Source organism: Cycloclasticus zancles 78-ME, from assembly GCF_000442595.1.
GTDB lineage: Bacteria > Pseudomonadota > Gammaproteobacteria > Methylococcales > Cycloclasticaceae > Cycloclasticus > Cycloclasticus pugetii.
This window is the reverse complement of record NC_021918.1, coordinates 1-42,347: the sequence shown is the minus strand read 5'-3', so window position 1 is coordinate 42,347 and position 42,347 is coordinate 1. Positions and strand designations below refer to the sequence as shown.

49 protein-coding genes and 1 pseudogene are annotated in these 42,347 nt (G+C 53.3%); 25 read left to right on the top strand and 25 right to left on the bottom strand.

Annotated elements, in window-relative coordinates; all coding sequences use genetic code 11:
* Window positions 1-63: 63 nt before the first annotated feature.
* From CYCME_RS12795 to CYCME_RS12745, 12 genes are all read left to right on the top strand, one after another.
* A complete protein-coding gene (locus CYCME_RS12795; protein WP_020933281.1) occupies window positions 64-498 on the top strand; it encodes an antirestriction protein in 435 nt (144 codons plus the stop codon).
* A 40-nt stretch (window positions 499-538) separates the two neighbouring features.
* Complete coding sequence (locus tag CYCME_RS12790) at window positions 539-1,615, top strand: hypothetical protein (RefSeq protein ID WP_020933280.1); 1,077 nt, start codon at window positions 539-541, stop codon at window positions 1,613-1,615.
* Complete coding sequence (locus tag CYCME_RS12785; protein WP_020933279.1) at window positions 1,608-1,856, top strand: hypothetical protein; 249 nt, start codon at window positions 1,608-1,610, stop codon at window positions 1,854-1,856. The genes CYCME_RS12790 and CYCME_RS12785 overlap by 8 nt, the downstream gene beginning before the upstream one ends.
* 154 nt (window positions 1,857-2,010) lie before the next feature.
* Entirely contained in the window at window positions 2,011-2,247 is a 237-nt protein-coding gene (gene kleA, locus CYCME_RS12780) for a stable inheritance protein KleA (RefSeq protein WP_020933278.1), read from the top strand.
* Between the two features lie 133 nt (window positions 2,248-2,380).
* Window positions 2,381-2,725, top strand: a complete 345-nt coding sequence (gene kleE, locus CYCME_RS12775; RefSeq protein ID WP_020933277.1) for a KleE stable inheritance protein — start codon at window positions 2,381-2,383, stop codon at window positions 2,723-2,725.
* Window positions 2,726-2,843: 118 nt separating this feature from the next.
* A complete protein-coding gene (locus CYCME_RS12770; RefSeq protein WP_020933276.1) occupies window positions 2,844-3,140 on the top strand; it encodes a transcriptional regulator KorA in 297 nt (98 codons plus the stop codon).
* Window positions 3,140-3,898, top strand: a complete 759-nt coding sequence (locus CYCME_RS12765) for a ParA family protein (protein ID WP_020933275.1) — start codon at window positions 3,140-3,142, stop codon at window positions 3,896-3,898. The genes CYCME_RS12770 and CYCME_RS12765 overlap by 1 nt, the downstream gene beginning before the upstream one ends.
* Window positions 3,895-4,911, top strand: coding sequence for a ParB/RepB/Spo0J family partition protein (locus CYCME_RS12760; protein ID WP_020933274.1), 1,017 nt, complete (start codon window positions 3,895-3,897; stop codon window positions 4,909-4,911). The genes CYCME_RS12765 and CYCME_RS12760 overlap by 4 nt, the downstream gene beginning before the upstream one ends.
* Window positions 4,912-4,990: 79 nt before the next feature.
* Window positions 4,991-5,134, top strand: a complete 144-nt coding sequence (locus CYCME_RS13110) for a hypothetical protein (RefSeq protein ID WP_020933273.1) — start codon at window positions 4,991-4,993, stop codon at window positions 5,132-5,134.
* A gap of 142 nt (window positions 5,135-5,276) precedes the next feature.
* A complete protein-coding gene (locus CYCME_RS12755; protein WP_020933272.1) occupies window positions 5,277-6,308 on the top strand; it encodes a DNA-binding protein in 1,032 nt (343 codons plus the stop codon).
* Window positions 6,309-6,469: 161 nt separating this feature from the next.
* On the top strand, window positions 6,470-6,814 hold the full coding sequence (gene kfrB, locus CYCME_RS12750) for an IncP plasmid survival protein KfrB (protein WP_020933271.1): 345 nt from the start codon (window positions 6,470-6,472) through the stop codon (window positions 6,812-6,814).
* Between the two features lie 105 nt (window positions 6,815-6,919).
* Window positions 6,920-8,164: a phosphoribosyltransferase gene (locus CYCME_RS12745; protein WP_223253253.1), complete on the top strand. Its 1,245-nt coding sequence runs from the start codon at window positions 6,920-6,922 to the stop codon at window positions 8,162-8,164.
* A 50-nt stretch (window positions 8,165-8,214) separates the two neighbouring features.
* Here the strand turns inward: CYCME_RS12745 and CYCME_RS12740 are convergent, their stop codons facing one another.
* The 3 genes from CYCME_RS12740 to CYCME_RS12730 are packed head-to-tail and all read right to left on the bottom strand — an operon-like array spanning window position 8,215 to window position 9,802.
* Complete coding sequence (locus tag CYCME_RS12740; RefSeq protein WP_020933269.1) at window positions 8,215-8,652, bottom strand: conjugal transfer protein TraM; 438 nt, start codon at window positions 8,650-8,652, stop codon at window positions 8,215-8,217.
* Window positions 8,652-9,377, bottom strand: coding sequence for an ArsA-related P-loop ATPase (locus CYCME_RS12735; RefSeq protein WP_020933268.1), 726 nt, complete (start codon window positions 9,375-9,377; stop codon window positions 8,652-8,654). Before CYCME_RS12735 ends, CYCME_RS12740 begins: the two co-directional genes overlap by 1 nt.
* Window positions 9,377-9,802, bottom strand: coding sequence for a TraK family protein (locus tag CYCME_RS12730; RefSeq protein WP_020933267.1), 426 nt, complete (start codon window positions 9,800-9,802; stop codon window positions 9,377-9,379). The genes CYCME_RS12735 and CYCME_RS12730 overlap by 1 nt, the downstream gene beginning before the upstream one ends.
* A 342-nt stretch (window positions 9,803-10,144) precedes the next feature.
* Here CYCME_RS12730 and traJ point away from each other — a divergent pair, with 342 nt between their 5' ends.
* From traJ to CYCME_RS12690, 8 genes and pseudogenes are all read left to right on the top strand, one after another.
* Window positions 10,145-10,534 carry a conjugal transfer transcriptional regulator TraJ gene (traJ, locus tag CYCME_RS12725; protein WP_020933266.1) on the top strand — a complete coding sequence of 130 codons (390 nt, stop codon included), beginning with the start codon at window positions 10,145-10,147 and terminating at the stop codon, window positions 10,532-10,534.
* A 31-nt stretch (window positions 10,535-10,565) separates the two neighbouring features.
* Window positions 10,566-12,854, top strand: a complete 2,289-nt coding sequence (gene traI / locus CYCME_RS12720) for a TraI/MobA(P) family conjugative relaxase (RefSeq protein WP_041933078.1) — start codon at window positions 10,566-10,568, stop codon at window positions 12,852-12,854.
* Complete coding sequence (locus CYCME_RS12715) at window positions 12,851-14,758, top strand: type IV secretory system conjugative DNA transfer family protein (RefSeq protein ID WP_020933264.1); 1,908 nt, start codon at window positions 12,851-12,853, stop codon at window positions 14,756-14,758. The genes traI and CYCME_RS12715 overlap by 4 nt, the downstream gene beginning before the upstream one ends.
* Entirely contained in the window at window positions 14,755-15,291 is a 537-nt protein-coding gene (gene traF, locus CYCME_RS12710) for a conjugative transfer signal peptidase TraF (protein WP_020933263.1), read from the top strand. Before CYCME_RS12715 ends, traF begins: the two co-directional genes overlap by 4 nt.
* A gap of 14 nt (window positions 15,292-15,305) precedes the next feature.
* The gene (locus tag CYCME_RS12705; protein ID WP_020933262.1) at window positions 15,306-17,366 is read left to right on the top strand and encodes a DNA topoisomerase III; all 2,061 of its coding nucleotides are present in this window, start codon (window positions 15,306-15,308) and stop codon (window positions 17,364-17,366) included.
* 5 nt (window positions 17,367-17,371) lie between these two features.
* Window positions 17,372-17,581 (top strand): annotated as a pseudogene (locus tag CYCME_RS12700) (conjugal transfer protein TraD); the annotation flags it as partial.
* Between the two features lie 36 nt (window positions 17,582-17,617).
* Window positions 17,618-20,779, top strand: a complete 3,162-nt coding sequence (locus CYCME_RS12695; protein WP_020933261.1) for a zincin-like metallopeptidase domain-containing protein — start codon at window positions 17,618-17,620, stop codon at window positions 20,777-20,779.
* A 15-nt stretch (window positions 20,780-20,794) separates the two neighbouring features.
* Window positions 20,795-21,049, top strand: coding sequence for a hypothetical protein (locus CYCME_RS12690; protein WP_014579491.1), 255 nt, complete (start codon window positions 20,795-20,797; stop codon window positions 21,047-21,049).
* A 206-nt stretch (window positions 21,050-21,255) separates the two neighbouring features.
* Here CYCME_RS12690 and CYCME_RS12685 read toward each other — a convergent pair whose 3' ends face one another.
* Window positions 21,256-22,104, bottom strand: coding sequence for a 3'-5' exonuclease (locus tag CYCME_RS12685; protein WP_223253255.1), 849 nt, complete (start codon window positions 22,102-22,104; stop codon window positions 21,256-21,258).
* Window positions 22,105-22,129: 25 nt separating this feature from the next.
* The gene (locus CYCME_RS12680; RefSeq protein WP_020933259.1) at window positions 22,130-22,483 is read right to left on the bottom strand and encodes a hypothetical protein; all 354 of its coding nucleotides are present in this window, start codon (window positions 22,481-22,483) and stop codon (window positions 22,130-22,132) included.
* Between the two features lie 2 nt (window positions 22,484-22,485).
* Here CYCME_RS12680 and CYCME_RS12675 point away from each other — a divergent pair, with 2 nt between their 5' ends.
* Window positions 22,486-22,758 carry a hypothetical protein gene (locus tag CYCME_RS12675; protein ID WP_020933258.1) on the top strand — a complete coding sequence of 91 codons (273 nt, stop codon included), beginning with the start codon at window positions 22,486-22,488 and terminating at the stop codon, window positions 22,756-22,758.
* Between the two features lie 8 nt (window positions 22,759-22,766).
* A complete protein-coding gene (locus CYCME_RS12670) occupies window positions 22,767-23,390 on the top strand; it encodes a recombinase family protein (RefSeq protein WP_020933257.1) in 624 nt (207 codons plus the stop codon).
* Window positions 23,391-23,410: 20 nt separating this feature from the next.
* Here CYCME_RS12670 and CYCME_RS12665 read toward each other — a convergent pair whose 3' ends face one another.
* The 20 genes from CYCME_RS12665 to CYCME_RS12570 all read right to left on the bottom strand — a co-directional run bounded on the left by CYCME_RS12665 (window position 23,411) and on the right by CYCME_RS12570 (window position 38,634).
* Window positions 23,411-23,794 carry a helix-turn-helix domain-containing protein gene (locus CYCME_RS12665; RefSeq protein ID WP_041933077.1) on the bottom strand — a complete coding sequence of 128 codons (384 nt, stop codon included), beginning with the start codon at window positions 23,792-23,794 and terminating at the stop codon, window positions 23,411-23,413.
* 6 nt (window positions 23,795-23,800) lie between these two features.
* On the bottom strand, window positions 23,801-24,310 hold the full coding sequence (locus tag CYCME_RS12660) for a hypothetical protein (protein ID WP_020933255.1): 510 nt from the start codon (window positions 24,308-24,310) through the stop codon (window positions 23,801-23,803).
* 4 nt (window positions 24,311-24,314) lie between these two features.
* A complete protein-coding gene (locus CYCME_RS12655) occupies window positions 24,315-24,569 on the bottom strand; it encodes a hypothetical protein (RefSeq protein WP_020933254.1) in 255 nt (84 codons plus the stop codon).
* Window positions 24,570-24,593: 24 nt separating this feature from the next.
* Window positions 24,594-24,863, bottom strand: a complete 270-nt coding sequence (locus tag CYCME_RS12650) for a hypothetical protein (protein ID WP_014579500.1) — start codon at window positions 24,861-24,863, stop codon at window positions 24,594-24,596.
* 18 nt (window positions 24,864-24,881) lie between these two features.
* Entirely contained in the window at window positions 24,882-25,307 is a 426-nt protein-coding gene (locus tag CYCME_RS12645; RefSeq protein ID WP_020933253.1) for an OmpA family protein, read from the bottom strand.
* Between the two features lie 13 nt (window positions 25,308-25,320).
* Window positions 25,321-26,049, bottom strand: a complete 729-nt coding sequence (locus CYCME_RS12640; protein WP_020933252.1) for a TraX family protein — start codon at window positions 26,047-26,049, stop codon at window positions 25,321-25,323.
* Window positions 26,046-26,681 (bottom strand): Conjugal transfer protein TrbN, encoded by a 636-nt coding sequence (locus tag CYCME_RS12635; RefSeq protein WP_020933251.1) that lies wholly within the window; start codon window positions 26,679-26,681, stop codon window positions 26,046-26,048. The genes CYCME_RS12640 and CYCME_RS12635 overlap by 4 nt, the downstream gene beginning before the upstream one ends.
* A 10-nt stretch (window positions 26,682-26,691) precedes the next feature.
* On the bottom strand, window positions 26,692-27,174 hold the full coding sequence (locus tag CYCME_RS12630) for a hypothetical protein (RefSeq protein WP_020933250.1): 483 nt from the start codon (window positions 27,172-27,174) through the stop codon (window positions 26,692-26,694).
* Window positions 27,175-27,193: 19 nt separating this feature from the next.
* The gene (gene trbL, locus CYCME_RS12625; RefSeq protein ID WP_020933249.1) at window positions 27,194-29,050 is read right to left on the bottom strand and encodes a P-type conjugative transfer protein TrbL; all 1,857 of its coding nucleotides are present in this window, start codon (window positions 29,048-29,050) and stop codon (window positions 27,194-27,196) included.
* An 11-nt stretch (window positions 29,051-29,061) separates the two neighbouring features.
* Window positions 29,062-29,289: an entry exclusion lipoprotein TrbK gene (gene trbK / locus CYCME_RS12620; RefSeq protein WP_020933248.1), complete on the bottom strand. Its 228-nt coding sequence runs from the start codon at window positions 29,287-29,289 to the stop codon at window positions 29,062-29,064.
* Window positions 29,290-29,298: 9 nt separating this feature from the next.
* A complete protein-coding gene (gene trbJ / locus CYCME_RS12615) occupies window positions 29,299-30,066 on the bottom strand; it encodes a P-type conjugative transfer protein TrbJ (RefSeq protein WP_020933247.1) in 768 nt (255 codons plus the stop codon).
* Between the two features lie 18 nt (window positions 30,067-30,084).
* Window positions 30,085-31,509 carry a TrbI/VirB10 family protein gene (locus CYCME_RS12610; RefSeq protein WP_020933246.1) on the bottom strand — a complete coding sequence of 475 codons (1,425 nt, stop codon included), beginning with the start codon at window positions 31,507-31,509 and terminating at the stop codon, window positions 30,085-30,087.
* 3 nt (window positions 31,510-31,512) lie between these two features.
* On the bottom strand, window positions 31,513-32,028 hold the full coding sequence (locus tag CYCME_RS12605) for a conjugal transfer protein TrbH (protein WP_020933245.1): 516 nt from the start codon (window positions 32,026-32,028) through the stop codon (window positions 31,513-31,515).
* 2 nt (window positions 32,029-32,030) lie between these two features.
* Window positions 32,031-32,936, bottom strand: a complete 906-nt coding sequence (gene trbG / locus CYCME_RS12600) for a P-type conjugative transfer protein TrbG (protein WP_020933244.1) — start codon at window positions 32,934-32,936, stop codon at window positions 32,031-32,033.
* A 17-nt stretch (window positions 32,937-32,953) separates the two neighbouring features.
* The gene (locus tag CYCME_RS12595; protein WP_020933243.1) at window positions 32,954-33,736 is read right to left on the bottom strand and encodes a conjugal transfer protein TrbF; all 783 of its coding nucleotides are present in this window, start codon (window positions 33,734-33,736) and stop codon (window positions 32,954-32,956) included.
* On the bottom strand, window positions 33,736-36,276 hold the full coding sequence (locus tag CYCME_RS12590) for a VirB4 family type IV secretion/conjugal transfer ATPase (protein WP_020933242.1): 2,541 nt from the start codon (window positions 36,274-36,276) through the stop codon (window positions 33,736-33,738). The genes CYCME_RS12595 and CYCME_RS12590 overlap by 1 nt, the downstream gene beginning before the upstream one ends.
* Complete coding sequence (locus CYCME_RS12585; protein ID WP_020933241.1) at window positions 36,273-36,584, bottom strand: conjugal transfer protein TrbD; 312 nt, start codon at window positions 36,582-36,584, stop codon at window positions 36,273-36,275. The genes CYCME_RS12590 and CYCME_RS12585 overlap by 4 nt, the downstream gene beginning before the upstream one ends.
* A gap of 2 nt (window positions 36,585-36,586) precedes the next feature.
* The gene (trbC, locus tag CYCME_RS12580; RefSeq protein WP_020933240.1) at window positions 36,587-37,012 is read right to left on the bottom strand and encodes an IncP-type conjugal transfer pilin TrbC; all 426 of its coding nucleotides are present in this window, start codon (window positions 37,010-37,012) and stop codon (window positions 36,587-36,589) included.
* Between the two features lie 26 nt (window positions 37,013-37,038).
* Window positions 37,039-37,998: a P-type conjugative transfer ATPase TrbB gene (gene trbB / locus CYCME_RS12575; RefSeq protein WP_020933239.1), complete on the bottom strand. Its 960-nt coding sequence runs from the start codon at window positions 37,996-37,998 to the stop codon at window positions 37,039-37,041.
* 252 nt (window positions 37,999-38,250) lie between these two features.
* Window positions 38,251-38,634, bottom strand: a complete 384-nt coding sequence (locus CYCME_RS12570) for a transcriptional regulator (protein ID WP_020933238.1) — start codon at window positions 38,632-38,634, stop codon at window positions 38,251-38,253.
* Between the two features lie 98 nt (window positions 38,635-38,732).
* On the opposite strand from CYCME_RS12570, the gene CYCME_RS12565 reads away from it, so the two are divergent.
* The 3 genes from CYCME_RS12565 (at window position 38,733) to CYCME_RS12545 (ending at window position 42,289) form a co-directional block, all read left to right on the top strand.
* The gene (locus tag CYCME_RS12565) at window positions 38,733-39,080 is read left to right on the top strand and encodes a single-stranded DNA-binding protein (RefSeq protein WP_020933237.1); all 348 of its coding nucleotides are present in this window, start codon (window positions 38,733-38,735) and stop codon (window positions 39,078-39,080) included.
* Window positions 39,081-39,126: 46 nt separating this feature from the next.
* The gene (trfA, locus tag CYCME_RS12560) at window positions 39,127-40,257 is read left to right on the top strand and encodes a plasmid replication initiator TrfA (RefSeq protein WP_020933236.1); all 1,131 of its coding nucleotides are present in this window, start codon (window positions 39,127-39,129) and stop codon (window positions 40,255-40,257) included.
* A 1,735-nt stretch (window positions 40,258-41,992) separates the two neighbouring features.
* On the top strand, window positions 41,993-42,289 hold the full coding sequence (locus CYCME_RS12545) for a hypothetical protein (protein WP_020933234.1): 297 nt from the start codon (window positions 41,993-41,995) through the stop codon (window positions 42,287-42,289).
* Window positions 42,290-42,347 lie beyond the last annotated feature (58 nt).

Below are 42,347 nucleotides of genomic sequence, written 5' to 3'. Positions count from 1 at the left end.
ATGCCCTATTATATACATCGAAGGCCGGGCATGTTGCCAAGGTCCACAACCGGAGAATTTCCGATGACTGATACAACCGATTACACCCCTGTTACTGCTTCCCTGGTCGCAGAAGATAACCGCATGGGGTTTTACCCTGCTGCATTTGGTGAAGCTCGCATGATGCGCGGTGAAGCCCTGGTGCTGGGTTACATGGGTAATCTTTCCCAGGACTACAAAGGCGCGTTCTGGCACTTCTATACCCTATCGAATGGTGGCTATTACATGGCCCCTGCGATTGATACCGAAATGCACCTGGAGGTTGCCGGTAACTGGTTTTCTGGCTCCATGTCGGCTGACGCGGCGGGTATCGTAGCCACGTTGTTCGCATTTGGACACCTTGCAGCCGAAGCTCAGGGCAGCGCCGATGGTGACGCTCTGATTGACCGCTATCACTTCCTGAGAGAGTACGCCCTTGATCACGCGGAAGCCGCTGCGATCCTTGGCGCTATCGACTGATAGGAGAGGCCCCGGCGCAAGCTGGGGCCATCGTGTGGCGATGATGGATAAGAGAGACGAACGAGACGAGCAAGCGGCGAAGCTGGCCGCCTCGATGCCCGACGAACAAAGCGCGTTGCTGGACTTGGCTGCTGGGACCGTGAATGACCTGCACGGTGCTGTATTGGTCGATGATGCAGAAAGAGCTGTGGAGGCTATGGCACGGTACGAGGCGGTTATCTGGAAAATGAACGGTGGCACCTTCTTTGGTTGCAATGCGGATTCTGATTCACCTGGTAACGTGATTGAAAACTATTGTCAGGCTGATACCGGGACGGTTCCAAAATGGGGCCAAAAAGGGGCGTTTGTTGTTGTTGTCGATGGTATGCGCGTTCTGGTCGAGTTCGGCAGTCTTGGCAGCCAGGGAACCGCTCATTTTTCTTTTTACGCGGTAGACCTGGACGCTTGGTTTATATCAGAAACAGGGTATCGGTCCCACTTCGACGGCCTGCGGTTTGGCTCGACAGTGGAAGAGGCGGCAAAAGATATACTTGCCGATTACCTCAAAGATAAACGGCCAGAAATTAGAACGAATGACAGAGACCGGCTTGCTCGGTCCCCCCTTCCCGCCGTTCTGGCTTCTCTGGAGCCTCCTGCGCGACGTTCTCCGGCGACCCTGGACATACCCCCTGGTTATGCCCTTGTTGACGTTGTGCTGCCCGCACAGAAGGCATTTATTGCGCGGAAGTGGGCCAAGGAAGCACAAGCAAAGATCGAGGCGGAGAAGCCGACAGAGGTGGTGTCAGAAATAGAGCCGAAGGCCGTAAAACCAAAAGCGGCTAAAGCCGCGAAAATGAACGCCAAGGAAGAAATAAAACGATTTGAGCTTGGGCAGCGATGCCAAGTTATCAGCGTCCATCATCCTGTATTTGAGAAAGATATAGGTAAATTCGTGATTATTACGAAATTGTCCCCCTACTCTTCCCAGGTATGGGCGCACGACGACGAGCCTACAAAGTACCGTATCAATCGTAACGGTCGGCGCGTTGTCCAGTATGACCCTAAATCGGTGCATTCGATCTACAGTTTTGATCAGTTGCGCCCCGTAATAGATACAGGAGAAACAAACAATGAGTGAGCCGAATATTCGACTTGAGTGCCTGCGCCCTGCTGAAAAGTGGTCGCATCCAACTGGTGAAGAAGTGCGCGAGGTTCTGCGTATGGCTGGGTTTAGTGCCAGCGTTGCAGCTAAGTCATTAGGGCTTGGTGAAGGTGGAGGCCGAACGGTTCGCCGCTGGACTGGAGAGGACACAAATATTTCTTATGCAAATTGGGCGCTGCTCTGCGATTTCGCGGGGCTTGGTCAGATTTGGAAATAAGATTGAACGCCAAGAGAAGGTATTGAGCTTGAATTTTAGCGGCTAAAATGTTTCGATAAAACGAAATATTCGCTTGACAAGCTAGGGCAAAATGCCCTAATATATTAAGTGAAGGCCGGGCACACCGCCCAGGTCAACAACCGGAGAATTTCCGATGACGAATAGCAAAATTATGTCTTGGGTCGATGCCTTGCCGAACGTGGCCGCTACTGACTTTACCACTCGCCGTGACTCGATTGCGGACAAGATGGCAGAAGCTCAGGAACTGGAGCAACGGGCGGGCAAGCTGCGTGAAGAGGCTTATTTTGCCAGTCTTAAACTGGAAAGTGACGCCAAAGGGGAATGGTCGATTGAGGCCGTAGAACAGGCAAAACACCGGGCTGGCTTTTAGGAAGGAAACGCCCCGGCCTAGACCGGGGCGCTTGGCCCGGCGCTGTCACACCGAAACCAATGCTCTCTAGGGTGTGGCCCTATTTGCAGAGCAATAGACAATTGGAGCACGGAAGGCGTGGAGGGTCAAGAATATGTCAAAGTCAAATATTATCAAGTTTCCGAAAGCTGGCCCTACTGATTCAGGGCCGCCGCAACCAAAAGCACAGGCCAAGCAACAGCCTTGCAAGCCGCAGAGCAACCCGAAGAAAGGCGGGGGATTTCTGGCGGCTATTCTGCGCTGGGTGTGGATTGGTGTTGTCCTGGTGTGGCCGTTGCTTAAATGGGTTATCTCTATCGACGTTTTCTTTCAGGGTGTCCGGGCTGTGTACTACTGGGATGATCCAGCGGTAAGCGCTGGCTGGACGTTCCTAGCTCATTTTGCCGTACTGACCGTTCTCACTTATTTTGTGTCGGTATTTAAACCCAAAGGCGTTTAATTTTAGCCGCTAAAGTGTTGACCTGACCCTAAAGTATAGCTATACTTTTATTGTATTCGGCGGCTGTCACCGCTATTCAGTCAATAACTAGGGTGTGGGGTTGGTATGGGTGTAATCCATGAAGAAACAACTAACGGAGTCTCAATTTCAAGCTGCAATCAAAGGCTTGGGAGTCGGACAACAAACGCTCGAAATAGCGCATGGCGTATTGGTGGAGGGGAAAACTCAAGCCGAGTTCGTGGCGTTATTGGGAGTGACAAAAGGCGCGGTCAATCAGGCCGTCAAGAGAATTTGGGACGCTCACAAGGCGCTGACGCCGGAGGGGTTCGAGCGAGTCACGGCAATACTGCCGGAACATCAAGCGTTCATCGTCAAGAAATGGGCGGAGGACGCCAAGAAGAAAAGGGACACGTAATGAAAACACTGGTCACGGCAAACCAAAAAGGCGGCGTTGGCAAAACATCAACCTTGGTGCATCTGGCGTTTGACTTCTACGAACGCGGCAAAAAGGTGGCCGTGATCGACCTGGATACACAGGGTAACGCCTCTTATACGCTCCAGGAGTTCCGCACAGGCGTTGTAGCAAGCAATTTTTTTAATGGTGGCCCGTTTGACGTTGTAAACGGAGAGGACGCGCCCGGCATGGCTCTTATTGAATCTGACGCTGCCCTGGCAAACATGGAAGCCATGTCACTGAGTCGTGCGGGTGAGCATTTTAGAGCTGGCATTGCCAGCTTGGCAGAACAAGGCTTTGACGTGTGCTTGATCGACACGGCCCCTTCCCTGGGGGTAAGTATGGCCGCTGCGCTGATTGCGGCGGATTATGTCCTGTCCCCTATCGAGCTGGAAGCCTATTCAATTCAAGGCATCAAGAAGATGAACGCGGCCATAATGAACGTGCGGAAGGCTAACCCTAAGCTGCAATTTTTGGGCATGGTGCCGAGCAAGGTAGACGGACGAAACCCCCGCCACGGTCGCCACCTGGAACAGCTCCAGCAGGCATTTCCACAACTTATGCTTCCTACCACAATCGGCCTGCGTAGCAGCATAGCGGATGCACTCGCTTCCGGTGTACCGGTCTGGAAAATCAAAAAAACGGCTGCCAGAAAAGCCGCGAAAGAAGTTCGCGCCCTGGCTGACCTTGTGTTTACAAAAATGGAGATCACCGCATGAGCGCGCAAAAAGAACAGAAAATGGAGGGGCTGGGGCTGGAGGGTATTGGCGACCTGTCCGGGCTTCTGAATGACCCCGAAAACACGAAGGGCGGCGCTGGCCCCCTGGCCTTGGCCTTGGACCTGATAGATGAAGATCCAAACCAGCCACGCACAGAGGATAATCCGGGCTTTTCAAAATCGAGCCTGGAAGAGCTGGCCGCAACCATTCGCCATCGAGGCGTTAAAACGCCGATTTCAGTGCGAGAGAACCAGGACGAGCCGGGCCGCTTCATCATCAACCACGGCGCTCGCCGGTTTCGTGGTAGCCGTATCGCTGAAAAAGAGACTATCCCGGCGTTTATCGACAACGATTACAACGAAGCGGACCAGGTGATTGAAAACCTGCAACGCAACGAGCTGACGGCCCGCGAGATTGCCGACTATATTGGCCGCGAACTGGCTAAGGACGTTAAGAAAGGGGACATTGCGGCAGCTATCGGCAAATCCGCTGCATTCGTGAGCCAGCACGTTACCTTGCTGGACCTGCCGGAACCGATTGCTGAGGCATTCAACACTGGCCGCGTTAATGACGTGACTGTGATTAACGAGCTGGTTAAGGCTTACAAGAAGAACCCGGACGAAGTTGTTGCCTGGCTGGCCGACGACGAGCAGGAGATAACACGCGGATCGGTGAAGCTGCTGCGTGAGTACCTGGACGACAAGCGCAAGCATGAGGACGAGGAACGCGACCCGAACACCGTGGATGCTTTCACCGGCCAGACTGATGCCGAAGGCGACGACGACCAGGAAGAGGACGAAGCCCCGGCGAAGAAGGAGCCGAAGGAGCAAGACCCGGACAAGCTGAAAAAAGCGATTATCATGGTCAAGCATGACGAGCGTATGGGCCGACTGATGCTTAATCGTCGCCCTACTACTGAGGGCTGGGCCTGGATCAAATACGAGGACGACGGCCACGAGTTTGAAGCGGACCTTGGAACGGTTGAGCTGATGGCCTTGATGGACGGAGCTTAACCCCAAAAAGAAAGCCCTGGGCACGGCGGCAACCGTATCCAGGGCGTAACCCACGCTAACCAGTTGAGAGGTACTAGCGATGAGCAGCAACGATTGTATCATGATTGCAGGCCGGATTCGCGCCGCCCTGGAGCAAAAGAAATCATTTACCCTTCCCTTGATGACAATGGCCGACCTGGCGCACGTCCTCGATCACTTACAGAGGGCCGAAGCTGCCGCGTGACAGCGTGACACGGCCATGAACCACACCCACCCTGCCCCGCTTTTGCGGGGCTTTTTTTGCCTGCACGAAATGTATCCTTGCTTGTTTTTGTAGTATGTTGTAGTATTATACACAATACAACATACTACAGAGGGCGAGCATTATGGCAATCAGCAAAGAGCAGATTTTTCAGGTGGCCGACGAGATGGACGCAGCCGGTCAAAACCCTACCCTTGCAGCGGTACGCAAGGCCCTAGACGGCGGCAGTTACACCACGATCAGTGAAGCGATGAAGGAATGGAGAGCGGCCAAGGCTGCCGACAATACGCCGATTCAAGAGCCGCCCCCTCCTGGCGTTATGGATAAGTTGTCAGAGGTTGGGGCTGAGATTTGGGGTGTTGCCCTGGAGCTGGCGAACGGTCGCCTTGCTAGTGAGCGCGAAGGCTTGGAAGCGGCCCGGTTGGAAATGGAGGCTTCCAGACTTGAGGCTGTCGAACTGGCAGATCAGCTATCGGCAGACCTGGACGACTCGCGCAATCAGGTTGCGAGCCTGGAGGGCGTGGCCCAGGAGTTGCGGGCAGAAGTGGACGACTTGAAAGGCAAGCTGACCACGGCCACCGAGCGAGCCACTACCGCCGAGGCCCGTAGTGGTGAAATGGAGCGGCGAGCCAATGACTTGCGTTCCGAACTGGATCGGGCGCACCAGGAGGCAGACAAGAACCGTCAGGCGCTGGAACGTGTCCAGGAGGCCGCAGCGAAAGCAGCCGACACCCATAAAGCCGAGCTGGCACAAGCCCAGGCTGATGCAAAGCAGGCGGCCAAGGATCACAAGACAGAGTTGGCACAATCTCAAGCCGATGCGAAGCAAGCGGCTAAAGAGTACCAGGAGCAAGTCGAGGCGCTGCGAGCGCAGCACAGTCAGGCGCTGGAGAGTGCCCAGGAGGCCAAAGCAGCCGCACAGGCCGAGGCTGAGCGACTGGCTGCCGTCAACTCTTCCCTGGAGTCCAAACAGGCGCAAGCCGAGGAAAAACTTGCTGTATTGACAGGTGAAGTCGAGAAAGCAGGTGCGGAGCGCGATTCTGCCCTGGCGGCGGTGGCGACGGCCAGAGAGGAAGCGGCGGCACTGCGCGGACGTGTTGAAGGGCTAGAAATTGCGCTTTCACGCGGGGAGAAGGGCGACGGTTCGCAGAAATAACCTGATAAATCGGGTTTTTTACCGTACTATTAAAGGCATCCTTGACAGATTTTCCCAGCCAGAATGCAAGCCGGCCTCGTTTGGTTGCCGAGGTCGGCTTTTTTGTGGGCGGGGACTTTGCAACCAGTAGCAGTAGAAGAAAACACAAAGGAGCGCCGCAAATGAAGCAACGCCTTTTGGTTATGAACGGCCAGCGGATCGTTCAGACCGACCAGGGTGGCGCATGGGCTAATCAAAAGGTTGATAAGGCCGGAGCGTTGAAGCCCGGCATATACAACCTTTACATGGCTAAGGAAGCCGATAAGTCACAGCGCCATGATGGCGTGATTGTTCATGCCGATAACAACAAAATATACCAGCAGATAGGCAAAAACTTTGTCATGCACTCTAAGTCAGATTTCGATATAGTACCTGATATTGGGAGTGCAAAAAGCATTAGCTACGACGCCCAGGGCAAGGCATTAGTCGCCCAGGCTGTCAAACTCAGCAGAGGACGCTCCCGATAGTTTTAGCGGCTAAAACGGGAGGTGCCTTTGAGTAAGCTAGGAATCGGGGAGCGTGCCCCTTGGGACGATTTTCCTCAAGTGATAAGGAATGGAGACTTGGGAGCGTTGAAAAACGAACCCGAGTACCAGGCAGCCAAGTCTGGCGACATGCCTGCTGCTATCGAGCTAGTAGATAGGCTTCTCACCGATGAAACGGTGGAGAAGATCAGGGAGCAAATGGGGGACAGCAAGCCCCTGGTGTTGCCAGTTTTGGCCGTTGAGGCGGCTGGTAACAACAAAATACCGTTGGCAATGGCCGAGGCGCTTGCGGATCGGTTGGGCCTTGATGTTGAGCTGGGGATAATCCAGAGCGACAAGGTAGGTCGAACTGATACCGGCGCAGACCATCGCCTGGCGTTCAATCCTACATTCGAGGGTGACGTTAAACAGGGGCAAAAGTACCTGGTTGTTGACGACACTTTGACAATGGGGGGAACGGTCGCCTCTTTGCGGGGCTATGTGGAGAATCGAGGCGGCAAAGTTGTCGCTGCTTCGGTGATGACTGCGCATGAAGGGGCGCTTAACCTGCCGGTTAAGCCTTCCATGTTGGCAGCCATTGAAAATAAGCACGGCCCGAGTATGAATCAATTTTGGCAGGAGACGTTTGGTTATGGAACCGACAAACTCACACAAGGTGAAGCTGGACACCTCAAATCAGCCAAGACCGTTGACGCAATCAGAGAAAGAATCACTGCGGCAAGACATGAAGGCATCGAGCGATTGGGCGCGAACCGAGTTGAAGCGCCGCCGCGCTCAAAAAGCGCGGGGCGTTCGGGTCTAACCGGAGAAAGTCTAGTTTCGTCTGCTGAGGGGTTGGAAGTCGAACAGCAGGCCATGATTGAAGGGGCGTCCGTTGAGCAGGGCTATCAAGAAACCCTTGCCATGTATGTCCAGGCCAAACATGACCAGGTTGAAAGCATTGAGGATCGGCTAGAAAACTTGATCAACCGGCAGCAAGCTCGATTGCAACAAACGCAATCAAACCGCCCCGGTTTTCTGTCTATGCCTGGAACCCGGAAAGCCTGGCAGGCTTCCCAGGCGCAACAGCAAGGTAGGCTCCAGACGCTTCATGCTCGCCTGGAGACAGTCCGGGAAATTAAGGAAGGTATGGGGTTGCATTCGCCGCGTGTTGAAGAGCTGGCGACCAGGAAGATGCGGGCAGAGAACCCCGAGCTGGCTGCGGATTGGGATTCAATGAAGCAGGCCGAGCGGCAACACCAAGCCTTAATGAAGAAACAGGAGCAGGAGAAGAAGCAAACCCAAGAGAAAAGCAGGGGTTTATCCCTTGGGTTGAATAGACCTCCTCAATAAACAATAAAGCCCGGCATGGCCGGGCTTTTCTTTATCTTGTTGTAACACCTCTACCATGACGCCCATAACGCAAGGCCCGCCGCGAAAACAGCCATTCCAGCCGCAATCAAATTCATATAAGACACCCTGCGGGCTTCCCGGATCGAGGGCTTGAGTTCCTGGGTAATGGCCTCTTCTACTTGCTGCCTGGCCGCTGCTGCCGTTGCCTTGGCGTTTTCTTTGATGGTTGCGGCCATTGCCTCTTTACTGGCCGCCAGAGCGGCGTTCAGCGTCCTTTCTGCTTTGTTTTTCGCATCATCCCCCCACCGATGCGCGATTTCTTCCAGCTCGCTTTTAAAGGCGTCCAGGTTGGCTTGCTGGGCAGCAGTGCTTTCCTGCATTAGTCGGTCATTGATGGTTTGCAGGATCAAGATAGGGTCATCGCGGCCCACGGCTATGCCGTGTTTGGCCGCGATTTCCTTTATGGTTTCCTCGATCTTATCGGCCATCACAGCACCGCCGCATTATCCAACAGTCCGAACACTTGGCCGCGAACGATCTTGAGGCGTTGCCTGGTCATGATTGTTAGAGATTCATCTTCCAAGGCTTCGGCAAACGTCTGGCGGTTTTCGAGCATTTCTGAGAAGTCGCGGCCATAGGTTTCTTCTTTGAGTCTTGGAAGGTCAATAATGGCTGTAACTCGCTCTTTGTTGTTTGTGTAGGCTTTCATCTGCTCAAACTTCTTGCCCTGGAGTTCGATAGGCCCGAGGAATGGGTTTAGCCATACAACAAATAGTGATTCAGCAGGGAATTGGCTGGCGAGCTGAGAAAATCCGTTGACCGTATCCAAAAGCGATGAACTGCCGGCGATGACTGTGTGAAGGACAACTTCATGCCCCATTTCTTGCAATAACGCGGGAACCTCATTCGAGATTAGGTAGTGTGTCAAAGGGACGAACGAGCTGGCCCCATTATCAATAATCACATCATCTTCACTTGCCGCTATCATTTCAATGAGAGTGTCAAAAGCTCTACTGTTGATCTCATCGTTTTGCAGAATATTAAGATGCTTGACGTTCAGTGATTTGTAGCTTTCAAAGCTGGCATTCACCGGGTCGGTATCAATGCACACAGGCGATTGACCTTTGCTAGCTTTGTATTGAGCGATAACGGCGGAAATCATAGATTTTCCGACACCGCCTTTTCCTTGCAAAACAAGATGTACTTTTGCCATTAGATTAAATCCTCTTTGTTAGGTTTTGCTTGATAGTTAAAGCCGCCAGTGCCGGGCAGCTTTTCTTTTCCTCTGACCTCGGTTTTTTCCGCCTTTGGTGCAGCTTCCGGCTTGTTGTCGGTTTGCTGTTTTTCAGAAGCAGGAGTGCCAGTCTCATTTTTAGCGGCTAAAGTCGCTTGGTCCTTTGGTGCGGATTTGATAAAGCGTTTTACGTGTCGGCGGAATGTCTCGTAAGTAGACCGTAACTTTCCGCCTTCTCTTAGGTATTCCCAAATTGTCTTGAGTGAATAGCCCGCTTCTATCGCTTCGGTCACATCCTTTTTCACGGCTAAAAATTCAACGGCAGATGCGTCCTGCCGTCTCTTTTTTTGCCGCTTGTCGCGCTCCTGGACCCACTTTTCCAGCCCGTCAGTGAATTTTCCCATTTATCAACCTGTAAACGTAAACCTGTGTATTTCTGTGCATTCTATCGTGTAAAGCGCCGTTTTGATGCAAGGAAACATGCGGGTTTCTTCTGTTATGCCTTTACTTTAGCGCATTTTACGATATATCCGCAATTTTTCAACGAAAAACATGGTAAAACACAATGGCTGGTGTACACTTTCCTTGGTGTAAACAACGCCGTAAGGCGGGCAAGATGGGTGAAGTAGGCCCACCAACAAGTTGGCGGCTCCTACTTCACTCACCCTTATTCGCGCCGGGGGCGCTCAACGGGGCATCTTGCTCTGCGAGGCTACCGGCTGCCGCCGGTTGGAGAGGTGCAATCAATGAGTAATGAGATAGAGACAGACAAGGAAAAGAAGGTGACGCGGAAGAGCAGTCCGCCAATCAAGGTGTACTGCTTGCCCGAAGAGAAGCTGCGGATTGAAGCGCAGGCGGAGCGTGCTGGTATGAGTGCGGCGCGGTATCTGCGCGAAGTTGGTCAGGGCTACCAGATTAAGGGCGTGGTCGATTTTGAGCAGGTGCGGGAGCTGGCCCGCATAAATGGAGATCTTGGTCGCTTGGGTGGGCTGTTGAAGCTTTGGTTAACAGATGACGTGCGAACGGCTCAGTTCGGCCAGTCAACAATCCTTGCTGTGCTCAGCAAAATCGAGGCGACACAGGAGGAAATGGGCAAGGTTATGACCAAGGTGGTTATGCCGAGGTCGGAGTCATGATTTTAGCGGCTAAAACTCCAGGGGGTGGCCTTTGATTGCAAAGCACGTCCCCATGCGCTCGCTGAAAAAATCCGACTTTGCTGGGTTGGTGAAATACGTCACTGACGAGCAAAGCAAAACCGAGCGCCTTGGTTTGGTGAATGCGACCAACTGCGAGGCTGACACCATGCAGGCGGTTATAGGTGAGGTTTTGGCTACTCAGCAGCTCAATACGCGCGCTGAGGGCGATAAAACCTTTCACCTGATTGTTGGGTTTCCTCCAGGAGAAAACCCGTCAGAGGCCGTTTTGAAAGACATTGAGGAAAGGCTTTGTGCGGGTTTGGGGTTTGGTGAGCATCAACGTGTTAGTGCCGTTCATCACGACACTGATCACATGCACATTCATATAGCCATCAACAAAATACACCCGACCAGAAACACTATTCACGAGCCGTACCAGTCTTATAAAAAATTGGCTGATATGTGCGAAATGCTGGAAGAAGAGCATGGATTGCAGCGTGTTAACCATAAGTCCGCACGGACCCTTTCCCAAGGTCGGGCGAATGATATGGAGCAACACGCGGGTATTGAAAGCCTGGTGAGCTGGATTAAGCGAGAGTGCCTGGAAGAAATCCGCACGGCCAAGACCTGGGAAGAGCTTCACCAGGTTATGGGTGATAACGGTTTAGATATTCGCCAGCGAGCCAATGGCTTTGTCATTGAGTCTGAGGACGGAACCCAAGTTAAGGCTAGTACCGTCGCCCGTGACTTATCCAAGTCAAAGCTGGAATCACGACTTGGGGCTTTTGAAGAAACAGCGGCGCAAGCCGAGAGGAAAGCAAAGCGTCGATATGACAAGCGCCCCACTCGCTTCAAGGTCAACACAACCGAGTTGTACGCCAGGTATCAGGAAGAACAAAAGAACCTGACCGCTGCGCGTAAGGTTGAATGGAATAACGCCAGGGGGAAAAAGGATCGGCGGATAGAAGCCGCGAAGCGGTCCAATCGTCTGCGCCGTTCGGCTATAAAGCTAATGGGCGGGGATCGCCTTTCCAAAAAAATACTGTACGCACAAGCCCACAAGGCGCTGAAAGATGAAATTCAGTCGATCAACAAGGAGCACAAGAGAGAGCGTCAGGAGCTGTACGAACAGTACAAGCGGCGAGCTTGGGCGGATTGGCTGAAACAGCAGGCGCTCGACGGCGACAAAAAGGCGCTAGAGGCGTTGCGGGCGCGAGAGCAAGCCAAAGGACTCCAGGGTGACACCATCAAGGGGGAAGGCGGTGCGAAGCCGGGACATGCCTCTGTTACGGACAATATCACTAAGAAAGGCACCATCATTTTCCGCACGGGCAGCGGTGCCGTCCGGGATGATGGCGACAAGTTGCAGGTTTCCAGGGCTGCCACTGGTGACGCAGTGACCGAAGCCTTGCGCATGGCAATGGAACGATATGGCAACCGGATCACGGTTACTGGTTCACCTCGATTTAAAGCCCAGGTGATCGTTGCCGCCGCCACTTCAAACTTACCAATCACTTTTGCTGATGCGGGCCTGGAGCGCCGCAGGCAGCAGCTATTGCAACAGGAGAACAGTCATGACCGACGAAACGAACAAGCCGGAAGAGGAAATGAGCGAGGACGAGCTAATAGACGCAGCAATGGCCGCGTTGAGCGGGGACCTGCCGACGACAACGGAAGAGGAAGAGGAACCGCAGACAGTCGAGCAGCAACAACAGGCAGAGCCGGAGACAGCCAGCGAGGACGCGGGCAGTCAGTCAGCACCGGAAGCACCAACGCAGGCCGTCGAAATGACGCCGGAAATGGAAGCCGCCCTATCCTCAACAAGCCCCACGTTGGGCGCATTGGAGGAAAACCGCCGTCCTTCGCAAAAAACCGTCTGCGAACGCTGTCCTCACTCGGTGTGGTTCGCTTCGCCCGAGGAGGTGAAGTGCTTTTGCCGGGTAATGCACCTGGTGAGCTGGAGCACCAAGGAGCCAAACCAGATAACCAACTGCGATGGGGAGTTTCTGGGTCAGGAGGAATAACGCCAGATCAGACCAGCGCAGCAGATAAATACATTGCCGAGCGGGAGGCTAAGCGCCTAAAAGGTTTCGATATACCGAAGCATTCACGATATACTAATCAGGATGGTGCGGTTACTCACGGCGGCATTAGGAATGTTCAGGGGCAGTCATTGGCCCTATTAAATCGCGGGGATGAAGTCTTAGTACTGCCAATCGACAAGGCCACGGCGCAACGAATGAAGCGCGTTCGTATCGGTGAAGCCGTGACAGTCACTCCGCAAGGTTCGCTCAAAAGATCAAAAGGAAGGAGCAGATGAAGCCAAAAATAAACAACGCAGTTGGTCCGCAAGTACGGGACCGAAAACCGAAGAAACAACGTCTATTGCCAGCCCTAGGCGCAGTATCCGTACTTGGTGGCTTGCAAGCGGCAACGCAGTTTTTCGCTTACACATTTAATTACCAGGACAACCTTGGTAGCCATATCAGTCATGTTTATGCGCCCTGGTCAATTCTGAGCTGGGCCGGTGACTGGTACAGCATCTATCCCGACGAGTTCATGCGTTCCGGTAGTATCGGCATGGTTGTCACGACCGTTGGCCTGCTGGGTGTTGCCATTGCCAAGGTGGTCACGTCGAACAGCTCCAAAGCCAGTGAATATCTGCACGGTTCGGCCCGGTGGGCTGAGAAGAAAGATATTCAGGCGGCGGGCTTGCTGCCGCGTGGTCGTACAGCCTTGGAAGTAGTAACGGGCAAAGACCCAGCGACTTCAACCGGCGTTTATGTCGGCGGCTGGGAAGATAAAGACGGTAACTTTTTTTATCTGCGACACAATGGGCCTGAGCACGTTTTGACGTATGCCCCAACCCGTTCGGGTAAGGGCGTCGGCTTGGTTGTTCCTACCTTGCTTTCATGGCCTCAGAGTAGCGTCATAACCGACCTGAAAGGGGAACTATGGGCCTTGACCGCAGGGTGGAGGCAAAAGCACGCCAAAAACAAGGTGCTGCGGTTTGAACCAGCATCCAGTAATGGCGGTGTCTGCTGGAATCCCCTTGATGAAATCAGGATCGCAACAGAATACGAAGTTGGGGACGTGCAGAACCTGGCGACGCTTATTGTTGACCCTGATGGCAAGGGTATGGATTCGCATTGGCAGAAAACATCTTACGCCCTATTGGTTGGCGTCATTCTTCATGCGCTTTACAAAGCGAAGAACGAAGGCACCCCGGCAAGCCTGCCTGTAGTTGATGCAATGCTGGCCGATCCAGAGCGCGACACTGGCGAACTTTGGATGGAAATGGCGACTTACGGCCACGTTGACGGCCAAAATCATCCAGCGGTTGGCTCCGCTGCCCGCGACATGATGGACCGACCAGAAGAGGAAGGCGGTTCCGTGCTTTCAACGGCCAAGTCATACCTGGCCTTGTACCGTGACCCGGTGGTTGCTCGCAATGTAAGCAAGTCTGAGTTCCGTATCAAAGACCTGATGAACAACGATGACCCGGTGAGTTTGTATATTGTGACTCAACCGAACGACAAGGCCCGCTTGCGTCCCCTGGTGCGCGTGCTGACCAATATGATTATTCGCCTTTTGGCTGATGAAATGTCGTTTGAGAAAGGGCGTCCGGTTGCACACTACAAGCACCGCTTGCTGGCTATGCTGGACGAGTTCCCGAGCCTGGGTAAATTGGAGATTCTGCAAGAGTCGCTGGCATTTGTTGCGGGTTATGGCATCAAGTGTTACCTAATTTGCCAGGATTTGAACCAGCTTAAAAGCCGTGAAACTGGCTATGGTCCAGACGAAACCATAACGTCTAACTGCCACGTTCAGAATGCTTACCCGCCGAACCGAATTGAAACAGCGGAACACCTGTCACGCCTGACCGGGCAAACCACCGTTGTCAAAGAGCAGATCACTACCAGTGGCCGCCGAACGTCGGCCATGCTCGGCCAGGTTTCTCGCACCATTCAAGAAGTGCAGCGCCCATTGCTCACCCCTGATGAATGTTTGCGTATGCCAGGGCCTACCAAGAATGCAGCCGGTGACATTGAAAAGGCCGGTGACATGGTGATTTACGTTGCCGGTTATCCCGCCGTTTATGGCAAGCAGCCGCTTTACTTCAAAGACCCTGTTTTTCAGGCTCGCGCAAGCGTCGATGCCCCAAAAATCAGCGACAAGCTGCGCATTGTTGAGGAGCCAGAAGGGGAGGGCGTGACAATATGAAAATCAGCCTGAAAAGCATTTATGCAGGGGTAGCCATTGCCGGTGTTGCTGCAATGTCGGCTGCTGCCATTAGCTACGCAGCCGGGGCGCGTATCAACACCACCAAGAGCATTCCGGTAGGGCTTTACTGGACAACTGACGCCCCTATTGAAAAAGGGGCCTATGTCCTGTTTTGTCCCCCGGACGTTGGGGTTTTTGCCACAGCCAAGGATCGTGACTATATCGCTGGAGGTTTCTGCCCTGGTGATTACGGCTACATGATGAAGCGAATTTTAGCCGCTAAAGGCGATACGGTAACGGTCACGGATAACGGCGTTTCCGTTGATGGTGAGCTGTTACCGCACAGTAAGCCCATTAAGGCCGACCTCGATGGCCGCGAGCTGCCGCGCTACCAATCTAATCAATACACACTCGGCAGCTCTGAGCTGCTGCTTATGTCTGATGTAAGCGATACCTCATTTGATGGTCGCTACTTCGGGCCAGTCAGTCGTTCACAAGTTAAGAGCGTTATTCGTCCAGTTATTACTTGGTAGGGGAGGGAACCACCATGAAACTATTTATTGCAGAAAAACCCTCGGTTGCAAAAGCCATTGCCGCCGAGCTGGGCGTTACCGGAAAGGGTGACGGTTACATTGAATGTGGGGGCGACAAAGTTACCTGGTGTTTCGGCCACATGCTGGAGCAAGCGGGGCCGGATGAATACACCCCTGATGATGTACCCACGAATGATAAGGGGCGCAAAATTTGGCGTGTTGATGAACTGCCAATTATCCCCGATGAATGGATTTTAAGGCCCAAGGATGACGCCAAGAAACAGGTTCGAGTTATCGGCGGGCTGCTTAAATCCGCGTCGCAAATCGTGAACGCTGGCGACCCCGACCGCGAAGGCCAACTATTGGTTGATGAACTGCTGGAGCATTTCAACAACAAAAAGCCGGTGATCCGTTATTGGTCGAACGCTATTGACTCGGTATCTGTTAAACGAGCGCTGGCGAACATGAAGGACAACAAGGAGTACCACGGCTTTGCAAACGCTGCCGAAGGGCGCGGAAAAGCTGATTGGCTCATTGGTATGAACCTGTCCCGAGCGTACACACTGAGAGCGCAGCGGGGCGGCTCTAGGGCCTTGTTAACGGTTGGGAGAGTGCAAACCCCTACCTTGGCCCTAGTCGTCACTAGAGACCGTGAAATTGAGTCATTCAAGGCTGTGCCGTTCCACACTATTCGCGCCGAAATTCAGCACCCGAATGGAGCATTTTGGGCGAGCTGGAAGGCCAAGGAAGATCAAGCGGGCCTCGATGCTGAAGGTAGACTTGTAGACACTGCCGTTGCGAATGCCCTGGTTGAATCACTCACCGGAAAGCCTGGCTCAATCAGCGAATATAAGCAGGAAGCCAAAAAGCAAAATCACCCGCTGACGTTCAGTCTTTCCGACATGACCGCCCTAGCGTCCAAGCGCTTCGGTTACAGCGCCGAGGACGCACTTAAAACCTGTCAGTCTTTGTACGAAACACACAAGCTGACCACCTACCCGCGAACCGATTGTGCTTATCTGCCGGAATCTCAGTTTGCAGATGCCCCGGACGTACTGGCTGCGGTTAAAGCAGTTAATCCCGGTCTGGCGTCAATTGTTGACGGAGCGGATACCAGTATTCGGTCCCGTACCTGGAACGACAAGAAGGTATCGGCCCACCACGGGATTATCCCGACGATGCATAAGGGCGATTTAAACAAGCTCAATGACAAAGAGCGCAATATCTATGACCTGGTAGTGCGGGCATACCTGGCGCAGTTCTACCCGATCCATGAGTTTATGAGCACGACCGTTGCCGTCGATGTTGAAGGCGAGAGGTTCAGCGCGAAAGGCAAGGTTGTCACGAAAAGTGGCTGGCATGACGTGTACTTAGACAACTCAGACGAAGACGACAGCGACCAGGACGACGAAAGTCAGTCACTGCCTAGGATGGGTCAAGGTGACGCGGTTACTTGCGGCCAAGCCGCGAGAAGGGACGCCAAGACGAAGCCCCCGGCTCGATTCACCGAAGGTACGTTAATCACTGCAATGGTCAACATTCACCGTTTTGTCACCGAACCAGAGCACAAGAAGATGCTGCGCGAAGGTGACGGGATTGGCACCGAAGCAACGCGGGCCTCGATTATTTCCGAATTGAAGCGACGCGAGTACCTGGAGACTAAGGGCAAGCAAATTATCAGTACAACCCTGGGGCGCAGCATGATTGATGCCCTGCCGGAAGTGGTTAAAAGCCCTGTGTTGACTTCCCTTTATGAACGAATGCTGCAAAGCGTCGAGTCTGGCAAAGCCGATCTAGCCGCTTTCATTGCCAAGCAAGAGGCTTTCATTAGGGACCAGGTTGCTAAAGCTAATGACGGCGCGGTTGCAATTGCAGGTGGCAAAGAGGCAGCCCCGGTTTCCGATGTATTCAAGTGCATGTCTTGCGGCGCTGGCTTATCTCGTCGTCCGCTTCCAAAAAAGAAAGGTCACTTTTGGTGGGGTTGTTCCAATTACCCGACCTGTAAGCAGACCTATCCCGATGTTAAAGGCCGTCCCAACTACAACAAGGGACGCAACAATACCGACAAGGAGTAATACCCATGACTACACAGACCAATGACAACCTGGAACAAAGCACTTTTGACGACCAGGCGAATGCAGCCGAAGCCTTGCGCGAAAAGCTGGATGACGCAATGACCCCTGGCTACCAAACCGAGTTTGACCCGGAAGAAGCCGAAACCGTAGGGGCGTTTGTTGAGGATGCACTGTCAGAAGAGGACGCCGCCGAAAGTGACGCGGACCTGGTAGACGCGACAGTGCCAGAGGACGACAAGGAGGGCTAACCGATGGCTGCCGAGAAAAAACCATTTCACGAAACAGTAGCGGAAAACCTGATTGAACAACTCAAAGCAGGCACCGCACCTTGGCAAAAACCTTGGGAACCTGGTTCCCAAGGCTTCATGCCGATGAACCCAACAACCGGCAAGCGTTACAAAGGTATCAACGCTATTCACCTAATGTCCCAAGGACATGGTGATAACCGTTGGCTGACTTATAAGCAAGCCAAAGCAACAGGTGCCCAGGTTCGCAAAGGCGAGAAGGGGACGCCGGTTCAGTATTGGAAGTTTTCCGAGGAACAAAACAAGCTCGATGACAACGGCAAGCCTGTCCTGGATGGACAAGGCAAGCCGGTGAAAGAAACCGTCATGCTGGAGCGCCCCCGCGTGTTCTTTGCGACCGTTTTCAACGGCGAGCAAATCGACGGTATGCCGCCTCTGGAGCAGAAAGAGAAAACGCAGACCTGGGACGCAGTAGAGAGAGCCGAACATATTTTGAAGGCGTCAGCCGCTGATATTCGCCACGGCGAGCATGACAGGGCTTTCTATCGACCTGCGACCGATAGCATACATTTACCGGATAAAGAGCAGTTCCCGACCGCAGATAACTACTATGCGACCGCCCTGCATGAGTTGGGACACTGGACCGGCCACAGCTCACGGCTTGACCGAGATATGGCCCATCCTTTCGGATCGGAAGGGTACGCCAAGGAAGAGCTAAAGGCTGAGTGTTTTAGCCTGATCATGGGGGACGAGTTGGGAATTGGTCACGATCCAGAACAGCACGCCGCTTATGTCGGTTCCTGGATTAAGGCGCTCCAGGATGACCCGCTGGAGATTTTCCGCGCAACGTCTGATGCAGAGAAAATGTCGAACTATGTTTTGGCATTTGAACAAAAGTTAGTCCAGGAGCAAGACCAGGCCCAAACGCAGAAGCTGGAGGCCGCCCCGGAGCAAACACAGGAGGCCGGGATGCAATTACCCACCAATAACCAACAGATGCGCGATCAGTTGCTTTCCGCGCTATCACAAGAAGATTCCCAGGCAATCAACCAGGTTGCTAACGAACGTCGCCGCCTGGCTGCCGGAGAAATGGACGCCCAGGCATTTGAAGAAACAGCACGGCAGATGCTCGGCTTTGACTTACCGGCAGACTGGAACGGAGCTGTTCAGGTTCAAGGTAACGTGGTTATCGAGGATGGCGGGGAGCAGTTCGTAGAACCCGCGCACGCTGTTGGCCGTGAACCCGAGTTTTGGGGCGTTTATGCTCAGCATGAAAACGGGATGCACCAATGGGTTGCGGATCTCAATAGCCAGAACCAAGCCGACGAGCTGGCGAACCTGCTAGGGCTGGTTGATGCACTGTCCGAAACCAACGAGCACGAACAGGCGGCCAAGCTGTCTAGGGTGAATGAAGTTCGCGTGCGCCTGGACCCGAACAGCACAGACGACGACATTTCAGCGGCTAAAGAAGCTCGCAAGACCGCAGAAGCAACGGCCACGCTCAATGACAGCGATATGCAGCGCCGTATTGCCGAACACGAACGGCAGCAGACCCAGCAGGCGAAGGACAGCCAGCAGGTTCAGGCAGAGCCAGAGAAGCAGGAGCGAACCTATATCAATGTCCCATACCGCGAGAAAGACGAAGCAAAGGGCCTCGGAGCACGCTGGGACCGTCAACAGCAGTCCTGGTTTGTTCCGCCTGGCGTAGACACTGCCCCCTTTGCCAAATGGTCCCAAGGGGCCGCTCAGGAAGCCACGGCGCAACAACGCCCGCAGCAGGAACAAGGCCAGACTCAAACCGCAGGACAGCAAAAGCAATACCTGGCTGTGCCGTATGGTGAGCGCGGCGCTGCGAAGGCAGCCGGGGCACAGTGGGATAAAGCGGCCAAGTCTTGGTATGTCGGCCCTAAAGGCGATATGGAACGCCTAAGCCGCTGGATGCCTGATAACGTCAAGAGCCAACAAGGCCCGGCCATGTCACCCCGCGAAGAGTTTGCGGAAGCCATGAAGTCATTGGGCTGTGTTGTCAGTGGTGATCATCCAATCATGGACGGTAAAAAACACCGGGTATCTGTAGAAGGAGACAAGAAAGGCGAGCGAGCTGGTTTCTATGTCGGCCACCTTGACGGCCACCCTGCCGGTTACATTTCCAACAACCGTACCGGCGTTGATATGAAATGGAAGTCTAAGGGGTATTCGCTCGATCCAGCAGAGAAAGCCAAGCTCCAAGCAGAAGCAGCCGAGAAGCTGGCAGCTAGAGCGGCAGAGCTGGAGCAGGCCCAGGAAGCCACAGCGGAGCGCGTCAGCAAGCAGACGGCCAACTTGATGCCAGTCACCGAACAGACGCCGTACATGCAAAATAAGGGCATCCAGCCCCATCCTGGCGTTCTAACCGATGCCGAAGGCAAAAAGACCTACATTCCGGCGCACGACGAGAACGGCAAACAGTGGACCATGCAATATATCCAGGAGGACGGCACCAAGCGTTTCGCCAAGGATTCACGCAAGGAAGGTTGTTTTCATATCGTCGGCGGCGATATGAAGTCCTTGGAAGCTGCCCCGGCCCTGGTCCTTCAGGAAGGCTATGCGACCGCCGCGACCAATGCCGAGGCATTGGGGTTTGCTACCGTGGCCGCGTTCGATTCCGGCAACCTTCCCAATGTAGCGAAGGCCCTGCATGACAAGTTCCCTGACAAGCCTGTTGTGGTCCTTGGTGACGATGATCGACACCAGGAGCTGACCCAAGGAACGAACCCAGGCAAGACGAAAGCACAGGAAGCGGCCAAAGTGGTCGGCGGTAAGGCAGCCTTCCCGGTTTTTGCTCCAGGAGAGGCAGAGTATCCGGCTGGCGTTGCCCCGATCACTCCCCAAAGCTACCGGGAACACTTGCGAGCATCTAAGGCCCTGGAGACGGCCCCGGAAGAACGCAAGGCAGACCTACAGAAAGCCTTGCTCAGCAAGGAACAGTTGGCCGCCCTAGATCACATGAAGAAGCACACCGACTTCAACGACCTGGCTACCAAGAGCAGCCTTGGCCGTGAAGGAGTTGAACGCCAGGTAAGGGCTACCGTTGGCAAAGCTGTCCAAGAAGCGGAACGAAAGCGTGAGCAGAAACAGGCAGAACAACAAGTTCATAAACAAAAGCGGTCGGCCCGTATTGGTTATTAAGAGAGGTAGTGACATATGAGCGATTGGGATTATTTACATGACATGAGGGCGGAAGGGTATGGCGAAGAAGCAATATCAGAGGCAGCAGCGACAGGGGTGGCCCCGTGGCATTACTCGCATATAAATGAAAACGAGCTGCGACAGGATATTGATTTGCTAAAAATGTCCCTAAAAAATCGAGACATTACGCGCAAAGAGTTTGCCGCACAGATGAAGGAATGTAGAAAACGCAAAAAAGAGCTTAAAACTTATATTAATGGAGGGGTATAGATGCGATACGAAATACGATCATCGAGAGCGGCCAAGCCTATCGACTCAGCAGTTAAAAAGGATGGGGAGTGGATAGGCTTATTTTCGGGGCAGTCCCTGAAAGAGATTCAGAAGGATTACCCTGATGCCAAAGTTGTCGATACCGTGCAGAACAGGACGAAGAGCCGGAGCCGGTAACAAAAAGCCCCGCCTAGTGCGGGGCTTTTTCATTCTTCCAGGGCGGCCAGCTCGGTTTCCAGGTTACGCCTGATATTTCCGATCGCTTGCACCAGGTCAACCGTAGCTAAAGTGTCTGCAACAGCCCCATGAGCTGCCCCCCGCCAAGTTACCCCGGCAAAATCTACCGCATCAGCCAAAGAGATTGAACCATGCCGGTTAGTCGGTCCAAACGCATCGGCAGCCAGATACATCGCACAATGCGTTTTTAGTTCGCTAACCCATTCGACCGGCTCACCATAAGCAGCCGCCGTTTGCCGGAACATGCGCGTATCAAAATCAGCATTGAAGATAACCAGAGCGCGACCACAGAGGATTTTTCGCACCTGGTCCGATACTTCCGGCCAGGTTGGTGCGTTCGCTAGAAATTCAATTGTTAGGCCGTGTACGTCCTCGGCTTCCGGGTCTATCGACACAGATGGCCGCAATTTCGTTTCAAGCAAAATGGTTCCCTGGGCGTCGCTGATAGCCAGCTCAATGATTTGCGCCTGGTCATCGAGGCCGGTTGTCTCGGTGTCCAGGAAAAGCGGGGTTTCATCAAGCCACCGTACCGCCTTGCTGGAGGTTTTAGCTTCCTTGCTGTTCAGCTTCGCTTTGACGGCCAGAATCGCCCTAGCACGCTTTTGCTTTTCGCTCGGCGGCTTGGTGCTACGTGCCTTCATGGGGACGCAATCGGATATTTTATAAACCCCAAACTTGCCGCCGTAACCGTTCTTATAGAACGTGACAGGCTCGGCGTCGGGCTTGGGTTTCATTCTAAATTCGTCCCGAAGGCGGCCTTTTGAAAAGCACTGATCTTTTTCGAGGGCTTCGGCCCTGGCCGTTTCCAGCTCTTCCATGCTTTTGTCCATAGACTTAACTCAATTACTCACAACGACCGGCAGCTTTTAGGAGCGCATTACACTCGCCCGGGCTTTCTTCCGTTGTCGGTTTAGGGTCAGTCTGTGCACCCATTTTCTTACAGATGGCGTCTGACTTCACCGCGATTACCGTTGTGTAGTAGCAGCTATATTGCGAGCCATTTGCTTCGGCATCGAAAGTGATTTTTTCAAGTCCAGACTGCACGTTGGTAATTGAAATGTTGCTTGGCTGCGTGCCGATGGCGAACGACGCCTTTTGTTGCAGGCTTTCTTCGCTGGCAACCTGTTTTTCGATAATCCCGCAGCCTGACAAAACGGTTAGAGCAACGACGCAAGCGGTAATAAGTTTCAATTTCATAAATGGCTTCCTTTCTTTTGGTTAATTTGGGTTGGCTAAAAAATACTAGCCAAATAGAGTTGCTGATTGTCTATATTGGCCTATCGGTTTATAATAGTCAAATAGAGTATACCCAAATTGACTATATCGGGAGCAAAAGAAAAATGGAACGCACAGAACTGGAAGCAATGGCAAAAGAAGTGTGCCCGGCCAGCCTTTGGTATGAGCTAATGGATTGCCTGGACGAAACACCAGACCAGGACTTGGTTAACTTGATTGCAGAGAACCAGGAGTGAAAAAGAGCATGACACAGAATGCCCGAATTTACATGCGAGTCAGTAGCGACTCGCAAGACCTGGAACGCCAGGAAGGGCTTATTCAGAACGCTAAGGCTGCCGGTTACTACGTGGCCGGTGTGTATCGAGAGAAAGCGTCAGGGGCGCGAGCAGATCGCCCCGAACTGCTGCGCATGATCGAGGACTTGCAACCTGGGGACGTGGTGATTGCGGAAAAGATCGACCGAATCAGCCGCCTACCACTGCCAGAGGCTGAGCGCCTGATTGCCACGATACAAGGCAAAGGGGCTATGTTGGCCGTTCCTGGTATTGTTGATCTATCCGACCTTGTAGCCGGGGCCGAAGGCGTTTCCAGGGTCGTCCTGGAGGCCGTCCAGGAATTGCTTTTAAAACTATCCTTGCAGATGGCCCGCGATGATTACGAGGACCGCAGGGAACGCCAGAAGCAGGGTATTAGCCAGGCTAAAAAAAGAGGTAAATACAAGGGCCGGAAACCTGATGAAAAAAGGAATGAGCTTATTGTTAAGCTACGGCCAAACCATACAATTGCGGAAACTGCACGGCTGGCCGGTTGCAGTGAAAGCCAGGTTAAACTTGTTTGGGCAAAACACCAGAAGGAAAAGGACCAATAAAAAAGCCCCGCGAAGGGGCTTTATTCAAACGTACCATCGGAATTAAAGGTGACGCGGTAACGCTTAAATAATTCCATTACTTTGTCCATGTTTCCTTTGCGCAAGGTTGAATTTCCTAGTTCAAACTCGCGGATAGCCGTTTTACTTACGTTAGATTGAGCGCAGAACACATCCCGCGTTAACCCAAGGTATTCCCGAGCATGGCGGCACTGCAAACCAGTTATTTCCAATGCAGGCTTATTGTACCCTTGGTTTTTCAGGGTTAATCCTAGTTCGTGTGCCCACGTCGCAGCCGTGGGGTATGTGATATTGAGACGTTCAGCCATGCCGGAAAGGCTCCCGGCTTCTTCATAAGCATTTTTAATCTCTCCATCGGTGAACTGGCATCGCTTTGTTATCGGCATCCTGGACTAATTGGCCTTGTTGTCGATTTTAGTGGCACCTTCGGCAAGTCTTGCCGTACCAAGTACCCGAACGTCTGCGATACGAAGCGGGCGCGAGAAGAAGAAGAAAGAAAACACAAAGCCAAACACCACCGCTACCAGGTAGCAGGTTAGCATTAATTTGACGAACTGCCCGGCAAGCAGATCGACCGGCACCGCCTCTGTTACTACATTAGTGCAAGTGGTCGGCGCAGGCATGGTGTCAGTTGATGCAGCGGGCTTGTCATCGGCGCAGGATTCCAAGTTGATATAACCCTGCTGGGCAGGGCCAAGCTCAACCAGGCTTACTACCGTTTCAATAACCGATTTACTTGATTGATGAAAGCCGCCATTTATGGCAATGGACGCCAGGGCAAAAATAAATAAAACTACTGCCGGGCGAACAATGGCAAATTTCATAAATAGTGCAACCAGATCATAAATACGGCCATTGATTGCAGCGCCGATTTGTATTGCCTGGCTTAATTTGTCATTCATGGTGTTATCTCCAGTCGATTCCTTTCTTTAAATCATTTAGCAAGCGGATATAAGAAGGGTCCAACAATTCCATAATAAAAGATTCACTCCAGCCAATTCGCTCAGCCTCGGCCATGTTTTTCCAGAGCCATCCAGTCAAGTGAAACCCTGGCGGGGTTTCACCGTGTGACTGCTGGAGTTGCTGGCCTATTTTTTCATAGAGCGCAATTTGTTCTGGTGCGAGAGCGTTCCTTGTCTCTTCTGGCGTGGGTATTCTCATATCAGCCCCCTATTCCCTGGTGTATTACATTCGCATACCGCGCTTTTGCGGTTTGTCCTGGTTCAGTTTCTTGTGCTGTGAAATCTCTTTTTCAGCCTCCCGAACTTTAGCCGCTAAAGCTGGGTGGTTTTCGCTTTCGTTCAGCTTCTTAATAACAGCCTCGGCCCGCTCAGTGTTGGGTTGGTCGCCATCGAGCTTTTTAGAGGCATCCTTTGCCATCCATCCGGGAATAACCCCGCCCTTTTGGTTGCTGACGATAGAAAGCAATTCTTTGGTCTGATTAAGTGCAGCCATGATGTTCAATCCTTATTTTCAGTACATTGGAACGTAGATCATTTGAATGTCTACGCGCTGGTTTAAATACCGCCCTTCTGGCGTCCCGTTGTCGGCCACGAAGTCAGCCGCAGACACGTAGTTGATCATTATCTTGAGCGGCGAAACGCCGTGAGCAACCAGGTAATCACGGGCAGAAACAGCGCGAGCCAAAGCCAGCCTTTCATCCCTTTTGCTTGGGCGGGTTGTGCTGGTACGGCCATTGATAGTGACCAGGGATGCGTCCCTGGCCGCTTCCAGAAGAACGGCATTTGTTGGGCCTGGTTGAAAAGTGGTGCTGCTGTCAGCAAAAGAAACTGAAAGAGTGCTTGATACTGGTTCGCGGTAGTCGTTCGAGGCGGCCAATGTCGAACCAGTGAAGGCTAAACAGCCAATAGTTAGAAGTGTGCAAAGTGATTTACGCATGACTTACTCCAAATCAAAAAAACAGGTATCCGGCATGGCTCATTGGAATGCGAATGAGCCACAGAGCGCCGAGGTGTAACGGATAATAGGCGTAGAACGCCCAGCGAAGCCGGGGCATTCTTAAATCAAGACAGGTTGCAGCGAGCAGCACCGGGAGCACTGCCAGTGCCCACATGTTGCCATTGATGAAACCCAGAGCGCCGCAGGCGATAACGGCAACGCCAGCCGCTAATAAGGTCGGCTTTCTGGCGTATGACCATACGGCCAGGCCGAACAGGAGCGCAGGCCACCAATACTCGACCATTGCCCCGGCACTCATAAGTACAAGGGCGGCCCATACGATGTGCCCACGCTCGACCAGGTACGCCGTGGCCGTCAAAGCCAAGAGCGTGAAAAGGATGTTAAGCGGCCACCATCCGGCATATAGACCGCCCAGGGCAATGAATGGGACCGAGGCCAGGGCACCGAAAGCCGCGAGTCTCTTCATTGCGCGTTGGTACACACCTCTTTCGAGTTGGCCCGGGCGAGCCAGATTGAACGCCAGCACAAAGACGAAAATCGGCATTGCCAGGCGGCCAGCTTCAAACAAAAAGGGAAGCGTGCCATTGAAAAGGTACTTGTTAACGTGGTCCCCGGTCATGAGCAGCAAGCCCAGCCACTTCAAGCCTTCCACAGTGCCATCGGCAATAAGCAGGTGAGGCATGGACCAAGAGGATTTTAACGAGGCAGCACTATCGGTCATTGCCCTGCCCCCGTGCTTTGAAACGTGATTGTGCGCGGCACATAGCCGGTTTGTTGGCTTGGGCTGTAAGTCCCCTGCTCTTGGCGTTCAGTCTGTCTATTAGAACTGTCAGCCTCGATTTTGGCCGCTTCCTGGATAACTTGCTGCATAGCAGTCCCGTTGCCAGGAGTGGCACCGCCTTGGGCGGTCACATTGACAGTCGAAAAATGTTCATCAAGCCAGTCGGCCCACTTGACCGCTTTTTGGATTAAGTCGCCGCGATAGATCACATTGTATTTAGGAGTGCGGGAATGGTAGTTTGCGGCCCTGGTCCAAATATCCCCGGAGTCGTTCAGGATATGTCCGCGCAATCTCCAGGCGGCCAGGTCGAACGAGTAGCAGCCGGAGGCTGCCACATCGTTCGCGGTGATACCGTATTTCTCAAGGTCGCCGAGGTATGCAGTATTGAACTGCATAGGCCCAACGTCATGCGTACCATTCGAGTTACGCACCCGCTGGCCCGGCCTGCCGCCTTCTTTCTCAGCTACGGCCAGCACGATATTGGCGGGCACTTCATATTTCACGGCAGCCGAGATTGAGCACACAACGCGCTCTTGTTCCAGGGGCGGCATATCAGCAATGAATGGCAGCATGACAACCCCCTTAATTCCAGTAGTAGGTTGGGCCTGCAAGCTGCCCTTCAACGAACACTTCCGCCCAACGGTACGTGCGGGTGCAGTAACGCGGGTGACGGTCGCCGTCGCGGTCAACGCGGCAACGGGTGTTCTTTACGTACTGTTCCGGTAGAGTTTCGTAGGCAATGCACCGCTCATTATCGCGACCATAACGGCGGTATTCGCTGCAAACTCTGCGAGGCGGAATATAAGCGGCATAACCGAAATCAGAGGTCATGTGGCTACCACTACCTGACGGCGGGTTAACCGCACAGGACGAGAAGCTGGGAAGCGGTGACTTCATATCTTTGATACGGTCACGCATCGCTGACTTGGCCGCACCGCAGCCAGAAGGGAAGCCACCCGGCAGGCAGATCCAAATTGAACATTCATCTTGAGAGGCCGCTTGAGCCGGTGCAGTAAACGCAAATGCGGCTGCAAACAGGCTAAGGGCAACGAAAAGTTGTTTCATTTCAATTACTCCTATCTAGTTAGGCCGAACGGCCTTTATTGACAAAGCTGGCAACCTCTTCGTTGCGCTCCTGCTGGCGTTCCTGGGCATACGAAACATAATCCCCAACGTCGAAGGAGTGCTTTTCCGGGTCGCGTGCTTGCCACTCAGCGTGTGATTGGCGGGCTTTGTCCTGATCCTCACTGGACAGAGAATCAAAGCCGCCTGTTTGGTTTACCCAGCCGCCGCCGTTGCCACCGCTCAAGCTATCGCTATCGAACGACGGTGAGCTGTTAGAGGCTCCAGATTCTGACGAGCCGCTATCACCTGCATTTCCTGTTTCACCACCTCCTTGCCCTGGGGCTGCCCCCTGGCCCTTGATTGCAGCGGCAATCTTGCCGCCCGTTGTGTCACCGATGCGCTGCATGGCTTTAGACTTCATTTGTCCGGCCTTAGCCTTGGCTACTGCCCCGGTTCCTTTTGCCAAGTTCGCGCCGGTATCGGCTGCGACCCGGCCTGCTTTTGCTGCCCCGGCCATAAATCCACCGGTTGCCGCTGCTGTTGCAGCTTGAGCGCCGGACGAGCTATCGCCCTGCCCTTCGTTTGAACTTTGGGTGTCCGTTGCTCCAGTGTCTGCGCTGGCTGTTTCAGAGGCTCCCTGGTCACTACCGGCAGAAGATTCGCCACCGCTAGAGGCTTGAGCATCGCTGCCAGAAGATTCGCCGCCACCAAAGCCAGCCGCTTGAGCAAACGGGGTATCACCAGTGCTGGCTTCTTCGGATGGCATACCACCGCCACCGCCGCCGCCACCGCCACCGCCACCGCCGTCGTCACCGCCGCCAGTGAACGCAGACATAATGTCGCTGCCGGAAGCCACGTTCTCATTAGCTTTGTTGAATGCGGCCATGAGGGCTTGCGCTCCACCTGCCATGTTGGACGCCCCTGCTGCCATTGCAGCGCCACCAGTAGCCGCTGCTGCTGCTGCCATGCCTGCCGCACCAAGCGCCGCGCCTGCGCCGAAACTACCAATGCCGGTGCCGCCGACACTTGCGCCAGTAATGACGCCCGCAAGCATCTGAGGAACCTTGGTAACTAGAACGAGAAGGATCACCGCTACAATGAGCATGACGCCCATTTCTTTCAGGCTGATGCCCTCGCTCATTTGGTTGTAATAGTCATCCAGGAAGGTCTTGCCGATACCAATCAACAACACCATTGCCATAAGCTGAGCAGCAACGCCGAGCACGGTTTTGTAGTAGTTGATTGCCATGTCCGAGGTCCAGCGCGAGCCACCGAACCCCAGGAAGAAAACCCCGCCGTAAGCGAGTACCCAGCCTGCGGCCAGCAACAAAAGCATGTTGATACCGATTAACGCCAGGATGACAAGAATAACCAGGGCCATGAGAATGCCGGCGAATGAATCAACCGGCGACCAAACCGATGACTGATCCAATACCCGGTCGAAGATTTCAAAGCCCACGTCTACCACGCCAGACGGTGACAATCCCGAACCTAGCCCGGTAGCGTTACCGGCAATCTGACGCAGTGAATCGTAAATATCAGATGCGAAGTTGGGGCCGTTGATCAACAGCCACCAAAAGAACCCGGTAAAAATGGTGAAGCGGACGAACTCGGCAAAAAACTCGCCAATGTCGGCTTTTCGCAATGCCATCATGCCGAACGTCCAGACCATCGACATAACAACAAGTGTCCAAAATAACCAGGTTGCCGCATCGGTAATAACACCGGCCCAAGAGGCCGCTGCTGCCGAATAGCGAGCTAAGACGTTATCCAGTACACCGGAGTTGTCGATTGCGGCGTGAGCCGGAGCTGCAACAAAAAACGCCAGCCAGACGATTAACGGCATGGCGGATTTAAGGTTGGCTGGCAATTTCATAATTCAGTACCTCACCAATCTTTCTCAGGGCTGGCTTTAAACTCGCCAGACCGAGGGTTGCCACGACGCAGGCACTTAGAAGCAAATTCTTGCTGCATGGCCTTGTCCTCGATTTTTAAGATGTTTTCGTGCTGACAATTGATGTCGTTTACTTCCGGCGACTTTTCATCAAAACAGCCGGTTAGAAGGACCGCTACAGAAGCGGCCCCGATTAATTGAATAGTGTTAATTGATTTCATTGGTCCCCCTTACCAAGAGCGGTCTGGACTGGCTACAAAGCTGCCCTTCCGCACCTGTTCTGATGCTGCTTGTTGCTGGGCTTCTTTGTCTGCTTCGGCCTGCATCCGAGTAGCTACGGCGTTTTGCTGAGCAATCAGTAAGCTACGAATTTGCAGGAGCTGGTTGGCCTGGTTGCTGGCGAGTTGGTTGGCATAACCAATTGCTGCTAGTTGGCCGTCTGCACTCTGAGCACCAGATTGAAGGCGGTTAAGCTGACGGGCATCGGCTTCCAGGTTGTCTTGCTGCTGTTCCAATCCCTTAAATACCGCATCGTTAGCCTTTTTCTGAGACTCGGAGGCTAAACGGCGGTTTTCATCCATTGCGGCCCATTCGGCATCACTGCACCCCGTAGGTGAGAAGCATGGCGAGCTGCGGTAATAAGCTACGTCCTGGAATTTGCCCAGGTACGCATCGAGACTGCCAAGCTGGTTTTGGTAATAGGCGATAGTGTTGGTCGCCTGGTTCAGATCGTTGATGGTGCGCTGCGCCTGGTCCCAAATATAAGAAGCCGGGGCCATTGTGTTTTGCAGCATATTTTCGTACTGCTGCAACTGCGTTTGATACTGCTGGATTTGTTTAGCCGTCTGCGCTACAGCTTCCAAAGCAGTCATAATGCTTTGAGTAAGATTTGCGCCGTCTATAACGGGAATACCGGCTTGAACAGGCTGCAAAGTGGTGGCCGTCATAGCGACGACCAGAGCAACTTTAGCGGCTAAAAATCTTTTCTTTTTCTTCATGGCGTTTTCTCCTTGTCGTTAATAGTCAAACGAGCTGTAAGGCTTCGAGAAAGTCATGTCTTTGGTGACAATCACGTTGAAGCGATAACCAGGGCGAATCTCCAGTGTTGGAGCAATATTCATGTTCTTGCGGATCATTTCGACCATGACTTGACCAAGCTGTTGACCAAGCGCCTCGCTAAGTGCATCGCTGGCACGCTGGTTATTGCCGTCGCTGTTGTTGTCGTTGTCCTGGCTAAGCGTTACGCCAGCCGTGACGCCAGACATAAGGAACGCAGACCCAAAAATACGCAGATAATGGTTGTTAACCTTGTCATGAAAGCCGGAGTAACCAGCGGCGTCAGCGCCTGGCATTGAACCAATATCCAAAGCCTTGCCGTCCGGGAAAATAATGCGCTGCCAGGCAATCAAAACTCGCTCTTGGCCGTAGGCCACATCGTTCGAATAAGAACCAACAAGCCGCGAACCTTGAGGAATCAACAAGTGACTCCCTGTTGCAGTGTCCGATACGTCTTGTGATACCTGAGCAACGATTTGGCCGGGCAAGTCGGAGTTGATACCCGAAATCAGCGTAGCCGGAATAACAAAGCCAGCGCGTAGCTCGTAAGGGCTGCGCGGTGCCTGTACTTGTTCTCCAAGCTGCCAGCGATCCCCGCCGTTGTTGTCAAACTGCGAATAGCCACTGCCGTCGCCGTTCGCTGAGGTTTGCATCAACATCGGGGCGCTATTGCTGCCACCGCTACCACTAAAGCCGCCACCGTTGCGCATCCCTTCAATCTGAGCCATACGCTGCTGATAAGCGGCAGTCGGATTGTCGGAGCGGTTGGACGCAATCTGCTGACGGACACGGGCGATTTCGTTAATCATGTCTTGGCGTGATTGCGGATGGTTGCTGACTGGCTGTGATGAACCACCGTCGCTGCTGCTACGCGGGGCGGTAGCTTGTACGCCGGTTTTGGCTCTAACAGCTTGTTCCAGCATTTGCAGCTTCGCCATGCGAATGCGTTCGGCTTCATCGTCGCGTTGTGATTGTGAACCCGTATTTTGAGGCGGTGCAGGCGGCAAGTCAGGATTTACCGGGCGAGCCACAGTTACAGGCGCGGCGTCCTGGCTCTCTTCCTGCGCCCCTTCATTTGGTGCAACGGGTTCGTTCAGAGACGGAACAACCGGAGGCTCGGCAGCCGGGATAAAACCGTCTGTCTGAGTACCTGCGATTTCATTGGCAAACATCGAGGTATTGCCTGCCTTTTCCTTTGGCCCTTCGCCTGGCGCGTTCTGCTGGGCTGCACGGTCGGCAGCAACCATCATCATGACCAGGAGGAACAAGCCGAGGACACCAAACAAAATGTACATCGGGCGGTTATTTACGCGACGCACCCCGGATTTTTTGGACACCTCACCAGGTGAGGCGTCCGGGGACATTTGATCGTTGTTTTCGCTCATATCTTACTCCTTGCGAACCCAATAGCCCGCTGGAACGATACCGCCGCTTTCTTGCGAATACGGGCGGGTCAGGGACTCATTGCCGACCATAATTGTCACGCGGTACATGTTGGTGCCGGTGAACTGGTCGAATACGTAACGAAGTGGCAAACCTGATCCGGTTGGAGCTGGGTTAGCCGTAGCCGTTGTGGCTTCCACGTTCGGAGCGGTTCTAGTCGAGCGTGTAGCCTGCTGGCTTTGCTGCGCCTTGGCTGCTTCCGGGTCAAACTCCAGAAGGGCGTAACCTCGATCACGGAGACCACGAACCAAAGCCGTACCGAAGGCGTCAGGTGTAGGCTGTTTCAACTCGAAGCGAGTTTTTGCAGGCGGGTACAGTTCGGTTATTTTCTCTACCGTATCGCTGGCGATTTCCTGCTGATTGAGTCCTGCCGGATTCTTGACAAAGTTGCCGTATGGAGCGTGCGTTGCACACCCAGCCAAACCCAGTGAAAACAGAACTGCGACGATAAGTTTACGCATGATTAATCGTCCTCTTTGGTGATGGTGATTTTGTCCTGGCCGCTACCAACACCAGAGATAAGGATTGCTTTGTTAAATACCGTATCGACGATATAGCGATCCCCCTGGACGCGGTAATTAACCATGACAGTTTCAGGGTCTGAGAAAAGGCCCCCGTCCTTACGAACAACCAGGAGCGTCGGCGCTTCTGTTTGCTGCATGGCACGCGGCATTTGAATAATGGTCTTGTGGCCGTCATTGAAAACGCGCACCGGCTTCCACGACGCAGAGCCAGACACCTCGTAATCAAATGACAGGTCGCCTAAGTACTCGCGGGTTTGCGGGATTGTGTTGTTCTCGCGGTGCTGGCGTTCGCGGGTGCGGACCATATCCCACTTGGCAAGGGCGTCTTCCGGGTAGGTGAACGCAACTTGAGGCATGTATTCGGTGCGGTGTGAGCGCAAACGAATGTGATAAACGCGACGGTCGGTAGTTACGACCAGGCTGGTTTCCAGTCCCACGTCCATTGGTTTGATAAGCAGGTGCTGGGTTTCCCCTGCCCCGGTCCCGGAAATGGCTGGCTCGACATTCCAGCGGGCGGTATCACCTAACTGTATCGAGTTAACGTATTCGCCAGGTTGTAGCGCAACATCACAGACCTGGAGCACAGCACAAACCACGCTGGGAGACTGTGCGCCAAATACAAACTGGATGGCCCCGTTGCGGCCAGTAAAGGGACGGATGCCACCGTTGTCGCCCCCGGCCTGCCAACGCTGTGCAATTGCCAGCGCCTGACGTTCTTGCTGGGTCAGAGTTGGGTTCTCGTTGGTGAAATACTTGTCCTCAAGCCCGTTCGCGTGCGCGACCGTAGCCAGAGAGGGCACCAGCATCGCAGCACCCAGGATCACAGCGGAAAATTGTTTCTTCATGGTTAATAGCCTCGTAATCATTGCAGCCGTGACCAGGAATAATCACGCACGTAAATACCCAGTGGGTTCTTACGCATTTGCTCTTCCGTGGTCTGCGTTGAAGTGTCAGCGGTGTACACAGTAATAAGGGCGCGGTATTGGGTTGGTTGTCCCTTCAATACCCCTTGACGGTCCCGCGTTGTTTCTGTCCAGTCCACTTGCCAAGTAGTCGGCGTTTGCGGCAGAACAGATGTAATGTCGATGCTCACCATTTCTTTGGTGGCTCGTTTGAACGGGCTGGCATCGGCGTTACCGTTAAGCCATTCGTTCATCTTTATGGTTGCGGGATCGTTCGGGGCCAGGTGTGCATAAACGCTGAAAACTGCCTTGCGTTGCAGAGCTACGTCAGGCGACACCATACGGGCGTTCTCGATGAACTCCGACACAGTGGCACCCAAAACACGCGAATCGGCAACATCAGAGCCAGTAACAGGCCCCGCCGCTTGAGCTGCCCCAAGCTTGTCCACTTCCACCACATAAGGGATGAACTTGGACTGGCTGCCGATATGGATAACACCACCAACACCGGCAAGGGCGATCATTAACGACAGGATGCCGACCACTTGCCAGGTCTGACGTGATGACACCACAGAACCAACGTGCTCATTCCAAGTGCGACGAGCTGTCAGATAAGGATTTTCATTATCCTCTTGGCGTGATGACTTTTTGTCCTGCGCCTCGATCTCGGCAATTTCTTCCTGGTCATATCCAGGGGCGGGCTTTTTAAATACCAGCCCTTTAATTTTCTCGGAAAAGCTCATTAGGCTGCCTCCAGGTAGTTATCAAGTTTCAGGCCACGACCTGCGAGCCATTCATGCACCCATTGTTCGCCAAACTTGGCTTCCAGTTGCTTGATAGCTGCCACGGATTCCTTGTCAGAAGCACCGACAAAAGAGAGAGCCAAAGGCCCCAGGGCGAGGTCATAGAGGCGGCGCCCGTTTTCAGAGACGTAGTAGTACTGACGTTTGGGAACAGCCGTTGCCAGAATGTCAATTTGACGAGCATTAAGGCCCATTCGGCGGTAAAGGGCAGATGTGTCCTCGTCGCGGGCATAGACGTTAGGCAGGAAAATCTTGGTTGCAGTGGATTCCACAATAACGTCCAAGATGCCGGAGTTAGCTGCATCGGACAGGCTTTGTGTTGCCATGAGAACCAGACAGTTAGCTTTACGTAGCACCTTGAGCCATTCGCGGATTTTCTCGCGAAAAGCAGGGTGCCCAAGCATCAACCAAGCTTCATCTAGGATGATGACGGCGGGCTGGCCTTTAAGACTGCGCTCGATACGACGGAACAGGTATAGCAGGACTGGCAGGGCAAACTTTTCGCCCAGGTTCATCAACTCTTCAATTTCAAACGTGGTGAAGTCGGTAAGTGACAAACCGTCCTCGTCTGCGTCCAGAAGATGCCCCATAGAGCCGTCAACCGTGTATTGGCGGATAGCTTCACGGATGCTTTCATCCTGGATAGTCAGCGAGAACTCAGACAAAGTACGCGCCCCGCTTTCGTGCATACTCACAATCGCATGAGCGATTTCATTTCGCTGGGCAGGCGTACTATTAACCCCGTTCAACGCCAGGATGGTATCTATCCATTCCATTGCCCAAGCGCGATCATTCTTGGTTTCAAGGTACTGCAATGGGCAGAAGGATAAACGGTCATCGTCAGCGCCGACTGAGAAGTGAAGGCCGCCGACCGCTTTGGTTAGCGGATACATCGACATGCCTTTATCGAATGCGTAGATCGACATGCCAGCGTAACGGCGAAGCTGAGCCGCAATCAGGGCCAGGTGTGTCGATTTACCGGCACCCGTTGGGCCGAACATGAAGGTATGCCCCAAATCACGAACGTGGAGGTTCAAACGGAACGGCGTTGATCCACTGGTAACACAGTGCATGAGAGCCGGTGACAAGGGCGGATACATCGGACAAGGGGCATCGGCGTTTCCTGTCCAAATCGTGCTTGTCGGTAGCAGGTCGGCCAGATTCATCGTATTGATAAGCGGACGGCGCACATTTTCTACACCGTGCCCCGGCAAGCTGCCCAGGTAGGCATCCAGGGTATTAATGGTTTCAGTTCGTGCGGCGAAGCCCAGGCGATTAATTGATTTCTCTACCTGGCGTGCAGACTGTTCCAGACGATCCCGGCTTTCATCCATTAGGACGACGACGCTGGTGTAATATCCAACAGCAACCAGTCCGCTATTTACTTCTGCAATTGCAGATTCTGCGTCCTGGACCATAGACAAGGCGTCCTGGTCTACATTGCCGCTATTAGTATTAAATACCTGATCGAAGAACCCCCGGACTTTCTGCTTCCACTTTTTACGGAACTTGTCCAGGTGCTTAATGGATTCGTGTTGATCCATGAAAATGAAGCGCGACGACCAACGATACTCAACCGGCAATTCGGCCAAGGCGCTCAAGATTCCAGGGTGAGACTCCAAGGGGAAACCCTCGATAGAAACGACCTGAATAAACTTGCGGCCAACCTTGGGCACTACCCCTCCCCACATTTCTTGACCGCCAATATAAGCGTCCATGTACATCGGGTTGTTAGGCAGTTGAACCGGATGGCTTACGCCAGTAACACAGAATTGAAGCCAACTCAGAAAATCGTCATGCGTAACTTTGCTGCCGTCTTCGTTCACGATTTTTTGACCGCGAAGGCGGGTCAACTTAACAGCAGTTGTCAGACGGTTTTCAATACCGCTTATTTCGCGCTTGAATTGGCTAATCAACCCCTTGGTGCGGGCTTTCTTGCCAACTATTTCGGCGTCATCGTCAAACATGAGTTCAACAAATTTTCGCTGAGCTAGCAGAGGTGGAAACCATGTCAGGGTTAGAACAAAGTAACCCTCATACATAGCACCCAGGCCCTCGAAGAGCTGACGGCGTTCCTCGTCAATCGCGGCAGAAACCGGATCAGTGAAAGCCGAAGTATTGCGATCTGAATACTTAGGAGCTGGACGGCGCACGGCATCAACGTGAACCATCCAACCATTACCCAGGCCCGCAAGAGCCTGGTTTATACGAAACGACACCATTTCCCGCTGTTCGTCGGTGCTGCTGGCGTTGTCATCCCCTTTGTACAGCCAAGAGGCCATAAAAGCGCCGTTCTTGCAGACAATTACACCGTCATCAACAACAGCAGCATAATTGAGCAAGTCGGCCAGTCCCGCGTCTTTGGAACGATGCTTTTTCAACTTCAATTCAGCATCGACCGCACGGATACGGGCAAAAAGGATAAGCAACAGCGCCGCACCGCAAACAGCAATGGCAAATGAAATAGATTGAATGATCATTTGTATTGCTTCCCTTGGCTTGTCGTGTTTTCACGGTAGGGCGTGCTGCGAGCCGGATAATATGCCTTGTAGCGGCGATGCCGCAGATAGACATGGCGCAGCTTCGGGTCTGACTTACCCATGAGTCGGCACACAAAGAGCGCACCGAACCACAGACCAATACCAAACACCGTTGCCCTGACTTCTTGAGCACTGAAAATAAGTGCTCCTGCCAGCAGTCCCGAGAACATCACAAGCTCACGATCCCCGCCCATGAACAAGTTTTCTCGGTTGCCAGCTCTACGAATGGGGATCGTGCGCAGAGCCATAATTACACCGCCTGGAGACCGTTAACGAGACGCATAGCAGCGCCGTTAACCTGGTTAATTGCACCGTCAGTTAGTGCCGCGATTTCCGCACCACGACCGAAGAAGGTGGACATCATGTTTTGCGCACCGACCAGCAGAGCCATTACCAACACGATGAAAATCAGCGTGCGGAAAAAACCGTTGAGTTCACCGCCAAAAATCAGAATGCCGCCTGCGACGACAATACCGATGATGGACAGGGCGAACGCCACGGGGCCGGTTACAGAGTTGCGAAGGTTGGTCAGCCAACTTTCATAAGGGAGTGAGCCGCCCGTTCCCTCGGAAGCCATAGCTGGTTGAACAGCCATAACCAGGAACAAAGCCGCAAACAGGCCAAGGTAGAACATGGCTGAGCGGTTAATGTGGATTGATGGGAGAGTGAGTTTCATTGGTTTTTACTCCTAGTTACCTACGTTTAAAGAGACTTAGTGATGTATTGACCATCGCAGTAACCGGAAACCTCTAGGATTTCTTGGATGCGGCGGCCTTCCGGGGTTCTGGCGATATGAACAACGATGTGAACCACCTCGCCAATTAGCGGTTCAATCTCGGCTGGAGCCGCTGGATTACGTGTAATCAGCGACCGCAAACGAGCCAGGCCAGCGTTAGCATTGTTGGCGTGCAAGGTTGCAGCGCCTCCTTCATGCCCGGTGTTCCAGGCATCGAGAAGGTCCAAAGCTTCCGCCCCGCGCACTTCGCCGACCAAGATACGGTCGGGCCTCATGCGCAAAGTTGTTTTCAGCAATGCCGTCATGGAGACGTCAAGACTGGTGTGGTACTGAACGTGGTTTTCAGCGGCGCATTGGATTTCGCCGGTATCCTCAATAATGAAAACCCGTTCGGTAGGATCGGTAATCACCATTTCATTGATGATGGCGTTAACCAGGGTGGTTTTACCTGAGCCGGTGCCGCCAATAACAAGAATGTTTCGGTGTGCTGCCACGGCTTCAACTAGGACTTGTTGCTGGTCGGCGGTCATGATGCCGTTTTCCACGTACTGGTCCAGGGTGAAGATCGCAACGGCTTTTTTCCGAATGGCGAAGGTAGGGGCCGGAACTACAGGAGGTAGTTGGCCCGCGAAGCGTGAACCGTCAAGGGGGAATTCCCCTTCAAGAATGGGCTTGCTCCGAGTGACTTCTTTGCCGTGAAAACCGGCAATTGTCTCTATAACAGCCTGAGCTTGAGCAGGTCTAAGTGTTCCGATGCACTGCATCCCCTCGCCTAGACGCTCAACCCAAACTTTCCCGTCTGCGTTGAGCATAAGCTCGACCGTTTTAGGATCATTAAAAGCCTGTAGAAGCTCCGGCCCAATATCTCGCTCTAGTTTTCTTTTTGCCCGGTCCTTAATGGAGCCGGTCATGTCTTTTTGCTGCATTCAATTGCCCCGGTATTTTCGGTTAATCCGTTTCTGATATATACGATATACCGAAATCAAGGACCGCGCAACATAACGAAGGAAAAAGTTTAGATAATTTCGTCCATGAGGCTCACGGGTGAGACACCCGCAAGCCTATATCACGTTTCTAGCGTAACGATCCTTTTCGGTGATTCCGGTGTTGGGAGGCCCGGCAGCCTTTTTTTAGCCGCTAAAATCTAACGGCCTCGGGGGAGGGTTTTACAAAAAAAGTCAATAGTCCTTTTGTGTGGTATCCAGTTCCCGCAATTTTTTTCTTGTTTCCTCGCCCCACTTTTTTACCTGGAAAGCCCGGTGCTCAGGAAGCACAGCACAAACACGCTCATAGCCTGCTGGCAGACTGCTTAGCATCTTTCCGCCCGCGAGGGCGTCCAGTGCTGCCCGATCAAGGTCCGTTGACTCCAGGAGAAGGGGGAGCGGCGTTTCAAGGGCTGCCGCTATGGCTTCCATCACCTTTAGTGACGGATTAGCCTTACCCGTGGTTAAGTCAGACAAGAACGAAATAGAAACGCCAGAGCGTTCCGCTAGTTCGTTCTTGGTCATGTGCCGTTCATCCAGGATGCGCAGCACGTTAGTAAAAAAAATGAAGTTGTACATGCTGCCTCTCTTGCAGGCCGATTTTAGCGGCTAAAGTTTTTGACTTGGTTTAAAAGTATAGCTATACTCCCCTTGTCATAACGAAAGGAGACTCTACCATGAGCCACAACATGTTCCAGTTTATCGGAAATCTTACCCGTGATACAGAGCTACATAACAGTCAAGGCGGCAGCAGTCGCGCAATTTTCGATGTTGCTGTTAACCGTACATGGGGGAAAGGTGCTGACAAGCAAGAAAAAACGGAGTTTTTCCGCATCAAGTCGTTTGGAGCGACGGCGGACAGTGCTGGCCGTTACCTTGGGAAAGGTTCCAAGGTATTTGTACAGGGCCGCATTGAAAACACCCGTTTCGAGAAGGATGGTAAAACCGAGTTCGGCACCGACTTTATTGCGGAAAAGATTGATTACCTAGATACAAAAGCCCCTGAAGGACAACAACAGGGCTAAGGCGGTTGCCCCGGCTTGGCCGGGGCGTTTCCCAGGAGGGCAGTAGATGGCATATAACTTTAACAAACAAGAATACATCCGAAAGCTGATTGATAGCGGCGTCGAACCGGACAAAGCCGAAGAAATTGCGACCAGGACCGCTTATCATCGTAACCAATCAGCACAGGCAGAGGCCCGCCCTATTGGTGAGGCGATTACCCTGCCGGGTATTCCTGAACCCGAAGCCCCTGCCCTTTCTGATACTAACAAAACTAACTGGAACACTACGGAGGCCAAAGACGCGGCCCCGGCTGCTAAGGGGGAATCCATGAGCGAGAAGAAGCCAGGGCGCAAAACAGGGGCGAGAGATGCGTTGGCCTCAAAAGTTGATGAAGCCCGGCAAGCGGCGCTCCTGAAACACACAAAGCAAGAAATCAAGGACGCTCAACTATCTTTGTTTGATATTGCGCCCTGGGGCGATCACATGCGGGCTTTGCCGAACGATTACGCCCGGTCGGCCCTATTCACTGTACGAAACAAACGAGTGCCCCGCGTCGCTTTACAGAGCGAACCTATTTATAGCATAGGGGATGATGTGAACATCACCTACACGGGCGTAGAGTTGCGGGCAGAGGACGACGAGTTGGTTTGGCAACAGGTCATGGAGTATTCCAAGCGTTCGCCTATTGGCGACCCTATCAGCTTCACGTTCTACGAGCTGTGCAAGGACTTGGGGTGGTCGATTAATGGCCGTTACTACAAGAAAGCCGAAGAGTGTTTGTCACGGTTGCAGGCATCGGCCATGCAGTTTGAATCCAAACGGGTTGGCCGTCTTGAATCACTATCACTGATCAGCCGGTTTCGCGTCCTGGATCGAGGCAAGCGCAATTCTCGATGCCAGGTCATGATTGATGAAGAAATGGTTGTCCTGTTTGCCGGTGACTACTATTCGCGCTTCATTTGGGACAAGTACCGCAAGCTGTCCCCCACGGCCCGCCGTATGTTCGATTACTTTGCTTCACACAAAGAGCCGTTCCCGTTGAAGCTGGAAACCTTCCGGCTTATGTGCGGCTCAGAATCAACCAGGGCTAAGAAGTGGCGGGAGCAGGTAGGGACTGCGTGTGACGAGCTGAGGGAAAGCGGCCTTGTCGCCCATGCTTGGGTTGCCGGGGAGCAATTGCACTGCAAGCGAAGCTGATGGCCATCATGGCCACGTATCGAGAACAAAGGGGCTGCGGCCCCTTTTTTTGTTGCTCTATGAAGGGCTAAGCCTGTGGGTAGCCAATGGGGATAAGTTTTGTTGGTTGACATATGAGGGGCGTTGATTGACATATGAGGGGCCAGCGGACTAGGCGCACTACTGACACATGAGGGGCAAGCTTGAAAAACACCCCTTCCCTGGCGTCCAAACCTGGCGAAAGCCAGCCCGGTGTGGATAGTTATCCACATTTCATAGGTATAACCCTGTTAGTAACCCCAGCACACTATTGACACTTGAGGGGCGCACCTACTGACATTTGGGGGGCGGGTTTACTGACACTTGAGGGGCAAAATACTGACACTTGAGGGGCGGGTTTACTGACACTTGAGGGGCGGGGGTAAACGGAAAATCACAGTTAAATCATAAGCTTATAGGCGTTTTTTTAGCCCCCTAACCTTTCTTTTAACCCTTTATATACCAAAATATAACCATATTTCTTATAACCAGTTGAGCGAAAAATACTCATTTGGCGAAGAAAAAACTGAAAAGCAGAAACCGGCCCCCGAAGGGGGGAGACCCCCCTTCTCAATCCCTCCCGGCCGCTTCGCGTCCTCCCATCCCCCCCAGGGGCAAGCCCCTCGGCCGCTGCGCGTCCTCACCCCATTGAAACGTGCGCTTACGCTGCGCTATGCCCAAAGGGGCTACCGCCCCTCTGGACTCCCCGATTGTCTAGCTCCGTGCCTCCTGGAGCCTCTGAGGCAATCCTAAACCATTGAGCATGATGGAAAGTCCATTTGTTTAAACGCCAAGGAAAGGAGGCGGCCAGATCGGCGCTTAAATCAGCCCCTCAAATGTCAATAAAACCCTTTAAAAATGGGGTTTGGAGGGCATTTTGCCCTTGACAAGATAGGGCATATTGCCCTATTATTATAAATAGAAGGCCGGGCAAGTCGCCAAGGTCCACAACCGGAGAATTTCCGATGACGATTTACACTTACACCCCTGATCTAACACGCCCCCTGTGCCCTACTTGCGGCGCTTCTGTCCCCCAAGACACCGACACCCCAGAAACACCCTGGCAAGGCACCTGCCGTGCCGGTCACACGTTCACGTTCCAGCTTGAGAGCGAGGGCGAATGGTTGGAGGACTCCAAGAGCGGACGATTCAGCCGCGTTGCTACCGAGCCAGAAGAGTCAACTTGGATTTGCAACGAATGCGGAGAAGCCGGGGCCGATCCTTACGAGGCCGGTTGTGTCGAATGCGGCGCTGAGCCTGACTTTCATTGACATTTGGGGGGGCGGGCGAAAGCCTGCCCTACCAGCCAAGGGGGCACCATGAAACAGAAAACTTTTATGCAAATGTTCCGGGAGTGGGAACGAATGGGCGGACGAGTTCGGGCCAGTCTGGATCGTCGCTGTGTTGAACGGTTTGGCTACCAAACAGCTCTAGCATTCGACCGTTACGACAGCATCAAGCACGCTATAGCTGGATGCACTATCCATACACGGATCAACTACAGAGCTGCGGCCACTAAGGCGCTAGGGGATCAGTGGCGGGGTCGAAGCCTGGAGCTAAACCGTATGTGGCGGAACTGGAGTTAAGGGGCGCGGCCCTTTTTTCGGCCCACCCATCAATTAGGGCAATTTGTCCTTGACAGGATAGGGCATATTGCCCTATCATTATAAACAGAAGGCCGGGCAAGTCGCCAAGGTCCACAACCGGAGAATTTCCGATGAACGTATCAGTTAAAGAATTTCGCAACTCAGTTGATCACCTGTACCGCATGGCAAACGTGGATTATCACGCCTGCGTTGGTGCCCAGGAGCTTCGCTATTGGGTTGAGCGTGTCGAGCGCGTTATTGGGCTTGTCGAAGTCCTGGAGTGCAAGCGGGCGAAGCCTGCCGACCGAGAAGAGCACGGGAAGAGCTTGGAAGCGGCCCGCAAACGCCTAGAGCAAGCCGCGAAACGGATTCAGGAGCTGGATCGCCCCGAACCGAAAAAACCAACACTAACCCTTTGTGTTCACTGAGAAAAAGCCCGGTTTATCCGGGTTTTTTTATGTTTACCTATTGACTGGATAGGGCAAA

Excerpts from the sequence above, each read along its gene's own strand:
- CYCME_RS12650 (WP_014579500.1), bottom strand. The coding sequence starts at position 24,863 with ATGGCTGCACTTAATCAGACCAAAGAATTGCTTTCTATCGTCAGCAAC.
- CYCME_RS12645 (WP_020933253.1), bottom strand. The coding sequence starts at position 25,307 with ATGCGTAAATCACTTTGCACACTTCTAACTATTGGCTGTTTAGCCTTC.
- trbK (WP_020933248.1), bottom strand. The coding sequence starts at position 29,289 with ATGAAATCAATTAACACTATTCAATTAATCGGGGCCGCTTCTGTAGCG.
- CYCME_RS12705 (WP_020933262.1), top strand. The coding sequence starts at position 15,306 with ATGAAACTATTTATTGCAGAAAAACCCTCGGTTGCAAAAGCCATTGCC.
- CYCME_RS12770 (WP_020933276.1), top strand. The coding sequence starts at position 2,844 with ATGAAGAAACAACTAACGGAGTCTCAATTTCAAGCTGCAATCAAAGGC.
- CYCME_RS12670 (WP_020933257.1), top strand. The coding sequence starts at position 22,767 with ATGACACAGAATGCCCGAATTTACATGCGAGTCAGTAGCGACTCGCAA.
- CYCME_RS12790 (WP_020933280.1), top strand. The coding sequence starts at position 539 with ATGATGGATAAGAGAGACGAACGAGACGAGCAAGCGGCGAAGCTGGCC.
- CYCME_RS12655 (WP_020933254.1), bottom strand. The coding sequence starts at position 24,569 with ATGAGAATACCCACGCCAGAAGAGACAAGGAACGCTCTCGCACCAGAA.
- CYCME_RS12685 (WP_223253255.1), bottom strand. The coding sequence starts at position 22,104 with ATGGAAGAGCTGGAAACGGCCAGGGCCGAAGCCCTCGAAAAAGATCAG.
- CYCME_RS12640 (WP_020933252.1), bottom strand. The coding sequence starts at position 26,049 with ATGACCGATAGTGCTGCCTCGTTAAAATCCTCTTGGTCCATGCCTCAC.
- trbC (WP_020933240.1), bottom strand. The coding sequence starts at position 37,012 with ATGAAACTCACTCTCCCATCAATCCACATTAACCGCTCAGCCATGTTC.
- CYCME_RS12635 (WP_020933251.1), bottom strand. The coding sequence starts at position 26,681 with ATGCTGCCATTCATTGCTGATATGCCGCCCCTGGAACAAGAGCGCGTT.
- CYCME_RS12795 (WP_020933281.1), top strand. The coding sequence starts at position 64 with ATGACTGATACAACCGATTACACCCCTGTTACTGCTTCCCTGGTCGCA.
- CYCME_RS12570 (WP_020933238.1), bottom strand. The coding sequence starts at position 38,634 with ATGTACAACTTCATTTTTTTTACTAACGTGCTGCGCATCCTGGATGAA.
- trbL (WP_020933249.1), bottom strand. The coding sequence starts at position 29,050 with ATGAAATTGCCAGCCAACCTTAAATCCGCCATGCCGTTAATCGTCTGG.
- CYCME_RS12590 (WP_020933242.1), bottom strand. The coding sequence starts at position 36,276 with ATGATCATTCAATCTATTTCATTTGCCATTGCTGTTTGCGGTGCGGCG.
- traJ (WP_020933266.1), top strand. The coding sequence starts at position 10,145 with ATGAGTAATGAGATAGAGACAGACAAGGAAAAGAAGGTGACGCGGAAG.
- CYCME_RS12715 (WP_020933264.1), top strand. The coding sequence starts at position 12,851 with ATGAAGCCAAAAATAAACAACGCAGTTGGTCCGCAAGTACGGGACCGA.
- CYCME_RS12605 (WP_020933245.1), bottom strand. The coding sequence starts at position 32,028 with ATGCGTAAACTTATCGTCGCAGTTCTGTTTTCACTGGGTTTGGCTGGG.
- kleA (WP_020933278.1), top strand. The coding sequence starts at position 2,011 with ATGACGAATAGCAAAATTATGTCTTGGGTCGATGCCTTGCCGAACGTG.
- CYCME_RS12595 (WP_020933243.1), bottom strand. The coding sequence starts at position 33,736 with ATGAGCTTTTCCGAGAAAATTAAAGGGCTGGTATTTAAAAAGCCCGCC.
- CYCME_RS12765 (WP_020933275.1), top strand. The coding sequence starts at position 3,140 with ATGAAAACACTGGTCACGGCAAACCAAAAAGGCGGCGTTGGCAAAACA.
- kfrB (WP_020933271.1), top strand. The coding sequence starts at position 6,470 with ATGAAGCAACGCCTTTTGGTTATGAACGGCCAGCGGATCGTTCAGACC.
- CYCME_RS12665 (WP_041933077.1), bottom strand. The coding sequence starts at position 23,794 with ATGCCGATAACAAAGCGATGCCAGTTCACCGATGGAGAGATTAAAAAT.
- CYCME_RS12680 (WP_020933259.1), bottom strand. The coding sequence starts at position 22,483 with ATGAAATTGAAACTTATTACCGCTTGCGTCGTTGCTCTAACCGTTTTG.
- CYCME_RS12735 (WP_020933268.1), bottom strand. The coding sequence starts at position 9,377 with ATGGCAAAAGTACATCTTGTTTTGCAAGGAAAAGGCGGTGTCGGAAAA.
- trfA (WP_020933236.1), top strand. The coding sequence starts at position 39,127 with ATGGCATATAACTTTAACAAACAAGAATACATCCGAAAGCTGATTGAT.
- kleE (WP_020933277.1), top strand. The coding sequence starts at position 2,381 with ATGTCAAAGTCAAATATTATCAAGTTTCCGAAAGCTGGCCCTACTGAT.
- CYCME_RS12760 (WP_020933274.1), top strand. The coding sequence starts at position 3,895 with ATGAGCGCGCAAAAAGAACAGAAAATGGAGGGGCTGGGGCTGGAGGGT.
- CYCME_RS12660 (WP_020933255.1), bottom strand. The coding sequence starts at position 24,310 with ATGAATGACAAATTAAGCCAGGCAATACAAATCGGCGCTGCAATCAAT.
- trbJ (WP_020933247.1), bottom strand. The coding sequence starts at position 30,066 with ATGAAGAAAAAGAAAAGATTTTTAGCCGCTAAAGTTGCTCTGGTCGTC.
- CYCME_RS12730 (WP_020933267.1), bottom strand. The coding sequence starts at position 9,802 with ATGGGAAAATTCACTGACGGGCTGGAAAAGTGGGTCCAGGAGCGCGAC.
- CYCME_RS12585 (WP_020933241.1), bottom strand. The coding sequence starts at position 36,584 with ATGGCTCTGCGCACGATCCCCATTCGTAGAGCTGGCAACCGAGAAAAC.
- CYCME_RS12785 (WP_020933279.1), top strand. The coding sequence starts at position 1,608 with ATGAGTGAGCCGAATATTCGACTTGAGTGCCTGCGCCCTGCTGAAAAG.
- CYCME_RS12690 (WP_014579491.1), top strand. The coding sequence starts at position 20,795 with ATGAGCGATTGGGATTATTTACATGACATGAGGGCGGAAGGGTATGGC.
- traF (WP_020933263.1), top strand. The coding sequence starts at position 14,755 with ATGAAAATCAGCCTGAAAAGCATTTATGCAGGGGTAGCCATTGCCGGT.
- CYCME_RS12695 (WP_020933261.1), top strand. The coding sequence starts at position 17,618 with ATGGCTGCCGAGAAAAAACCATTTCACGAAACAGTAGCGGAAAACCTG.
- CYCME_RS12610 (WP_020933246.1), bottom strand. The coding sequence starts at position 31,509 with ATGAGCGAAAACAACGATCAAATGTCCCCGGACGCCTCACCTGGTGAG.
- CYCME_RS12630 (WP_020933250.1), bottom strand. The coding sequence starts at position 27,174 with ATGAAACAACTTTTCGTTGCCCTTAGCCTGTTTGCAGCCGCATTTGCG.
- CYCME_RS12740 (WP_020933269.1), bottom strand. The coding sequence starts at position 8,652 with ATGGCCGATAAGATCGAGGAAACCATAAAGGAAATCGCGGCCAAACAC.
- trbG (WP_020933244.1), bottom strand. The coding sequence starts at position 32,936 with ATGAAGAAACAATTTTCCGCTGTGATCCTGGGTGCTGCGATGCTGGTG.
- CYCME_RS12755 (WP_020933272.1), top strand. The coding sequence starts at position 5,277 with ATGGCAATCAGCAAAGAGCAGATTTTTCAGGTGGCCGACGAGATGGAC.
- trbB (WP_020933239.1), bottom strand. The coding sequence starts at position 37,998 with ATGCAGCAAAAAGACATGACCGGCTCCATTAAGGACCGGGCAAAAAGA.
- CYCME_RS13110 (WP_020933273.1), top strand. The coding sequence starts at position 4,991 with ATGAGCAGCAACGATTGTATCATGATTGCAGGCCGGATTCGCGCCGCC.
- CYCME_RS12565 (WP_020933237.1), top strand. The coding sequence starts at position 38,733 with ATGAGCCACAACATGTTCCAGTTTATCGGAAATCTTACCCGTGATACA.
- CYCME_RS12675 (WP_020933258.1), top strand. The coding sequence starts at position 22,486 with ATGGCTTCCTTTCTTTTGGTTAATTTGGGTTGGCTAAAAAATACTAGC.
- CYCME_RS12545 (WP_020933234.1), top strand. The coding sequence starts at position 41,993 with ATGAACGTATCAGTTAAAGAATTTCGCAACTCAGTTGATCACCTGTAC.